Here is a 40,382-nt window from a genome sequence, read left to right as displayed (position 1 = left end):
CCAGCCTGCACCGAGGATCATGCACAGGTCGATGTCCTGCGGCGAGCCGACCACGTCCTCCTCCAGCATCAGGGCGATCTCCTCGGCGAGGGCGTCCTCGACGTCGCGCAGCAGCTGCTCGGCGGTCCGCGGCGCGTCGCCCTGCTCGAGCAGCGCGGCGGTCTCCTCCGGGATGGGGCGGGAGCCGCCGTCGTCGGCCGCCCAGATCTCGGTCACGCCGTGGTCGATGAGGCGCTGCAGGTTCGCCGAGACGTGGAAGCGGTCGCCGAAGGACGCGTGCAGCGACTCGGTGACGTGCTGGGCCACCGGCAGTCCGACCATCGCCAGCAGATCGAAGGGCGACATCGGCAGCCCCAGCGGCCGCAGGGCCGTGTCGGCGGTCTCGGCGTCGGTGCCCTCGTCGAACGCGCGCTGGACCTCGGACATCAGCCGCAGCAGCACGCGATTGACCACGAAGGCCGTGGTGTCGCGGGTCAGCACCGGGGACTTGCCCAGCCGAGCCGCCAGGGCGAAGGCCGTCGCGATCGGCTCGTCGGCGGTGCGCGGGGTGCGGGCGATCTCGATCAGCGGCATCTTCGCGACCGGGTTGAAGAAGTGGAACCCGATCACCCGCTCGGGATGCCGCAGGTCCTCGGCCATGGCGCTGACGGACAGCGAGGAGGTGTTGGTGGCCAGCACGGTCTCGGCCGAGACGATCTCCTCGAGCTCGGCGAAGACCTGCTTCTTCACCGAGGTCTCCTCGAAGACGGCCTCGATGACCAGGTCGCAGTCGGCGTAGACGGACTTGTCCGTCGCGCCGGTGAGCAGTCCGCGGAGGGCCTCCGCCTGCGACGACTCCAGGCGGCCGCGCTCCACGCGGCGGTCCAGCTCAGCGCGGATCCGATCCAGGCCCCGGGCGACCCGCTCGTCGTCGACGTCGGTGAGCACCACCGGCACCTGCAGCCGTTCTGCGAAGAGCAGCGCCAGCTGCGTGGCCATCAGTCCCGCACCGACGACGCCGACGGAGGTCACCTCGCGCGGAGCGGTCCCCGGCACGCCGGCGGGATGCTTCGCGCGCTTCTGGACCAGCTCCAGGAAGGCGTAGACGGTGTCGGCGAACTCGTCGGTGACCATCAGATCGGCCAGCGCCTCGCACTCGGCCTCGATCGCGGCGTCGCGGTCGCGCCGCGGCACCTGCTCGAAGAGCTCCAGCGCCCGCAGCGGCGCCGGAGCCGAGTCTCCGGTCTTCGCCGCGACCGCGCGCCGGGCCGTGGTCAGCGCCTGGTGCCAGGCCTCGGAGTCGTCGGCGTGCGCGCGGTGCTCCTCGACCTGTCGGGCGAGCTCCTCGTCGCCGGCGATGATCCGCGCCGCGAAGTCCAGCGACTGCCGTTCGAAGTCCTCGGCGTCGAGCAGCGCGTCGGCGAGCCCCAGCTGATGGGCGGCCGGTCCGCGCAGCGTTCGGTTCTCGGCCAGCGCATTGGTGAAGATCACCGTCGCGGCGTTCTCCGGGCCGGCGATCCGCGGCAGACGGTGCATGCCGCCCCAGCCGGGGATCAGCCCGAGGAAGATCTCGGGCAGGCCGAGCCCCTTCGCGCCGTCGGAGACGGTGCGGTGGTGGGCGGCCAGCGCGATCTCCAGACCGCCGCCGAGGGCGGTGCCGTTGATGAAGGCGAAGGTCGGCGCGGGGAAGTCCTCCAGCAGGGTGTAGGCCTGATGGCCCAGCTCGGCCATCATCCGTCCCAGGCTGCGGTCCTCGATGGCGTTCACCGCACCGAGGTCTGCCCCGGCGGCGAGATGCGGCCCCGTGCCGGTCACGGCCAGTCCGACGATCTCGCCGGATTCGGCCCGGGGGATCTGGGCGGCGATGGTCTCGCCGAGCTCGACGAGCGAGCGGGGGCCGAGCGTGGACGGGCGCCGCTGCTCACCGTTGTCCAGGCGGATCAGCGCCAAGGTGCCGGCGTCGTGGGGCAGGGCGACGTCCTCGGCGAGGCTGCGGGTGACGACCTCGTCGCCGAAGGCCTCGATCAGCGGGCGGTAGCCGGAGAAATCCGTAGTATGTGCCATGGCCCACATCTTACTGGCGGGTAACTCAGTCTGTCACCCGATGTTCCGAGCGGCCGTGTCGGTGGCGGCGGCCGGCTCGGCCCGGCCGGTCGGCGTCCCCGCAGCCGCCTCAGACCTCCTCGAGCGGATCCGGGTCCAGCAGTGCGACGGTGACCACGGCCGCGGTCTGGTCGACCTGCCAGCTGCGGGCGCCGAGCTCGGCGAGGCGATCGGCGACGGCGTCGAGGTCGATCTGCGCCGGCGGCTCCCAGCAGAGCTGTTTGAGCACCGCCGGGGTCAGCAGGGTCTCGGGCATCATCGCCAGCTCCTCGGCACGGGCCGCCAGCCAGGCGCGGGCTGTGCGGTAGCGCCGATAGGCGAGCGGGTTCCGGTCCTTCCAGGCCCGCGGGGGCGGCGGTCCGGCGCTGCGGCGCTGCAGCTCGGGCAGGTCCTCGGACGAGCTCCCGGCTCTGATCGCGCGCAGCCAGCGCGGGGCCTCGCGCTTGGCGGCCCGACCGTGGAAGCCCGGGGTGGCCAGCAGGTCGGGGACCGTGCGCGGCATCGCCGCCGCGGCGGCGACCAGTGCGGAGTCGGGCAGGATGTGGCCGGGGGAGACGTCGCGCCGCTCGGCCAGGTGGTCGCGCGCCCGCCAGAGCTCGCGGAGCACCGCCAGCCGGCGCGGGGACTTGATCTTGTTGATGCCCGAGGTCTTCCGCCAGCGATCCTTCCGCGGCACCGTCTGCGGGCGATGGGTGCGCAGGTGCTCGAACTCCTCGTCGGCCCAGGAGCGCTTTCCCTGCTCGTCGAGCATCCGGGTCAGCTCGGTGCGCAGCTCGACGAGCAGCTCGACGTCGAGGGCGGCGTAGCGCAGCCAGTCCTTCGGCAGCGGACGGCGGGACCAGTCGGCGGCCGAGTGCTCCTTGGCCAGCCGCACGTTCAACAGCGTCTCGACGACGGCGCCGAGTCCCACGCGCGGGAGTCCCGCCATGCGGGCGGCCAGCTCGGTGTCGAAGAGCCGGTGGGGGTGCATCCCCAGCTCGGCCAGGCAGGGCAGGTCCTGGGAGGCGGCGTGCAGGATCCACTCGGCACCGTCGAGCGCCTGCTGGATCGGCGCCAGCGTGTCGAACGGCTCCGGGTCGATCAGCCAGAGTCCGGAGCCGGCGCGCTTGAGCTGGACCAGGAAGGCTCGCTGGCCGTAGCGGAATCCGGAGGCGCGCTCGGCGTCGACGGCCACGGGGCCGGAGCCGGCCGCCAGAGCGTCGGCGCAGCGCTGCAGGCCCCGGTCTGTGTCTATGACGAAGGGCACACCCTCGGCCGGCTCGGTCAGCAGCGGCGGGAGCGTGTCCTCGGCATCCTCAGCATCCTCGGTGGGGCGGTCGGGCATCGAGTCGTCAGTTCCTCCTGAGGTGGGGCATGGCGACGACGCCGTCGGGCAGGGCGGGCAGGCCGGCGAAGGAGCAGACCATGTCCGCCCAGGCCTCCAGGTGGGCGTCGAAGCGGCGGCCGGTGGGCGTCCACGAGGCGCGCAGCTCCACCGTGTTGCTGGGGCTGCGGTCCTGCAGGCTGCCGAAGCTCTCCGAGAGGATCCGCGTGGCGGTGCCGCCGGCGTTGTGGTGCTCGACGCCGTATTGGCCCAGCGAGTCGCGCAGCCAGGTCCAGGCCACTGAGGCCAGCAGCGGATCGTTGCCCATCTCGGCGTCCAGCTCGGCACGGATGTAGATGACCACGCGGAAGGTGCCGTCCCAGGTCTCGTGGCCGGCGGGGTCGTGCAGCAGCACGAAGCGGCCGGCGGCCAGCAGCTCGGCGTCGTCAGGGACGGGCCCGGAGCCTCCGGCGCGCGTGCTCCGCGACGACCGGGCGGCGTGGGCCGGGTGATTCGGCGAGGGATGGTCGGGCGCCGTCGCGGGATCGGGCACCTCGGCGCGCAGCGCGACGGCGTAGGGCGCCAGGCGCGACGGCGCGGGGATCTCCTCGACCAGCGCCTCGCGGCGCGTGCGGGCGCGCCGAAGATCCCCCAGAGCGGTGCGGAACGGCTCCGGGAGGTCGTCGAGGCCGGGAGGGGAGGGCCGCGCCGGATGTCCGTCGCCGGCGCCCGTCCCGGAACCCGCTGGGCCGAGAATCGTCACGGAACCACCCTACGGAGGGGGTCAGCTCCGCGGCGCCAGGCGCGCCGCGGAGGCCTGTCGGGCGGTCTCCACGAGTTCGTCGATCTGTGCGTCGCGCGTGTCGAAGGAGCACATCAGCCGCGCCACCGGGGTGCCGTCGGCGGCGGCGTCCCAGGTGTGGACCAGGTAGCGTCGGCGCAGCTCGGCGAGGATCGCGGCGTCGATCTCCGGGAAGACGGCGTTGACCTCGGTCGGGCGGGAGAGCCGGATACCGTCGATCTCGGCCAGTCGGCGCCCCAGCTGCGCGGCCTGGGCGTTGGCCCGCTCGGCGTTCCGCCGCCAGAGGTCGGTGCCGAAGAGCTCCAGCAGCTGGGCGGAGACGTAGCGCTGCTTGCTGGCCAGCTGCATGGAGAATTTGCGGATGTAGTCGACGCCGGCCACCCGGTCGGGATCGATCACGACCACGGCCTCGGCGGCCATCGCGCCGTTCTTCGTCCCGCCCAGGCTGACGACGTCGACGCCGGCCTCGGCGGTGAGCTCGCCCAACTCGACGCCGAGGGCGGCCGCGGCGTTGGAGAGCCGGGCGCCGTCGACGTGGACGCCCATGCCGGCCGCATGCGCGCGCTCGGCGACGGCGGCGATCTCCTCGGGCGTGTAGACGGTGCCCACCTCGGTGGACTCGGTCATCGAGACGGCCAGCGGCTGGGCGGCGTGGACGAAGCCCGCCGCGCCCCGCTCGGCCTCGACGTCGTCGACGGTGAGCCGGCCGTCCATGGTCGGGCGGGGCAGCAGCTTGAGCGATCCCAGGCGCTCGGGAGCCGCGCCCTCGTCGGTGTTGATGTGCGCCTGCCGGGTGCAGATCGCCGCGCCCCATCGGGGGAGAAGCGCCTGCAGGGCGACGACGTTGGCGCCCGTGCCGTTGAACACCGGCAGCACCTCGGCCCGCGCGCCGAACTCGGCCTTCACGACGTCGGAGAGCTGGGCGGTGACGGGGTCGTCGCCGTAGGGCAGGGCCGTCCCGCCGCCGAGGCGGGCCAGGGACTCGAGGATCTCGGGGGCGACGCCGGCCACATTGTCGGAGGCGAAGGAGGCGTCGGGAGTCGCGTCGTCGGCGAGGCCGTCGGCGGGAACGTGTCCTGGGGTCATGCTCTGGATCCTAGACGCACCGGGCCCGGACTGCCCAGCGGGCCGCCGGACGGCCGGACTCCGCGCGCGGAGGGGGGGCGCTCATCTCGCTCCGGCCGTGGCGTCGGTCGATCGTGCCATGGCACGGACGGGGATGGTGGACGGGCCTCATGACGATGCCCATGCACGCCGTCCTCGTGGTCGGCGCGTCCTCGACCATGATCGTCGGCTTCTGGACCTTCGGCCTGTTCGGCGCCCTGGACGTGCTGGACGGCGTTCCTGCGGCGGCCCGGCTCAGCAGCCGGCGGAGAACCCCGTCGGCATCCAGGAGCTGTCCGGAGATCCACCGGCCTTCGGGCGAGAGGAGGAACGACACCACCGCGGCGATGTCTCGCGGCGACCCCAGGCGGCCGAGCGGATGACGGGGCGCCAGCGCATCGCGCAGCTCCTGGTCCATCCAGCCGGTGTCCACGGAGCCGGGGTCGATCACATCGGCGGAGACGCCCCCCGGGGGCCGAGCGAACTCGGCGACCAGGAGGAGGCTGGCCCGGGCATTCACCGTCATGTGCTGGTCGAAGCTCTCTGCGGTGGTGGTCAGCACGCCGGTCTGGACCTCGTGGGCGTGACTCAGCACGAGGCCGTCGAGCGGACCGTGATCCGCCGTCACCCGGTCGATGAGATCCGACGGGCCCGAGTGCGTCGAGAGGTCGCAGGGATAGTCGCCCCCGTCGAGGTCGCTGGTCACCACCCGCCAGCCGTCGGCGACGAGCCGAGGCGCGAGGCCGGCGGCGATGCTGGCGGCCCGGGCGGCGCCGGGGATCACTCGTCGGGCGAGTGGAGCCGGATGGACAGCGAATTGATGCAGTAGCGCTGGTCGGTCGGGGTGTCGAATCCCTCGCCGGAGAAGACGTGTCCCAGGTGGGAGTCGCAGCTGCCGCAGCGCACCTCGACCCGTTCCATGCCCAGACTGGTGTCGCGCAGGTGGGTGACGTTCGCCCCGGAGGAGGGCTCGTAGAAGCTCGGCCAGCCGCAGTGCGAATCGAACTTGGTCTCGGAGGAGAACAGCTCGGCCCCGCAGGCGCGGCAGGTGAAGACGCCGTCGTCGGTGCTGTCCCAGTATTCTCCGGTGTAGGCCCGTTCAGTGCCGCCGCGACGCAGCACGTAGTACTCCTCGGCGGTCAGCCGCTCGCGCCACTGCTCATCGGTGAGCCGACGGGTGAACGCCGCGGAGGCGTCCTGCTCCGGCGTCGCCGCCTGCTGCTCGTGCTGTGCGTGCTGCTCGCTCATCGTCATCGCTCCCTCTCGCCGCTGTCAGCTCGGATGTCGGACCCCGCGGGCGGGCGCACCCGCCGCGACGCGGCCGCATCCGGGGTCAACGCGCCGTCGACGGCATTGCTTCCCGGGGCCGGGATCGGATTCCACTCGTCGGCGCCGCCGCGTAGGCTGAGCGGGGAGCCGGCCGGGGGATGCGGCCGCAGGCACCGGTCCGGAGTCGGCTCCGAGCCGGTTCGGAGTATTCCGGGGAACCAGCATCGCAGCCGAGAGAGCGTTGGAGGCGCCGCCCATGGCATCGCGTGACCGTCGGTCGTCCGTCGCGGACTCCGTGGATCTCGTCAGAGAGCAGGCCGGCCGTGCGCGCCGCGGCGTCGGCCGGCTGGCGCGCAGGCCCGCCGCCGGCACCTCGCCGGCCGTCCGGAGCCCGATCGGGCGCCGCGCGTCGGCGGTGATCAGACGGGTGCGTCGTGAGCGCGAACCGCGCACGCCCGGGGTGCGCGCCGGAGTGCTGAGTGCCGGCGCGGGGCTCGGGGCCGGGCTGGCCGCGGCCGCCGGAGCCTCGGCGCTGGCCGGCTACTTCGCGCGGATGGTGGTCACTCCGGTCCGCGAACATCGCGAGGACCTCGAGATCCTGGCGGTGGTGCGCGGCTCGCGAGGCGACGAGGTGGTCCTGCCGGCGACGCCGGAGACCATCGTCGAGGGCACCTACGGACTGTTCTTCCACGGCGGGCAGTCGCACGCGCGGATCGGGGAGATCACCGCCTTCTCGCCCCGCGACGGGACGATCACCCGCCGGGTGGAGGAGATCTACCGCGGGGACCTGCGCAGCGCGGTCCGCGGCTGGTGGACCTCGGTGACCCACCCGGATCCGGACAGCGCGGGCTTCCCGAGCCGCGATGTGGTCGTCGAGCTGCCCGACGGGCCGGCCCCGGCCTGGCACGTGCCGCCGCAGCGCGCCGACGGCGTGCTCGCCGGGCGCGGGATCTGGGCGATCATGGTCCATGGCCGCGGCGGACGCCGCACGGAGGGCATCCGGGGATTGGCGGTGGCCGACCGCCTGGGCCTCGACTCGCTGCTGATCTCGTATCGCAACGACGGCGAGGCGCCCGACGCCGCGGACGGCCGCTACGGTCTCGGCGTCACCGAGTGGGAGGACGTCGAGGCGGCCGTGCAGCACGCTCTCGACCACGGTGCCGAGGACGTGCTGCTCTTCGGCTGGTCGATGGGCGGGGCGATCGCGCTGCAGACGGCCGACCGGTCCCGACTCGCGCCGGCGATCCGCGGACTCGTGCTCACCGGCCCGGTGGTCGACTGGATCGACGTGCTGGCCCACCAGGCCCGGGAGAACCGGATCCCCGACCGCGTGGGACGGATGGGGCAGTGGATCATCTCCAACCCCTCGGGAAAGCGTGTGACAGGACTGGCGGCTCCGGTGGACTTGAAGGCGCTGAACTGGACGGCGCGGGCCGATGAGCTGCATGTGCGCACCCTCATCCTGCACAGCGCCGACGACAACGTCGTCCCCTACGGCCCTTCCCGCGATCTGGCCGAACGGAGTCCGATGGTGAGCTTCGTGCCCTTCACCCGGGCGCGGCACATCAAGGAGTGGAACGCTGACCCCGAACGGTGGGAGCGCAAGGTCGCCGAGTGGACCACGACGCTCTTCACCGCGGACGCGCCGCCTCACCTGGCATCCACGGGCACCCTGCCGACGGTAGTCTCCGCGGAGTCGACCGAGCCGGCCGGGCGCTGAACCGCCGGCCGCCCCGGCGGCCGGCGGTTCAGCCGGCGTCGAGCGCGGCGACGTGCTCGCGCACGTTGCGCTTCACCCGGGCGAGCATCGCCTCCATGCCGCGCAGCCGCAGCGGGGTGATGGCTCTGGCCAGCCCCAGGCGCGCCGCGACGTCGTCGGGGGTCGCCAGGATCTGCTCATAGGTCAGCCCGTCGAGCCCCTGGTGAAGGATCGAGGCGAAGCCGCGGGTGGTCGGCGCCTCCTGCGGCGCGGCGAAGATCAGCCGGGCCGTGCGGGCGCCGTCGTCCAACTCCAGGGTCAGGTACAGCGGTGACTGGCACTCGACGACCTGCTCCATCTGCTCGTAGCCGTCGCCGTACTCCTCCGGCAGCTCCGGCAGCTCGCGCGAGAGCTCCAGCAGCAGCTCGAGCTTCTGCGGATCCTCGACGGCCTGGAACTCCTCGACGAGCTCGGCGAGCGGCGCCGGCATGGGGTCGGCCCCCGGCTCGGCGGCCGGCCCGCCGGCGGCATCAGAGTGCTGCGCGGCGGTCATCGGGCCTCACCCGGCTCCTCGCCGGCGGCGATGGGCAGCCGGACCGCATTGCCCCACTCGGTCCAGGACCCGTCGTAGTTGCGCACCTGCTCGTAGCCGAGCAGGTGCTGCAGCACGAACCAGGTGTGCGAGGACCGCTCGCCGATGCGGCAGTAGGCGATGACGTCGTCGGAGGTGCCCAGGCCGGCCTCGTCGCGGTAGATGGCCTCGAGCTCCTCGCGGGACTTGAAGGTCCCGTCGGAGTCCACTGCCCGGCCCCAGGGGACGGAGGCGGCGGTGGGGATGTGCCCGCCGCGCAGGGCGCCCTCCTGCTCGTAGCCCTCCATGTGGGTCCGCTCGCCGGAGTACTCCAGCGGGGAGCGGACGTCGACCAGGGGCTTGCCGAGGTGGGCGAGCACGTCCTCGCGGAAGGCCCGATGCGTGGCGTCGTCGCGCTCGATCACCGGGTAGTCGCCGGCGGCGATCTCCGGCCGCCCGGTGGTCATCTCACGGCCCTCGTCGGTCCACTTCTGCCGGCCGCCGTCCATCAGCCGCAGGTCGTCATGGCCGAAGAGCGTGAAGACCCACAGCGCATAGGCGGCCCACCAGTTCGACTTGTCTCCGTAGAAGACCACCGTGGTGTCCCGGGAGATGCCTTTGGAGGCGGCGAAGGCCGCGAAGGCCTCGCCGTCGAGGAAGTCGCGGGTCACCGGGTCGTTGAGCTCGGTGTGCCAGTCGATCTTCACCGCGCCCGGGATATGGCCGGTCTCGTAGAGCAGGACGTCCTCGTCGGACTCCACCACCACGACGTCGGCGTCGTCCTTGTGCGCGGCGACCCACTCGGTGGTCACCAGCGTCTCGGGACGGGCGTACTGGGAATGGTCCTTCTCGGCGGTCATGGAGCATCGCCTTTCGATCGGAGGCTCGAAGGGTCCGCCGCCGCGATCGGCGCGCGGTCGGCGCGCGGTCGGCGGACACATCTCCAGCCTAGCCCCGTCCGCCGCGGCGCCTCCAGGTGGGAGCCGCTCCTCGTCATCGGAGGTCATCGTCGAGGGCGCCGCCCAGTAGCATGGGGCGCATGCCGTCCGACGTCGCACCGCTGAGCCAGAGAACGCCCCAGGTCGGAGTGGGGGAGCTGCTGGAGGGGCTGACGCCCTCGTTCCGCTTCTCGCAGGTCTCCTTCGACTCCTACATCCCGGATCCCGACCATCCCTCGCAGGCCGAGGCGGTGGAGGTGCTGCGGACGTTCGCGACCACCGTCGGCCGACGGGGCGGCGGCGGGCTGCTCTCCCGGCTCTTCGGCCGCGGCGGGTCGGCCTCGACGACGCGTCGGTCCGCCGGGGTCTACCTGGACGGCGGCTTCGGCGTCGGCAAGACCCACCTGCTGGCCTCGCTCTATCACGCGGCCGAGGGGCCGAAGGCCTTCGGCACCTTCGTGGAGTACACCAACCTGGTCGGCGCCCTGTCCTTTCGGCGCACCGTCGACGTGCTCAGCGAGTACGCGCTGGTCTGCATCGACGAGTTCGAGCTCGACGACCCCGGCGACACCGTGCTGATGTCGCGGCTGATGCGCGAGCTCGCCGACGCCGGGGTCAAGCTGGCCGCGACGTCCAACACGCTGCCCGGATCGCTCGGCGAGGGGCGCTTCGCCGCCGCGGACTTCCAGCGGGAGATCCAGGTGCTGGCCGACCAGTTCGCCACAGTCCGCGTCGACGGCGAGGACTACCGGCACCGCGGGCTCCCGCAGGCCCCCGATCCGCTGCCCGCCGATCAGGTCGAGGACTTCGCCGCCCGGGAGTTCGCCGGGTCGCGGATCGCCGTCGACGACTTCGCCGCGCTGACCGAGCACCTCACCGCCGTGCACCCGAGCCGCTACCGCCAGCTGGTCGCCGACGTCGACGTGCTGGTGCTCCATGACGTCGAGACCATCGAGTCGCAGGCGCTGGCGCTGCGCTTCGTGGTGCTGGCCGACCGGCTCTACGACCAGGACGTGCGGATCGTCGCCTCCGGCAAGCCCTTCGACGCGCTGTTCACCGAGGAGATGATGGCCGGCGGCTACATGAAGAAGTACCATCGCGCCGTCTCCCGGCTGACGGCGCTGGCCCGGGCGGGTCAGATGGGCGAGCAGGCGCTCTGACGCCGCCCCCCCTGCGGGCGAAGCGGGGGCCGGGGCGCAGGCGTCCTGACCGCGGACTGAGACCGCGCGGGCTCGTCTCACGTGGTGGCCCCCTCGGCGCGGTCCGGTGCCCCGCGTCGGCGGCCCGGCGTAGGCTGGCCTCTGCAGACGGATGCTCGTCGGGCCGTCCGTCGGTCGACCCGACGCCGGGCCCGACGACGCTCGAGTTCATCGTCCGTTCACAGATCCCTGGTGAGATGTCCGGGCACAGCGCACGGCGTCCGGCGCCGAGCACACCTGGCGCAGACGAGAGGCGGAGGAACCATATGCACGACCTCGACGAGGCGCCGCGGGAGAATCTGCGGGAGTTCATCGACCGCCTGCGCAACGGCGGCTACCGCGTCCTGGACGGCCACACGCCGGATCCCGACCTCATCGACCCGCAGGGCAACGCCGTCGAGACCTGGCAGGAGAACTATCCCTATGCCGAGCGCCTCGACCGCGACATCTACGAGCTGGAGAAGTACCACCTGCAGGTGGAGCTGCTGAAGTTCCAGTACTGGGCCGAGGACTACGGGCTGAAGCACGTGATCGTCTTCGAGGGGCGCGACGCCGCCGGCAAGGGCGGCACCATCAAGCGCTTCACCGAGCACCTGAACCCGCGCACCGCCCGCGTGGTCGCGCTGAGCAAGCCGTCGGACCGCGAGCGGGGGCAGTGGTACTTCCAGCGCTACATCGACCACCTGCCCACCGCCGGGGAGATGGTCCTCTTCGACCGCTCCTGGTACAACCGGGCCGGCGTCGAACGGGTGATGGGCTTCTGCTCCGACGACGAGTACGAGATCTTCATGCGCCAGGCGCCGCAGTTCGAACAGATGCTCGTCGACGCCGGGATCCACCTGACGAAGTTCTGGTTCTCGGTGACCCAGAAGGAGCAGCGCACGCGTTTCGCGATCCGCCAGATCGACCCGGTGCGGCAGTGGAAGCTCTCTCCGATGGACTTGGAGTCGCTGGACCGCTGGGAGGCCTACACCGAGGCCAAGGAGGAGATGTTCCGGCGCACCGACACGGACCACGCGCCGTGGATCACCATCAAGTCCAACGACAAGAAGCGAGCCCGGCTCAACGCCATGCGCTACTTCCTGTCCCAGTTCGAGTACGAGGGCAAGGACCACGAAGTCGTCGGGGAGCCCGATCCGCTGATCGTGCGCCGCGGTCGCGAGGCGGTCGGCGACTGATCCGCACGCTCGCCCCCGTGCCGGGGCGGGGCACGTCGGGCCCGGCGCAACGCCCGCCCCACGAAGAGCCCCGCTCGGGATAGAGTGGGAGACGCTCGACGCCGGCGTGGGCGGTCCGCGACGGCGTCGCTCCGCCATGCCGATCGTCGGCCTCACCATCCGCCCCGCGCGGAATGAGGAGACCGCATCATCCCGGTGACCCGCCGGGACTAGGATGTTCAGCGACTGACCGGCGCCGCGTCGGCCTGGCACGGCCGACCGGCGTCGAGCACCGTGCACGACGACCGACGGCGTGCATGGACCTCGAACACAGACCTCGAACAAGGAGACTGCATGAGCGCCGACATCGGAGTGACCGGACTGGCCGTGATGGGGGCCAACCTGGCACGGAATCTGGCTCGGAACGGCTACACCGTGGCCCTGCACAACCGGTCGGTGGAGCGCACCGATGCGCTTCTCGAGGCCCACGGCTCCGAGGGCGAGTTCGTCCGCACCGAGTCGCTGGCCCAGCTGGTCGAGTCGCTCGAGCGGCCCCGCCGTGTGCTGATCATGGTCAAGGCCGGCGCTCCGGTCGATGCGGTCATCGACGATCTGCTGCCGCTGCTCGACGAGGGCGACATCGTCATCGACGCGGGCAACTCGTTCTTCGAGGAGACCCGCCGTCGTGAGGAGCGGCTGCGCGAGCAGGGACTGCACTTCGTCGGCGTCGGCGTCTCCGGCGGCGAGGAGGGCGCGCTCAACGGTCCGTCGATCATGCCCGGCGGCTCGGCGGAGTCCTATGAGACTCTGGGTCCGATGCTGGAGAAGATCGCCGCCGACTACAACGGCGAGCCCTGCTGCACCTGGGTCGGCACCGACGGCGCCGGTCACTACGTGAAGATGGTCCACAACGGCATCGAGTACGCCGACATGCAGGTCATCGGCGAGGCGCACGACCTGATGCGCAGCCTGGCCGGGCTGGAGCCGGCGGCGCAGGGCGAGGTCTTCCGCGAGTGGAACACCACCGACCTGGCCTCCTACCTCATCGAGATCACCGCCGAGGTCCTCGAGCAGGAGGACGAGCGCACCGGCCGGCCGCTGGTCGACGTCATCGTCGACTCCGCCGGTCAGAAGGGCACCGGCCGCTGGACGGCGATCTCCGCGCTGGAGGTCGGCTCTCCGGTGACAGCGATCGCCGAGTCGGTGTTCGCCCGCTCGATCTCCTCGCAGCGTGAGCTGCGCGCCGAGACCAACCGCGTCTTCAGCGACGGCGTGGACTCCACCGCCGCCGACGAGGAGTTCGGTCCGGAGTTCGTCGAGGACGTGCGCAAGGCGCTCTACGCCTCCAAGCTGGTCGCCTACGCGCAGGGGATGGACATGCTCGTCGCCGCCGGCGAGGAGTTCGGCTGGGAGCTGGACCTGAAGGCGATCGCCTCACTGTGGCGCGCCGGCTGCATCATCCGCGCCGATCTGCTGGACACCATCATGAAGGCCTTCGACGGCGAGCCCTCCAGCCTGCCGAAGAACCTGCTGCTGGCCGAGGAGTTCACCGAGGCCATCAACGAGTGCCTGCCGGCCTGGCGCCGGGTGGTGGCCGCGGCCGCCGAGCACGGCGTGCCGGCCCCGGTCTTCTCCTCCTCGCTGGCGTACTACGACAGCCTGCGCCGCGACCGTCTGCCGGCGGCGCTGACCCAGGGGCTGCGGGACTACTTCGGCGCGCACACCTATCAGCGCACCGACGCCGAGGGCACCTTCCACACGCTCTGGTCCGGCGACCGCAGCGAGGTGGAGGCCTGAGCCTGCCGCGCGACGAGCGAGGCTGAGCCTCGCCCATGACGAAGGGCCGGTCCCGGAGGTTGCTCCGGGACCGGCCCTTCGTCATGTCCGTCATGTCGACGCCGCGGCGTCGACTCGGCCGAGGGGGGCGCCGGCGCCGTCCCGCCGCGGACCCTCAGATGAACAGCGCCGGGTCCAGGGCGTACTCGGCCGGATCCACGGCCGGCTTCCGCTCCGTCTCGGTGCGGCTGCGCGCGTGGGCGGGGATCCCGGTGAGGATCGAGTGCGGCGGCGCGGACTTGACGACCACGGCGTTGGCTCCGACGGTGGATCCCTCGCCGAGCTCCACCGGCCCGAGGACCTTCGCACCGGCGCCGACGACGACGCCGTGGCCCAGCGTGGGGTGACGCTTGACCTGCTCGAGAGAGCGCCCGCCGAGGGTCACCCCCTGGTAGAGCATGCAGTCGTCGCCGATCTCGGCGGTCTCGCCGATCACCACGCCCATGCCATGGTCGATGAAGAATCGCCGGCCGATCTCCGCACCGGGGTGGATCTCGATCCCGGTGAGCGTGCGCACCGCCTGGGACAGTGCACGCGCCGGTGTCTTCAGCGGACGGCGCCGCCACATCCGGTGCGCCAGGCGGTGGGCCCAGATAGCGTGGAGGCCGGAGTAGACCAGCACGATCTCCGTGGAGCTGCGTGCGGCCGGGTCATGCTCGCGCGCGGAGTCGATGTCCTCGCGCATGCGCTTCAGGATGCCCACTGTCGATCGATGCCTTTCGGTCGGCGGTCGCGTCGGGGAACGTGCAGGAGGATCAGCCGCGGATGTCCTCGTAGAGCAGCGTCGAGATGTACCTCTCGCCGAAGTCGCAGGCGACGGTCACGATCAGCTTGCCCCTGTTCTCCTCGCGACCGGCGACCTCCAGGGCCGCCGCGATGTTCGCGCCGGTGGAGATGCCGCCGAGGATGCCCTCCCGGGTGCCCAGCTCGCGGGCGGTCTCCACGGACTTGTCGAGGTTGGCGGTCAACACCTCGTCGTAGATCTCGCGGTCGAGGATGTCGGGGACGAAGTTCGGCCCCAGCCCCTGGATCTTGTGCGGGCCGGCCGCGCCGCCGGAGAGGATCGGCGAGTCTTCCGGCTCGACGGCGACGATGCCGACCTCCGGCTTGTGCTCGCGCAGCTTCCGTCCGGCGCCGGTGATCGTGCCGCCGGTGCCGATGCCGGCCACGAGGATGTCGACCGCGCCCTCGGTGTCGCGCCAGATCTCCTCGCCGGTGGTGTCGTAGTGGACCTGCGGGTTGGCCTCGTTGGCGAACTGTCGGGCCCAGATGGCGTTGTCGGTCTCCTCGACGATGCCCTTGGCCTTCTCCACCGCGCCGCGCATCCCGTCGGCGCCCGGGGTCAGCACGATCTCGGCGCCGTAGGCGCGCAGCATGACGCGCCGCTCGGTGGACATCGTCTCCGGCATGGTCAGCACCACGCGGTAGCCGCGGGCCGCGCCGACCATCGCCAGGGCGATTCCGGTGTTGCCCGAGGTGCCTTCGACGATCGTGCCGCCGGGCTTCAGCACGCCGGCCTCCTCGGCGGCGTCCACGATGGCGGTGCCGATCCGGTCCTTGACCGAGCTGGCCGGGGAGTAGAACTCGAGCTTGACCGCGACGTCGCCGGGCAGGTCGGCGTCGAGTCGGTTGAGCCGGACCAGCGGAGTGCCGCCGACGGCCTCGGTGATGTTGTCGAGAATCGCCATGATGGAGTCGAACCCTTCCGTGCGGTGTGTCTGCGTCTCTGCGGGGACTGGCGGGGAAGCAGCCGTGCCGTCGGTGGCGCCGTCGGGCGCCGACACGGGTCGGGGCCAGCCTATCGGCTCCTCAGCCGACCGGCTGCTCCGTCAGCCACGGGGCGTAATTCCGGCGCAGCGCGGCGACCTTCGGATCGATGATGACCCGGCAGTATCCGACGTCGGGCCGGCGGGCGTGGAAGTCCTGGTGGACCGGCTCGGCCTCGAAGACCGCGCCGAGCGGCTCCAGCGTGGTGACGATCGGCGCGTCGTAGGACTGCTGCGCGCGTTCGATCGCCGCGTGCATCTCGGCGTGCTCGGCGTCGTCGGCGTAGAACATCGCCGAGCGGTACTGCGTGCCGACGTCGTAGCCCTGCCGGTTCAGCGACGTCGGGTCGTGCGAGGAGAAGAAGACGTCGTAGACCACCTCGACGGGCAGCACCGCAGGGTCGAAGGTGATCTCCACCGCCTCGGCGTGGCCGGTGGTGCCGGTGCACACCGCCTCGTAGGTCGCCGGGCCGGTGCCGCCGGTGTAGACGCTGCGCACGCGGACGACGCCGCGCAGCCGACGGGCCAGCGAATCCAGGCACCAGAAGCAGCCGGCGCCGAGGACCACAGTGCGTGCGGCCCCGGCCTGCTCGGCGGTCGGGGTCTCGGGCTCGGAGGGAGAACTCATGTCCGGTCCAACCGTGCCGATCGCCGCGGCATTCCTCGACGCGTCCATCGTGCCGCGCCGGCCGGCGACGCCGCGGGAGCCGGTCGCCGCGGCCGGGACCGCCTGCAGCCCGAGCGTGTCCCGGGCGTCGGGCCGTCGCGACGCGATACAACGGAGGGCATGGACACCACGCCCGATGATCAGGCCCCGGACCCCGCGACGCCTTCGGCGGGCTCCGCCCCGACGCTGCAGCAGGTGGTCGACCTCGCCGAGGAGCTCTGGCCCTCCGGTCTGGCCGAACCCTGGGACGCCGTCGGACTCGTCGCCGGTCGACGGGAACGACCGGTGCGCACCGTGCACTTCGCCGTCGACCCGGTGCGCGCCGTCGTCGAGGAGGCCTGCGACGCCGGCGCCGATCTGCTGATCACCCATCATCCGCTGCTGCTGCGCGGGGTGCACAGCGTCGATGCGGCCGGATACAAGGGCGAGATCGTCCACCGGCTCATCGAGTCCTCCTGCGGGCTGCTCACCGCGCACACCAACGGCGACTCCGCCGTCGGAGGCGTCAACGACGTGCTGGCCGGCATGCTGGGTCTGCAGGACGCGACGCCGCTGAAGCCCGCCGAGGACGGGCTGCCCCACGAAGGGCTGGGTCGCCTCGGCACGCTGGATGTCGGCACCACGCTGGGCGAGCTGGCCGGCCGGCTCTTCGGCCTGCTGCCGGCGGTCGCCGGGGGAGTCCGCGTGGCCGGGGACCGGGACGGCATCGTGCAGCGCGTCGCGCTCTGCGGCGGGGCCGGCGACAGCCTGCTCGACGTGGCGCGGCAGGCCGGGGCCGACGTCTTCATCACCGCCGACCTGCGCCACCATCCCGCCTCGGAGGCCCGCGAGGCGGTGCGTGACGGGCGCCCCTATCTCATCGACGTCTCGCACTTCGCCAGCGAGTGGCTCTGGCTGCCCACCGCCGCACAGGCGCTGCAGCGGGCGCTGGCCGATCGCGGCTACGATGTCGAGGTCGTGGTCAGCGGCATCACCACCGATCCGTGGGACTTCGTGCTCACTCCGGGCGGCTGAGCCCGTCCCCTCCGAGCCCTCGGCTCCGGCCGACCGCCGCTCGGACCCGCTGTCTGCGACGCCCCGTCCCGAGACACCCCATCTTCAGACACCCCATCCTCAGACATCCCGACAGGAGAACTGTGACCACATTGATCGTCGAAGCCGACGGCGGCAGCCGCGGCAACCCCGGCATCGCCGGATCCGGCGCCCTGGTGCGCGACCCCTCCGGGCGCGTGCTGGCGACCCGCGCGACTCCGCTGGGGAAGGCCAGCAACAACGTGGCCGAGTACACCGGCCTGATCGACGGGCTGACGCTGGCCCGCGAGATCGATCCGGAGGCCGAGGTCGACGTGCGGCTGGACTCCAAGCTCGTCGTCGAGCAGATGAGCAAGCGCTGGCGGATCAAGCACGAGGACATGAAGCGCCTGGCGGCCCAGGCCGCGGCGATCCTGCCGTCGGCCCAGGTGCGCTACACCTGGATCCCGCGGAAGGAGAACGGGGACGCCGACGCGCTGAGCAACGAGGCCATGGACGCCTCGGCCGCCGGCGTCGAGTGGGACCCGGCCGCCAGCCGGATCCGCCCGGCGGGCTGAGCGTCCGGCTGGTCATACCCAGCCGGTCATGCCCGACTGATCAGATCCAGCTGATGCGGGGTGCGTCCGGTCGCCGGGCGCACCTCCACCGCCCAGGCCGAGGCGGCGATCTCGGCGACGTCGTCGATCGACTCCGCCGGCCGCTCGGCGCGCAGCAGCATGCCGGTGAGCGTGCCGCGGGCGTGCTTGGCGAAGTGGGTGACCACCTTCCGCTCGCCGTCGCGCTCGGTGACGCTGTTGACCATCAGGGTCTGTTCCGGGGCCGCGCGATGGACGGCATAGGCCGATGAGCGGCAGTCGACCACGAGCTGGTCGCCGACCAGCGCGTCGAGCGGGTCGGCCAGGGCCTGCTTCCAGAAGGTGGACAGTCGGCCCGGGCCGTGCCCGTCGGGAGCCAGCGTGACGCCCATCGAGAGTCGGTGGGCCGGGATCGGGTCGCTGAAGCCGGTCACGCCGAAGAGCCCGGAGAAGATCAGCACCTGCTCCTCGGCGCGGGCTCGTGCGGCCTCGTCGAGCGTGTCGGCGTCGAGCGCGTCATAGAGCACCCCGGTGTAGAGCCGATGCGCGGGGGCGGTCGGCGCCTCGAGCAGCCGCATGTTGGCCGTCACCTCGCCCATGACGTTCGCTCCGACTCTGAGGACCTTCTGCGCGTCCTCGCGGGAGCTGGCGGACACCAGCGCGTCGAGGACCTCACGGCGGGGCTCCGCCAGCTCGGGCAGCGTCAGCGCCGAGAGATCGAGGGCGTCTCCGCCGTCGGCCGGCGGGGTCTTTCCTTCGGAGGGCGGGAGATGGATCAGCACCGGGACATCCTAGCGCGCGCAGGAGCCGGTCGTGACGGCGGACCCGGCGCCGCTCGTGTCAGCACCCGTGTCAGCGCTCGTGTCAGCACCTGTGTCAGCACTTGTGTCAGTGGCCCGTGGTGGGATGGTCCGTCGCGATCCCCGCGCCCGCACGTCGGAGACAGGAGCATCACCATGGCAGCAGCAGGGCCGACGAGGCCAGCACCAGGGACAGGAGCAGGCTCATGATGGGGCCCCACCATGCCGCCTGCGGGGCGGCGAGCTGGGTGCTCATCGCCGCCGACCATCACGTGCCGATCCGGCCGCCGGCCGAACTGGAGATCCCCGTCCTCCAGGCCGCGACGGCGGGTCTGCCCGAGACGCTGCCGCTGGGCTTCGGCCTGCTCGACGGCATCACCGACCTGGGCGTGCTGGCCGGAGCCGTCGTCGCCGCCGGCGCGGCCCTGCTGCCGGACGCCGATCACCACAACGCCTCCATCGCGCACTCGCTGCCGCCGGTCTCGGAATGGCTCTGCCGGGTGATCGGCCGGATCTCCGGCGGCCACCGAAACGGCACTCATTCGCTGCTGGGGGTGGCGGTCTCCATGCTCGTCGCCTGGCTGCTCTCCCGCCTCTCGGTGACGATCGAGGCCGGAACGCTGCAGATCGGGGCGGGGGCGATGACCGTGGTGCTGGCCTCCTTCGCGGTGAAGACCCTGCACTTCCTGCCCGAGGCCGCCCGGAAGGCGCCCTGGCTTCTCGGCCTGCTGCTGGGCGGCCTCGTCGCCGTCGGGCTGGGGGAGCAGGGCTGGTGGTTCGTCCTCGCCGTCGGCCTGGGGGCGGCGGTGCACATCGCCGGCGACATGCTCACCGACGGCGGCTGCAATCTGCTCTGGCCGGTCGCGCTCACCCCGCCGAGGGGATTCCGCCGTCTGCCGGTGCTCGGGGCGCTGTGGAGCAGCGGAGGCCGGATGGCGCTGCCGCTGCTGGGGCGCTCGGGCTCGGCGCGCGAGTGGATCGTCGCCGTGGCGGTCTCCGTCGTGGCCGCCGTCGGGATGCTCGCGGCGCTGGCCACCGCTCTCGGGGACGGGGCGCGCCTGCTTCTGGCCCGCTGAGAGTCCCGTCACCCGGGCCGGAGGCGGATCGGCGCAGAGCTGCTCGCTGGCGTACGATGGATCCCCGGGACGGGTCGACCGGGCCATCGCGCCGTCGCAAGGCCCCGCTGTCGCGCTGGACGTGACGAGCGGATAACTGCGGCGTCGAGGAACGTCCGGACTCCACAGGGCAGGATGGTGGGTAACGCCCACTCGGGGAGACCCGCAGGCCAGTGCCACAGAGAACAGACCGCCGGGTCGGCTCACGCCGGCCGGGCAAGGGTGAAACGGTGGTGTAAGAGACCACCAGCGCGGCAGGTGACTGCCGCGGCTCGGCAAACCCCATCCGGAGCAAGGTCGAACAGGATGCGCGATCAGGGCTGCCCGCCCGAGGCATCCGGGTTGACTGCTCGAGGTGCGTGGCGACACGTGACCCAGATGGATGATGGCCGTCGCGCCGACGCGAGTCGGCACGACACAGAATCCGGCGTACAGGTCGACCCGTCCCCCTCTTCCCGCCGGACGCTCGCGTCAGACGTGCGCGACTCGCGCTTCGGCCAGGTGCTCGTAGAGGGCCGCGGCGGCCGGCGCCGTCGTCGCCTCCCAGGAATGCTCGCGGGCCCGCCGCGCGGCTGTGGCGCTGTAGCGACTCCAGGCCCGGCGGTGGAGCACCAGCCAGCGCATCTGCGCGGCCCAGCTGTCCGGATCCAGGCTCCCGATGAGCCGCCCGGTGCGGCGGTGCTGCACCAGTTCCATCAGCCCGCCGACCTCGTGGGCGAGCACCGGGGTGCCGCAGGCCATCGCCTCCAGGGCGACCAGCCCGAAGGACTCGCTGCAGGAGGGCATCAGCACCGCGTCGCTGGCGCGGAAGAGCTCGGCGAGCTCGCCGTGGGGCAGCGGCGGGCGCCGGCGGATCAGCTCGGCGACGCCGTGGCGTGCGGCCAGCTCGGCGATGTCGACACGACATTCCCCGCTCTGCTCGCCGGCGATGATCAGTTCCACCGGGACATCGGGCATGCGGCGGTGGAAGAGCCCCAGCGCCTCGATCGCCACCTGGGGCCCCTTGTGCGGCTGCAGCCGGCCGGCGAAGGTGAGCCGCAGCGGCCGACCGTCGAGCTCGGCGCGCGGATCCGGATCCGCCGGCGGGTGGAAGATGGAGAGGTCGACGCCGGGACGCACCAGATGCAGGCGGGCGTCGTCGACGGCGAAGAGGCGCCGCAGGTCGGCGGCCTCGGCGTCGGTGTTGGCGGTCACCGCCTGCGCCTCGGCGGCGATACGCGCCTCGGCGTCGTGGCGGCGCGGGTCCTCCGCGGCGTCGGGATCGCGCTCGTGCTTGACCGCGGCCATGGTGTGCATGGTGTGGACCAGCGGCGCGTCGAGCCGCTCGGACAGCAGCAGACCGGCCAGGCCGGAGATCCAGTAGTGCGAGTGGACCACGTCCACGCGCTCGGCGACGGCTGACAGGCTCGTCAGCGCCCGCTCACCCAGCTCGTCGACGGCGTCGACCAGGTCGTTCTTCGACCCGCGCGCCTGCGGCGGGACCGTCAGGGTATGCAGCCGGCGCCCGTCGGGCAGCGTGACCAGCGTGTCGTCCTCGCCGGGGGAGTCGGGGGAGGAATGACGGCCGACGACTGCGGTGGTGACCAGGTCGACGGCATATCCAGATGCCTGCAGGGCCCGGGAGAGCGCATCGATGTAGACGTTCATCCCGCCGGCGTCGCCGGTGCCCGCCTGATCCAGCGGATGGGTGTGCAGGCTGACCAGGACCACCCGCGGCGGGGCGGCGGCGGTGGGGGAGGCGGGCATCGGGTCCTCCGGGCTCGGCGGCGGTCGGGCGGTCCGGACGGTCGGGATCGGGAACCCTGCCGAGGGGCTCGTCGGTGTCGCGGCCGTCCCGTCCGCTCAGGGCATAAGGCGTTCAGCGGCGGAGGTATTCCGCGCAGGAGGCGTCCACGGCGTCGTCGACCTCCCGGTGGAGCACCCACAGGCCGGCGTCGTCGGAGATGACCGGCTCGAAGCCCAGACGATCGGCGCGGTCGAAGGCCTCGGCCGGGGTGAGCGGATCGTTGCCGCCGAGCTCGGAGACGGTGTCGTCGATGATCAGCCAGCTCAGCCGGTCCTCGTCGGTGGTGCCGTTCAGCCCGACGCGGGTGCGGTCGACCAGATGCGGTGCGGCGGTGTCGGCGGCCTCGACGCAGACCCCGTCGGGGATCGTCTCCACGGCGCGCTGATGGGCGGCGACGCGTTCGTCGAAGGACCAGGAGGCGGTCACCGTGCGCTGCAGGGGGAAGACCTGCGGGAAGGTCAGCGTCCCGACCACCGACAGGGCCAGCGCCGTGGCCGGCACGGCGGTCGCCCAGCGGCGGTGCCGCGCTGTGGTCGCCGGCGCGTCGCGCTCGGGGATCTCCGAAGCCTCCGAAATCTCCGAAATCTCCGTCCGGGCCGGGGCTGCGCGGCGGGCGCGGAAGGCCTGGATCCGGCGGACGGTGTCCAGAGCGGCCAGCAGGAAGATCGGGGCGAGGATCGCGTCGTACTGATAGACCGGCGACCAGACATTGAGGCGGTCGTTGAACAGTCGGGAGAGCAGGATCGGGGCGCCGACGATCGCATAGGGCGAGGCCAGCGGCAGCAGCCACAGCGGCACGAAGTGCAGCAGCCACAGCGCGATCTTCAACGGATGGTCGACCAGGATCGCCGCCGCGTTCCAGGGCTGGGTGAGGAGGAAGACCACCGCCGCACCGGCCGAGGCGCCCAGGGCGGTGAACTCCCAATAGCCGAAGTCGCCGCTGGGGGAGAAATGCGGGATGACCACGTCGGTGGCGAACCAGTAGCCGGCGACGCCGAGGCCCGCGGTGAGCGCCGCGGCCGTCCATCGACGGCGCAGCAGGAGCACCAGCGCGATCGCGACCAGGGTGACGCCCATATCCTCGCGGACCAGCAGCAGCGCGGCCGAGAGCCCGACGACCAGCCGGATCCGGTCGCGCTCCATCGCCCAGATCACCCAGGCGATCAACGGCACCCCGACGGCGATCTCGTGGAAGTCCCAGTTCACGATGGCCTGGAACGGCCAGCCCAGCAGCAGCGCGCCCACGGCGACCATGCCGGTGCGGTGTCCGAACCAGCCGCGGGCGACCAGGTAGGTGGGGATCGCCGCGGAGACGAGCAGGAGGATCAGTGCGATGTTCAGCATGCGCGGGTCGTCCCAGATCCAGTACAGCGGCGCCAGCACCACCAGCACCGGGTGGAAGTGGTCGCCCAGCAGATGGAAGTCCTCACCCTTGATCGGCACGATGGGCGCCTTGAACAGCGCGTACTGCCGCACCGCCTGGTCGAAGATGCCCAGGTCGAAGCCTTTGGCGGAGAAGGTGGCGTAGCGCAGCAGGGAATGGGCCAGGTACAGCACGGAGGCCGCCGCCATCACGGCCGTCAGCTGGATCCTCTGCACACGCGTCAAGTGCCTCGGGAGGGATTCGAACCCCCGACCGGCGGATTAGAAGGCCGCTGCTCTATCCCCTGAGCTACCGAGGCGGGACGGGCCGTCGCGGGCGACGGCTCGACGCCACAGTCTACCGGCTCGGCTCCTGCACAGGCGACGCCGCCGAGCACGCGACACGCCGCCGTCTCCACAGACGCGTGCTCCGGGCTCCCGGAGGCGTGTCGTGCCGAGCAGACTGGCCGCACGGTCGACGCGACGACCACGGCCCGGCGTCGACCGGCCCGAAACGCCTGAGACGGGCAGCGGGCCGTGGAGGACGGAGCACCATCATGACCGAGACCATCACTGTGCGCGGCTTCCTGGGCGGGGACGTCCGCCTGGTCACCACTGATCGGGGACTGCCGATCGCGACCTTCCGGCTGGCCTCGACGCCGCGCCGCTTCGACCGCGAGCGTCAGACCTGGGTGGACGGGGAGACCAACTGGTACAGCGTCGCCTGTTTCCGCTCGCTGGCGCAGAACGCCCATGCCACGCTCGGCAAGGGCGACCCCGTCGTCGTCACCGGCAGACTCAAGGTCCGCCGCTGGGAGAACGAGCACGGCCAGCGCGGAACTGCAGTGGACATCGACGCCGACGGCGTGGGCCACGACCTGACCTTCGGCACCGGTTCCTTCGTCCGACTGGGCACCGGTCCCGGCGAGGGCGTGCGAGGAGGTGCCGCCCAAGGATCGGGCGAGGGGCCGGGGGAGTCCGTCGACGAAGGCGGCGACGAGTACAGCGGGGAGGGGACGGCGGCCGCCGTCGGCGGGACCGGCGCCGACGGGGCATCCGGCGACTCCGCGGCGGCCTCGGCCTGGGACGCCGCACCGGCGGGAGAGCGGGAGCCGGCCCCGTTCTGAACGTTCGTCGGTCCCCGGCGAGGCGCCGCCGGCGACCGCCCCCGTCGTCGTCTCGCGGAGTCGCCGACGACGACGGATCGAGCCCCGGAGCACGCCCGGTCGGTCGGCCCGGACCGGAGAGCCGGTGCGGCGTTCGCCGCAGCCGGGTCGGGCCGACTAGCCTGGGGTGCATGGCAGAGTTCATTTACACCATGGTCAAAGCCCGCAAGAAGGTGGGCGACAAGCTCATCCTCGACGATGTCACGATGTCGTTCTACCCCGGAGCGAAGATCGGCGTCGTCGGTCCCAACGGGGCCGGAAAGTCCACGATCCTGAAGATCATGGCCGGGCTGGACCAGCCGTCCAACGGTGAGGCTCGCCTGTCCCCGGGGTATTCGGTGGGCATCCTGCGGCAGGAGCCGCCGCTGAACGAGGAGAAGACCGTCCTGGGCAACGTCCAGGAGGGCGTCGGCGAGATCTTCGAGAAGCTGCAGCGGTACAACGAGATCTCGGCGCAGATGGCCGATCCGGACGCGGACTTCGAAGCTCTGCTGGAAGAGATGGGCACGCTGCAGGGCGAGATCGACGCGGCCAACGCCTGGGACCTCGACTCCCAGTTGGAGCAGGCCATGGACGCGCTGCGCTGCCCGCCCGGCGACGCCGACGTCACGGTGCTCTCCGGCGGTGAGCGGCGCCGTGTGGCGCTGTGCAAGCTGCTGCTCTCCAAACCGGACCTGCTGCTGCTCGACGAGCCGACCAACCACCTCGACGCCGAGTCGGTGCTGTGGCTCGAGCAGCATCTGGCCGACTACGAGGGTGCCGTGCTGGCCGTCACCCACGACCGTTACTTCCTGGACCACGTCGCCGAGTGGATCTGCGAGGTCGACCGCGGTCGGCTCTACCCCTACGAGGGCAACTACTCCACGTACCTGGACAAGAAGCGCGCGCGCATGGAGGTCCAGGGCAAGAAGGACGCCAAACTCGCGAAGCGCCTCAGCGAGGAGCTCGAGTGGGTCCGCTCGAACGCCAAGGGCAAGCAGACCAAGTCCAAGGCCCGTCTGGCTCGCTACGAGGAGATGGCCGCCGAGGCCGAGCGCACCAAGAAGCTCGACTTCGAGGAGATCCAGATCCCGCCGGGCCCGCGGCTGGGCACCCAGGTCATCGAGGCCGAGAACCTGCAGAAGGGCTTCGGGGATCGGACCCTGGTCGACGGGCTGTCCTTCTCCCTGCCGCGCAACGGCATCGTCGGCGTCATCGGCCCCAACGGCGTCGGCAAGTCCACGCTGTTCAAGACGATCATCGGCCAGGAGGAGCTCGACGGCGGCAGGCTGACCGTCGGCGAGTCGGTGAAGATCTCCTACATCGACCAGTCGCGCGGCGGCATCGATCCGGAGAAGAGCCTCTGGGAGGTCGTCTCCGGCGGGCACGACTTCATCCAGGTCGGGAACGTGGAGATGCCCTCCCGCGCCTACGTCGCCGCCTTCGGCTTCAAGGGTCCGGATCAGCAGAAGAAGGCCGGAGTCCTCTCCGGCGGTGAGCGCAACCGGCTGAACCTGGCCCTCACCCTCCAGCAGGGCGGCAATCTGCTGCTGCTCGACGAGCCGACCAACGACCTCGACGTCGAGACGCTGGGCTCGCTGGAGAATGCGCTCCTGGAGTTCCCCGGCTGTGCCGTGGTCGTCTCCCACGACCGGTGGTTCCTCGACCGCGTGGCCACCCACATCCTGGCCTGGGAGGGCACGGAGGAGGACCCGGCGAACTGGTACTGGTTCGAGGGCAACTTCGAGGCCTACGAGGCGAACAAGATCGACCGGCTCGGCCCCGACGCCGCCCGGCCGCACCGGGTCACCCACCGCAAGCTCACCCGCGGCTGAGACTCCGGCGCCGACAGCTCGGGCCCGTCGACCATCGCGATGGTCGACGGGCCCGAGCCGTCTCTCAGCAGGAGGACTGCCGTCGGCGTGCCCGACGGTCAGGCGCCGGCGCCCTCGAGCTGCTCGACGGCCGGGTACTTCTCCGGGATCGAGCCGGTCATGTGCTCGACCACTCGGACGACCTGTGAGGAGTAGCCGAACTCGTTGTCATACCAGACGTAGAGGATGGCCTGATCGCCGTTGACGATGGTGGCCAGCCCGTCGACGACTCCGGCGGCCCGCGATCCCACCAGGTCGGAGGAGACGACCTCGGCCGAGTCGATGTAATCGATCTGCCGATGCATCGGCCCCTCGAGCGACTCGCGGCGCAGCAGCCGATTGAGCTCCTCGGCCGATCCCGGGCTCTTGTCGAGCTCCAGGTTCAGGATCGCCATGGACACATCCGGCGTGGGCACCCGGATCGCATTGCCGGACAGCTTCCCGGAGAGCTCCGGCAGCGCCTTGGCCACCGCCTTCGCGGCACCGGTCTCGGTGAGCACCATGTTCAGCGCCGCCGAGCGGCCGCGCCGCTCACCGCGGTGGAAGTTGTCGATCAGGTGCTGGTCGTTGGTGTAGGAGTGCACCGTCTCGACGTGGCCGTGGTCGATGCCGAAGCGTTCGTGCATCACGGCCGCGATCGGCGTGATCGCATTCGTGGTGCAGGAGGCCGCCGAGAGGACCCGGTCGGCGTCGTCGATCTGGTCGTGGTTGACGCCGTAGACGATGTTCTTGAGCGAGCCCCTGCCCGGAGCGGTGAGCACCACCCGGGAAGCTCCGGGGGACTGCAGGTGCCGGCTCAGGTTCTCCTCGTCCCGCCACCGTCCGGTGTTGTCGATGACGACCGCATCCTCGATGCCGTGGGCGGTGTAGTCGACGTCGGCGGGGTCCTCGGCGTGGATGACCTGGATCCAGGTGCCGTTGGCGATGATCGCCCCGTGTTCCTCGTCGAGCCGGATCGAGCCGTCGAAGGGCCCGTGCACCGAGTCGCGGCGCAGCAGCGAAGCCCGCTTGGCGAGGTCGTCCTCGGAGCCCTTCCGCACCACGATGGCGCGCAGCCTCAGCCCGGAGGCCGAGGAGGCGCGTCCGATCAGGATCCGTGCGATCAGCCGGCCGATGCGACCGAAGCCGTAGAGGACGACGTCCTGGGGCGCGGCGCGTCCCCGGCCGCCGCGGCCGATCAGATCGTCGAGCTCCTCGCGGAGGAACTGCTCCAGGTCCTCGCGTCCGGAGGCTTGGAAACGGGCGTTGAGCCGGGCGATGTCGAGGCGGGCCGCCCCCAGGTCCAATCGGACCAGTTCCTGCATCAGCGGCAGGGTCTGCTCCATCGGCAGCTCGGTCTCGTCGACCTGACGGGCGAAGCGGTGGGCGCGGAGGATGTCCACCGCGGACTGATTGACCAGCCGCCGTCCGTAGATGCTGGTGACGACGTTGTTGTCCCGGTAGAGACGGCCGATCAGCGGAATCATCTCTTCGGCCGTGGATTCGCGCTGCTGCCAGCGTCGAAGATGCTCATCTGCGCGGTCGAGCACAGTTCGTCCTTCCTGCACGACGTCATCGTCGGAGTCAGGGGCGGCGGTCGCCGCCCGGTGCGTCGCGGACGGAGCGTCCGTCCGCGGTGCCGGCGGCTCGCCGTCGAGCCGCCGCGGCGTCGGCGCGGGCAGGCTCGTCCCGGCCGGCCCGCGGCAGGGCCGCAGACGGACGGAGAAGCATCGGCACCATCGCCGAAGGCCAGTCTAGGGCGACGGGAGGGCGACGGCAGGACGGCGCGGCGGATGTGTCGAGACGGCGGGACGATCGGGCGGCCCCGGGGCATCGGGGGCAGGCGTGGCTCACTCCAGCGGTTCGTGGGCGGCACGGGCGTCCCAGATCGGCCCGTACTGCTGGTCCAGGCGCCGCTGCACCGCCGAGCTCCGGGTCATCGACCGCTGCAGCCGCTCGCGGACCCGGGGCTTCAGCCCGTGCGGGCGGCGCACCATGCCCTCCTGGGCCACCGAGGCGATCAGCGCGCCGTCGCGGTTGTAGATGGAGCCGGTCGCCAGCCCCCGGGCGCTCTGCGCGCTGGGGCTCTGCTGGACGTAGAGCAGCCACTCGTCGGCACGTGCCTCGCGGTGCCACCACATCGCGTGGTCCAGCGAGGCGACTTTGATCCCGGGCTTGGCCCAGTAGAGCCCGTGGCGGCGCAGGATGGGCTCGAGCAGCGTGTAGTCGGAGGCGTAGAGGATCGCGGCGCGGTGCAGGCGGCGGTCGTCGGGCAGCGGGGCCTTCGCCCGCATCCATACGGCGTTCGCCGCCCGCGGGGCCCGGTCGGAGTCGAGGTACACCGGCCGGTCCACATGGCGGATCTCGAAGGGGCGGCCTCGCGCCCACTCCTGCATGACCGGATGGTCGACGTGGCCGACCAGCTCGTCGGGAGTCGGCAGCTGGTCGGGATCCGGGATGTGGCCGGGCATCTCCCGCTGATGCGACGGACCGGGAGAGGGTCGTTGGAAGGAGGCGATCATCGACAGGATGGGCTTGCCGCCCTGATAGGCCTGGCTGCGGCGGGCGGAGAAGGATCCGCCGTCGCGCAGCCGCTCCACGGCGATCTCGATCGGCTGGGTCGCATCGCCGGGCCGCAGGAAGTAGCCGTGGACCGAGTGGATCACCCGCTCCGGGTCGACGGTGCGCATCGCCGCGATCGCCGCCTGCGAGACGACCTGGCCGCCGAAGACCCGCCAGAACGCCTGGTCGAAGACCGGCCCGAGGAAGCGCTCCTCGGAGCCGCGCGGTCCGGAGAGCGGTTCGAGCTCCTCCAGGTCCAGCATCCCCACCAGCTGGGCGACGGCCTCGTCGGGCGAGGGGACCTGATAACGGGTGGAGGGCATGCGACGTCCTTCCGGAGGGGTCTCATCGGGGCCTCGGCGGGCCAGGGTGCGGGCGAGGATGACAGAATCAATCCTATGACCGAAGCGCTGCGATTCGCCGAAGCCGTCTCCCTGCAGGATCTGTCGACCTATGTGGGCCGGGCCCGCCGCATCCAGGAGCAGGGGATCCGCCTGCAGGCGGTCGGGTCGGCGCTGGCCGCCTGGGTGCCGGTGATGACGCCCAGCTCGCTGGTCGGCCGTCTGCCGGCGGTGCTGGGGCTGCGGACCATGGCGCTGGCCGAGGCCTCCGAAGCCGACGTCACCGTCGAGCTCAACGCGGTCACCGAGCGGATCGCCCGCCTGGATCCGGCCGACGTCGAGCTTCCCCTGCCGCCGAGTCGGATGACGGTGCCCTGGGCGGCGGTGACCCCGCCGCGCTCGGGCTGGGAGCCGGCCGGCGAGCTGTCCGACGACACCGTCCGCGACGCCGCCGAGTCCGGAGTCTCCGAGATCACCGACGTCGTCCCCGACACCGCCGGCGCGTCGGTGGTCGAGCAGGTTCGCGAGCGCGTGTGGGGCCGGGTCTTGGAGCCCGGCCCGCAGGACGCCGTCGCGGATGTCGAGGTGCCGGCCGGGGCGGCCTTCGGCGCCCACGCGCTGGGCTTCCTCGCCGCCCGCGGTGCCGGCGGCACCACGGCGGTCCACCGGCTGGGCCGCTGGGTGCGGCTGTCCTCGGCCGGCGGCTTCGTGCTCTGCCGGACCTCCGGCGGCCTCTGAGCCGGCCGGTCCCGACTGATCCCGGCTGATTCCTGCAGCGCGTCGGCTCAGCTGTTGACCATCGAATGCGCCGCCCGGGAGAGGTAGTCCCAGAGGATCTCGTCGTGCAGCGGCGAGAGCTCGGCGGCGTCGACGGCGCGGCGCATATAGCGCAGCCAGGTGTCGCGGGCGGCGGCGTCGACGCGGAAGGGCATGTGGCGCATCCGCAGCCGCGGATGGCCGCGCTCCTCCTGGTACGTCCGCGGCCCGCCCCAGTACTGCTCGAGGAACATCAGCAGCCGCCGCTTGGCCGGCTCGAGGTCCTCCTCGGGATAGAGCGCGCGGAAGTCCGGGTCCTCGGCCACCTGCTCGTAGAAGACGTCGACGATGCGGACGAAGGTCTCGTGCCCGCCGACGGCCTCGTAGAAGGTCTGCTGCTCGCCGCCGGGCGTCCCCGACGACGCCGGCTCCGCGGAGCGCGCCGGCGCCGTCGGGCGGATCGGCTGAGGTCCGGGCCCGCCGCCGGGCGGGGGGAGATATCCCAGGTCGGCGGAGGAGCCCGTCGCGCCGGTCGTGCTCGACGGGCCCGGGGCGGCCTCGGCGTCCTGCTCGTCGCTGCGGCGGTCGTCGTCGGCCACGGTGGATCCTCCCTGTCGTGTCTGCTGCTCGTGCTCGGCGCCCCGGCGTCGGGCGCCCGCGTCCTGGCCGCGCTCGGGCAGGCCGGTGACCTGCGAGGGCGGCTTGCCGACCGGGGCCAGCGTGGCGATCGGCGCGCCCAGCCGGCGGGAGAAGGTCGGCAGCTGCTGGTCGTCGGCCGCGCTCTCCGACGCCGCGCGCTGCGACGTCTGCGACGCAGGCGTCACCGGCTCGTGGGTGACCGGGAAGTCGACGCTGCGGGCGATCACGCAACGCTCGGCGGCGATGACGTGCAGCGCGTCGGCCTCCTCGCGGCGGGACTCGTCGACCAGCTCCACGGTCGGGCGCAGCACCGCGCCGGTGATCCGCCCGCCACCGTCGGGCTCCATCCGCAGCTCGGCCGAGCCGGAGACGGTCAGCGAGGTGACGACCAGCGAGGCCTCCGCGGCGGCGTGCAGATATGACAAGGCGTGACACTGCGCCAGCGAGGCCAGCAGCAGCTGCTCGGGATTCCACTGCTCGGCGTCGCCGTGGAAGGCACGCGCCGCCGAGCCGGTCAGCGGCTCCGGAGCGCGCAGTCCGCGCTCGACCTCGCGCGGCGCGAGCACCGTGCGGACCGTGTGCTCGCGGGTGTAGCCGCGCGGGTCGGCGGTGCCGGCGGGATCCGACCAGCTGACCTCCACGGCGAACGTGTGCTGCTGGATGTCCATGCTCTCCTCGTGGCGGGATCGTGCGACGGCCTCGGGTCGTCGTCGGGGGTGGGCCCACGATACCGCCGAGGGCACTGTCCGTGACGACTCGGGGAGCCCGGACGCCGCGGAGAGCGGGGCGCGGCGGAGGACGCGGCGGCAGGGTCTCGGTGCGCATAGGATGTCAGTGGTCCGATTCCCGGCTCCGAGAGGAATTCATCTGACATGCGCGTCCACATCGCCACCGACCACGCCGGCATGGAGCTCTCCGCCCACCTGGTGAAGCACCTGGCGGATCGGGGCTACGAGATGGTCGACCACGGCCCCGAGGTCTACGACGCCGAGGACGACTATCCCGCCTACTGCTTCCGCGCCGCCGAGGCGGTGGCCGCCGAGCAGGCCGAGGGGCGGGAGGCGCTGGGCATCGTGCTCGGCGGCTCCGGCAACGGCGAGCAGATCACCGCCAACAAGGTCCGCGGCATCCGCGCGGCGCTGGCGTGGAACTTGGAGACGGCCCGTCTGGCGCGCGAGCACAACGACGCCAACGTCGTCGGTCTGGGCGGCCGCCAGCATTCCCTGCAGGAGGCCGCCGCGATCGTCGAGGCCTTCCTGAGCGCCGCATGGAGCGGGGAGGAGCGCCACGCGCGGCGCCTCGGGAAGATCGCCCACTACGAGCGCACCGGCGAGATCCTGGACTGATCCTCCCGGACCGTCCACCGCATGCCTGAAGGTCATACTCTCCACCGCCTGGCCGCCCAGATCGAGGATCTCTTCGTCGGCCGGCTCTGGCGCGTCAGCTCGCCCCAGGGACGCTTCGCCGCCGGGGCGGGGCGGCTCGACGGACGCGTTCCGCAGCGCGCCGAGGCCTGGGGCAAGCAGCTCTTCGTCCATCTGGGCGCCGACATCTGGCAGGTCCACCTCGGGCTCTACGGCGCCGTCAGCTTCCGCGGCGACGAGCACTTCGCCGGAGCCCCGACGCTGGGCGCCCCGCGGGCCCGGCTCGAGCCCCCGACGGTGCGTCGCGACGAGGACGGCTGGGTCATCCCCGAACCGCCGCGCGGTGCGGTGCGCGCCCGCCTCCGCACCGAGCACGGCTGGGCCGATCTGCGAGGACCGGCGACCTGCGCCGTGCTCAGCGTGCCGGAGTACGAGCGCGTCGTCGCCCGGCTGGGTCCGGATCCGCTCCGCGAGCAGTCCGACGCCGCGCCGCCGGACGAGGGGCGGCCGCACGGCGGCCCCTCGGGACTCGAGGCCTTCGCCCGCCGCCTGGCCCGGCGCAGGATCCCGATCGCCCAGGCGTTGATGGATCAGTCGATCATCGCCGGCGTGGGCAACATCTACCGGGCCGAGTCGCTCTTCCTGGAGCGGCTGGACCCGAGCCTCCCCGCCGCCGACCTGTCCGCGGAATCGGTCGCCGCACTCTGGCGACGCCTGGGCGTCCAGCTGCGCGACGGCGTCGCCGAGGGCGTCATCCGCACGCTGCGGCCCGAGGACGCGTCGCGCCACGACCCGGCCCGGCGCCACTGGGTCTACCAGCACCAGGGCACGCCCTGTCTGCGCTGCGGCGCGGTGCTGGCGGTGCGCGAGCTGCAGGGGCGCTCGCTGTACTGGTGCCCCGGCTGCCAGGGATGAGCCGGAGACCCGGGCGGCGGGCCTCGACGACGCATGCCGAGGATGCGTCCCGTAGAATCGTCGGCGACCCCCGTGCGCGTCGTCCGCGACCGCTGTCGCCGGCGTCGGCCGTCGCGCCGCACGGCCCTCGCCCGGGGGAGAATCGCCAGCATCGGTCGAACCGTGAGGAGAACCGTTCCAAGTGTCCGAGAACGTGTCCGCCAGCCCCGCGTCGCAGCACGCCGGGACCGAGAGCATGACCATCACCGTCTCCGGCGAGGAGACCAGCGTCGAGGCGGGCACCACCGGCGCCGCGCTGTTCGCGGACCAGAAGACCACAGTGGTCATGCGGGTGGACGGCGAGCTGCAGGACCTCTCCCGCGAGATTCCCGCCGGCGCCGCCGTCGAGCCGGTCGACGTCGCTGAGCAGGACGGGCTGAACGTGCTGCGCCACTCCGCCGCGCACGTCATGGCCCAGGCGGTCCAGCAGCTCTTCCCCGGCTCCAAGCTGGGCATCGGGCCCTACGTCACCGACGGCTTCTACTTCGACTTCGACGTCGCCGAGCCCTTCACGCCCGAGGATCTCAAGACGATCGAGAAGGCGATGCAGAAGATCATCAACCAGGGCCAGCGCTTCGAGCGCGAGGTCGTCTCCGAGGAGGAGGCGAAGCGGGCCATGGCCGACGAGCCCTATAAGCTCGAGCTGCTGGGCGCCGGCGACGACGCCGACGAGACCGCCGAGGGCGCCGGCGTCGAGGTCGGCGGCGGGGAGATCACGATCTACCACAACGTCGACCGGAACGGCGAGCGGGTCTGGGCCGACCTCTGCCGCGGCCCGCATCTGCCGCACACCAAGCTGATCGCCAATGCCTTCGCGGTGATGCGCTCGGCCGCCGCCTACTGGCGCGGCGACCAGAACAACCAGCAGCTGCAGCGGCTCTACGGCACGGCCTGGCCGACCAAGGACGACCTCAAGGCCTATAAGGAGCGGCTGGCCGAGGCCGAGCGGCGCGACCACCGGCGCCTCGGCGTCGAGCTGGACCTGTTCTCCTTCCCCGACGAGCTGGGCTCGGGCCTGCCGGTGTTCCACCCCAAGGGCGGGATCATCAAGCGCGAGATGGAGGACTACGTCCGCCGCCGGCACATCGAGGAGGGCTTCGAGTACGTCGGCACCCCGCACATCTCCAAGGACGTGCTCTTCCACACCTCGGGCCACCTGCCGTACTACGCGGACTCGATGTTCCCGCCGCTGCATGTCGACGAGGAGCGCGACGCCGAGGGCAACGTCACCAAGGAGGGGCAGGAGTACCGCCTGAAGGCGATGAACTGCCCGATGCACAACCTGATCTACCGCTCGCGCGGCCGCTCCTACCGCGAGCTGCCGCTGCGCATGTTCGAGTTCGGCTCGGTCTACCGCTATGAGCAGTCCGGCGTGGTGCACGGGCTGACCCGCGTGCGCGGCATGACCCAGGACGACTCGCACTCCTACGTCACCCGCGAGCAGGCGCCGGCCGAGGTCGAGCACCTGCTGGGCTTCGTCCTCTCGCTGCTGCGCGACTTCGGGCTCCACGACTTCTACCTGGAGCTCTCCACCCGGGACGAGGACTCGGAGAAGTTCATCGGCACCGAGGAGCAGTGGGAGCAGGCCACCGACGTGCTGCGGCGGGTGGCCGAGGACACCGGCCTCGAGCTGGTCCCGGACCCCGGCGGCGCGGCCTACTACGGCCCGAAGATCTCGGTGCAGGCCCGCGATGCGCTGGGCCGGACCTGGCAGATGTCGACCATCCAGTACGACTTCAACCAGCCCACCCGCTTCGGGCTGGAGTACCAGGCCGCCGACGGCAGCCGACAGGAGCCGGTGATGATCCACTCGGCGAAGTTCGGCTCGATCGAGCGGTTCATGGGTGTGCTCGTCGAGCACTACGCGGGGGCCTTCCCGGCCTGGCTGGCGCCGGTGCAGGTGCGCGCGATCCCGGTGGCCGAGCCGTTCAACGACTACCTGGCCGAGATCGTGAAGCGGCTCAAGACCCGCGGGGTGCGCGCCGAGCTCGACGACGGCACCGAACGCTTCCCGAAGAAGATCCGCACCGCCTCCAAGGACAAGGTCCCGTTCGTGCTCATCGCCGGCGGTGACGACCACGACGCCGACGCGGTCTCCTTCCGCTTCCGCGACGGCGAGCAGGAGAACCAGGTGCCGGTCGAGGAGGCGATCGAGCGCATCGTGACCACGATCGAGCAGCGGGAGGTCTGATCGGCGGTGGGGAGCCAGCGGCAGCCCGGCGGGAGCGCGGACGACGGCGATGCGGTCGAGGACGTCGCCGGCGGCGGTGAGGACGACTTCACCCCCGCCGGCGTGCCCGACGGCTTCGAGCGACTCTGGAATCCGCATCGGATCGCCTACATGCAGCGCGGCCAGGACCAGGTGTCCTCGGCCGCGGACTGCCCCTTCTGCGAGGGGCCCCGGCGCGAGGACGAGCAGGCGCTGATCGTCCATCGCGGCCGGACCTGCTACGTGCTGCTCAACCTGTACCCCTACAATCCCGGACATCTGCTGATCTGCCCCTACCGCCATGTGGCCGACCTGACCGACCTGACGCCCGCCGAGACGGTGGAGTTCACCCGGCTGGCCCAGGTGGCGATGACCGCTCTGCGGGCGACCGCCGAGCCGGGCGGGTTCAACCTGGGCATCAACCAGGGCAAGGTCGGCGGCGCCGGGATCTCGGCGCATCTGCACCAGCATGTGGTCCCGCGCTGGGGCGGCGACGGCAACTTCCTGCCGATCATCGCCCGCACCAAGAACATGGCGCAGACGCTGGGGGAGACCCACGCGATGATCCGCGACGCCTGGGAGCAGGCGGAGGAGACCGTCGCCGCCCGACAGGCCGACGACGCGGCGCCTGCCGACGACGCATCCGCCGGCGACGGGCGGTCGCGCTGATGTTCTCGCGCCGCGCCCGGCGCGCCGCCGCCCGGGTCTTCGGCCCGGTCGCGGAGCTGCTGCGCCGGCTGGGCATCACGCCGAACATGGTCACCCTGGTCGGCACCGCCGGGGTGTGCCTGGGCGCGCTGACCCTCTATCCGCTGGACCAGCTGTTCTGGGGCACGGTCTTCATCACCGTGTTCATCTTCTCCGACCTGCTGGACGGTCTGCTGGCGCGCAGCACCGACAGCGCCTCGGTGCTGGGCGGCTTCCTGGACTCGACCCTGGACCGCCTGCAGGACGGGTCGATCTTCCTGGGCCTGCTGATCTGGGCGTTCACCGTCGGCGGCGAGCCGGGCATCGGCGTCGCCGCCGGCGCCTGCCTGGTGCTGGGCCATCTGGTCTCCTATGTGCGGGCGAAGGCGGAGTCGCTGGGCTTCACCGCCGACGTCGGACTCGCCGAGCGCACCGAGCGGCTGGTGGTCACGCTCGTCTTCACCGGGTTCACCGGGCTGGGCCTGCCGGCGACGGTGCTGCTGGTGGTGCTGTGCGTGCTGGCCGCCGCCTCGGCGGCCACCGTCCTCCAGCGGATCCTCGCCGTGCGCTCCCAGGCCGCTGAGCAGGGCTGACCCCGAGGCCGGCGGGGATGCCGACGGGACGCTGACCAGCCGGCGTCGGCGCCGTCGCTGCGCGCGCTTCGGCATCGACACGCCGACGACGGTAGGCTGGGGCGCAGACTCGACGCCGGGGGAGCGCGCCCGGTGCGGCGCGGCACCGGCCACGGTGCGCCCGCCCGGCAGGCGCCGCACCCCCGGCGCGGACCTGTCTTCCACCTCGTCGAGAACGGAGAACTATGGCCGGCCATTCGAAATGGGCCAACACCAAGCACCGCAAGGCGGCGGTCGATGCCAAGCGGGCCAAGATCAACGCGCGCTACACCAAGCAGATCGAGGTGGCCGCGCGCAGCGGAGGCCCCGACACCGACGGCAACCCGGCGCTGGAGACTGCGGTCCAGAAGGCCAAGAAGAACTCGGTGCCGAACGACAACATCGATCGCGCGATCAAGCGCGGCGCCGGACTGACCGGCGATGCGGTGGAGTACGAGGAGATCCTCTACGAGGTCCGCGGTCCCCAGGGCTCGGCGCTGATGGTCGAGTGCCTCACCGACAACCGCAACCGGGCGGCCTCCGAGGTGCGCACTGCGGTCAACCGCGCCGGCGGCACGATGGCCGACCCCGGCTCGGTGGCCTACATGTTCCAGCGGCGCGGCATCGTCACGCTGCCGAAGAACGGCATGTCCGAGGACGACGTGCTCGCCGCGGTCCTGGAGGCCGGCGTGGACGACGTCATCGAGAACGACGAGACCTTCGAGATCCGCTGCGAGCCGCAGGACCTCAGCGACGTCGTCGACGCGCTGCGCGAGGCCGGCATCGAGCATGACAACGACGAGGTCGCCTTCGTCTCCGACGTCTCGGTGGACCTCGACCTGGCCGCGGCGAAGAAGTTCCTGCGCATCTACGACGTCCTCGAGGACGTCGACGACGTGCAGAACATCCACACCAATGCCGATCTGAGCGCGGAGACGATGGCCGCGCTCGACGCCGAGAGCTGATGGGCGCCGCGCCGGTGCGCGGGACCGCCGGGGGGTCGCTGGTCGCCCAGCGCATCCTCGGCGTCGACCCGGGGCTGACCCGCTGCGGCTTCGCCGTGGTGGAGATGCAGCCGGACCGCACCGGCGCCTCGGTGGCCGTCGAGGTCGCCGGCACGCGTTCCGACCAGGACCTGGCGTCCCGCATCCTGGCGATCCAGCGCGCCGCCGAGCGGCTGCTCGACGTCCATGCGCCCGACGTGCTGGCCATCGAACGCGTCTTCGCGCAGAACAACGCGCCGACGGTGGTGGGCACCGCTCAGGCCTCGGGCGTGGTCATCGCCGCCGCGGCCGCCCGGGGGCATCCCCGTGGCCTGGCACACCCCGTCGGAGGTCAAGGCGGCGGTGACCGACGACGGCTCGGCGGCCAAGGACGCCGTCGCCCGCATGGTCCAGCGGATCCTCAAGCTGGACGAGCTGCCGAAGCCGGTGGACGCCACCGACGCCTATGCGGTGGCCATCTGCCACGCCTGGCGGTCCGGCGTCGGCACGCGGCACGACATGTCCGCCGGCACGCGGACCCACCAGGGCGCGCGGACTGCCGCCCAGCAGGCCGCCGCGCGGCAGCCGCGCGAGGCCACCCCGGCCCAGCGGGCCTGGGCCGAGGCCGAGCGGCGCGCCGCGAACGGCCGGTCCTCGCCGGCGTCTCCCGGTGCTCCGGGGACTCCTGGGCGCGTTGACCCGCGACGAGCCGATCGACGACGGTAGGCTGTTCGAAGACATCTGCGAATGATGTCCCGACGACTCTGATGACGATGCCCGACGGCGCTGCGCTCGATCGGCGCCGATGAGCGACGTCGCCCGCCGACGGACGGCCCGTCCGCCGCCGGACGACGAGGAATGGTGGACGATGATCTCTTCGATCCGCGGCGAGGTGCTGCAGGTGGGGCTCGACCATGCCGTGGTCGAGGTCTCGGGCTTCGGGCTCGAGGTGAGCGCGACGCCGCAGACCCTGACCGAGCTGCGGACCGGCTCCGAGGCCCGTCTGCTGACCAGCTTCGTGCCGCGCCAGGACGACGCGCCGCTGCTCTTCGGCTTCGCCGAGGCCGGCGAGCGGGAGATCTTCACCAGCCTGCTCTCCATCTCCGGCGTGGGCCCGCGGCTCGCGCTGGCGGTGCTGAGCGTGCACACGCCGGCCGAGGTGCGTGCGGCCATCGCCGAGTCCGACACTGCGGCGTTCACCCGCGTGCCGGGCATCGGGAAGAAGACCGCCCAGCGGATCCTGCTGGAGCTGGCCGGCAAGCTGGTCATCGAGCAGCCTCCCGAGGAGCCCTCCTCCGACGGCGGCTCCGCCGAGGCCGAGGCCGACGGCGAGCAGGTCCGTGCGCAGGTGCGCGAGGCGCTGACCTCGCTGGGCTGGACCGAGAAGGACGCCCGCATCGCAGTGGAGAAGGAACTTCAGGCCCGGCCCGAGCTCGCCGAGGCCGCCGTCTCCGAGGTGCTCCGGCAGACGCTGCGCAGTCTGGGAGGCCCGTCCCGATGAGCGCAGAGGAGCCTCCCGCGGCATCGGCGGACGGGCGCGACCCGTCGCGCGAGGTCGTCGACTCTGCGCCGATGCCGGAGGAGAAGGCGATGGAGGCCGCGCTGCGGCCGAAGACGCTGGAGGACTTCGTCGGCCAGCAGACGGTCCGCCACCAGCTCTCGCTGGTGCTGCAGTCCTCGCGGCTGCGCGGCGCGGCGGCGGACCACGTGCTGCTCTCCGGTCCGCCGGGGCTGGGCAAGACGACGCTGGCGATGATCATCGCCGCGGAGATGGACGCCTCCCTGCGGGTGACCTCCGGTCCGGCGATCCAGCACGCCGGCGACCTCGCCGCGATCCTCTCGTCGCTGACCAGGGGGAGGTGCTCTTCGTCGACGAGATCCACCGGATGGCGCGGCCGGCCGAGGAGATGCTCTACATGGCGATGGAGGACTTCCGCGTCGACATCGTCGTCGGCAAGGGGGCGGGAGCCACCTCGATCCCGCTGGATCTGCCGCAGTTCACCCTGGTCGGGGCGACCACCCGGGCCGGGCTGCTGCCGGGGCCGCTGCGCGACCGATTCGGCTTCACCGGCCACCTGGAGTACTACGGCGTGGGGGAGCTCGAGCATGTGCTGCGCCGCTCGGCGGAGCTGCTTCAGGTGCAGGTCAGCGACGTCGGCTTCGCCGAGATCGCCTCCCGCTCGCGGGGTACGCCGCGGGTGACCAACAGGCTGCTGCGGCGTGTGCGCGACTGGGCGCTCGTGCACGGGGTCGATCTGGTCGACGTCGACGCCGCCGCGGCGGCGCTGGACACCTACGAGGTGGACCGGCGGGGACTGGACCGCCTGGACCGTGCCGTGCTCGAGGCGCTGTGCTCGACCTTCCGCGGAGGCCCGGTGGGGCTCTCGACGCTGGCCATCCTGGTCGGCGAGGAGACCGAGACGGTGGAGACCGTCGCCGAACCCTATCTGGTCCGCGAAGGGCTGCTGGCGCGCACGCCGCGCGGCCGGGTGGCCACCGAGGGCGCCTGGCGACACCTGGGACTCGAGCCGCCGGAGCAGGGTGCGCCGCTCGGCGGCCCCGGTTCCACGGCGTCGTCGCCGCAGGCCTCGCCGTCGTCCGCTCACAGCGGACGTTCGGCGAGCGCTCCGGGGCCGACCACCGAGGGCTGATAGTCTCGTCGGTTGAATGGCAGAGGTGCCGGCTGATGATCGTCCCCGCCCCGGGGAGCGCATCGGCGGCCCGGCCGGGCCGGCTCGCACGTCCGGCACGGAGCATCCGGGCGGTGCCCGGACCGAGACGACCCCTCGACAGATTGGCCCGAACCTGTGAACGCACTGACGATCTCGACCCAGATCCTCGCCGCCGGCGGCGACGGCGGCGCCGGTGGCTTCGACCCCTTCATCCTGATCATGATCGCCATCCTGGCCATCTTCATGATCCTGACCTTCCGCCGGGGCAAGAAGATGAAGGACGCCCAGGCGGCCGCGGTCAGCGGCGCAGTGGTCGGCGCGGAGGTGGCCACGGCCGGCGGCATGGTCGGCACTGTGGCCGTCCGCGACGAGGAGCGGCAGCGCGTGAGTCTCGAGTTCAGCTCCGGCGACCGGGTGGACGTGCAGCTGGCGGCGGTCCAGCATGTGCTCACCCCGGCGCCGTCGACCGAGCCGGCCGACGAGCAGAGCACCGACGAGGACCACAGCTGATCCTCGCCTGACCACGGCCCGCGGGCGACGACG

The 40,382-nt window shown here is 72.0% G+C and carries 35 protein-coding genes, 1 tRNA gene, 1 other RNA gene and 3 pseudogenes; 21 read left to right on the top strand and 19 right to left on the bottom strand.

Features of this window, described 5'->3' with window-relative positions; all coding sequences use genetic code 11:
- The 6 genes from GU5_RS0107095 to msrB form a co-directional block, all read right to left on the bottom strand.
- On the bottom strand, positions 1-2,043 hold a 2,043-nt coding region (locus tag GU5_RS0107095; protein WP_010524886.1), incomplete at its 3' end, for a 3-hydroxyacyl-CoA dehydrogenase NAD-binding domain-containing protein.
- 109 nt (positions 2,044-2,152) lie between these two features.
- Positions 2,153-3,406, bottom strand: a complete 1,254-nt coding sequence (locus GU5_RS0107090) for a ribonuclease D (protein ID WP_010524885.1) — start codon at positions 3,404-3,406, stop codon at positions 2,153-2,155.
- 7 nt (positions 3,407-3,413) lie between these two features.
- On the bottom strand, positions 3,414-4,148 hold the full coding sequence (locus tag GU5_RS0107085) for a DUF3000 domain-containing protein (protein ID WP_010524884.1): 735 nt from the start codon (positions 4,146-4,148) through the stop codon (positions 3,414-3,416).
- A gap of 21 nt (positions 4,149-4,169) precedes the next feature.
- The gene (locus GU5_RS0107080) at positions 4,170-5,273 is read right to left on the bottom strand and encodes a low specificity L-threonine aldolase (RefSeq protein WP_010524883.1); all 1,104 of its coding nucleotides are present in this window, start codon (positions 5,271-5,273) and stop codon (positions 4,170-4,172) included.
- A 10-nt stretch (positions 5,274-5,283) separates the two neighbouring features.
- Entirely contained in the window at positions 5,284-6,075 is a 792-nt protein-coding gene (locus tag GU5_RS17875; protein ID WP_010524882.1) for an SDR family oxidoreductase, read from the bottom strand.
- The gene (gene msrB, locus GU5_RS0107070) at positions 6,072-6,545 is read right to left on the bottom strand and encodes a peptide-methionine (R)-S-oxide reductase MsrB (protein WP_010524881.1); all 474 of its coding nucleotides are present in this window, start codon (positions 6,543-6,545) and stop codon (positions 6,072-6,074) included. The genes GU5_RS17875 and msrB overlap by 4 nt, the downstream gene beginning before the upstream one ends.
- 310 nt (positions 6,546-6,855) lie before the next feature.
- Here msrB and GU5_RS0107065 point away from each other — a divergent pair, with 310 nt between their 5' ends.
- Positions 6,856-8,280, top strand: a complete 1,425-nt coding sequence (locus tag GU5_RS0107065; protein ID WP_237704686.1) for a S9 family peptidase — start codon at positions 6,856-6,858, stop codon at positions 8,278-8,280.
- A 28-nt stretch (positions 8,281-8,308) separates the two neighbouring features.
- Here the strand turns inward: GU5_RS0107065 and GU5_RS0107060 are convergent, their stop codons facing one another.
- The gene (locus GU5_RS0107060) at positions 8,309-8,749 is read right to left on the bottom strand and encodes a SufE family protein (RefSeq protein ID WP_029514098.1); all 441 of its coding nucleotides are present in this window, start codon (positions 8,747-8,749) and stop codon (positions 8,309-8,311) included.
- Positions 8,750-8,808: 59 nt separating this feature from the next.
- Positions 8,809-9,690 (bottom strand): sulfurtransferase, encoded by an 882-nt coding sequence (locus GU5_RS0107055; protein WP_010524878.1) that lies wholly within the window; start codon positions 9,688-9,690, stop codon positions 8,809-8,811.
- A gap of 179 nt (positions 9,691-9,869) precedes the next feature.
- Between GU5_RS0107055 and zapE the strand changes: the two genes are divergently transcribed.
- The 3 genes from zapE to gndA all read left to right on the top strand — a co-directional run bounded on the left by zapE (position 9,870) and on the right by gndA (position 13,921).
- Positions 9,870-10,928 (top strand): cell division protein ZapE, encoded by a 1,059-nt coding sequence (zapE, locus tag GU5_RS0107050; RefSeq protein WP_033227978.1) that lies wholly within the window; start codon positions 9,870-9,872, stop codon positions 10,926-10,928.
- Between the two features lie 305 nt (positions 10,929-11,233).
- On the top strand, positions 11,234-12,145 hold the full coding sequence (gene ppk2 / locus GU5_RS0107045; RefSeq protein WP_010524876.1) for a polyphosphate kinase 2: 912 nt from the start codon (positions 11,234-11,236) through the stop codon (positions 12,143-12,145).
- Between the two features lie 333 nt (positions 12,146-12,478).
- Positions 12,479-13,921 carry an NADP-dependent phosphogluconate dehydrogenase gene (gene gndA / locus GU5_RS0107040; RefSeq protein ID WP_010524875.1) on the top strand — a complete coding sequence of 481 codons (1,443 nt, stop codon included), beginning with the start codon at positions 12,479-12,481 and terminating at the stop codon, positions 13,919-13,921.
- A gap of 154 nt (positions 13,922-14,075) precedes the next feature.
- Here the strand turns inward: gndA and epsC are convergent, their stop codons facing one another.
- The 3 genes from epsC to msrA form a co-directional block, all read right to left on the bottom strand.
- Positions 14,076-14,663 carry a serine O-acetyltransferase EpsC gene (gene epsC / locus GU5_RS0107035; protein ID WP_010524874.1) on the bottom strand — a complete coding sequence of 196 codons (588 nt, stop codon included), beginning with the start codon at positions 14,661-14,663 and terminating at the stop codon, positions 14,076-14,078.
- A 52-nt stretch (positions 14,664-14,715) separates the two neighbouring features.
- Entirely contained in the window at positions 14,716-15,648 is a 933-nt protein-coding gene (cysK, locus tag GU5_RS0107030; RefSeq protein ID WP_010524873.1) for a cysteine synthase A, read from the bottom strand.
- A 121-nt stretch (positions 15,649-15,769) separates the two neighbouring features.
- A complete protein-coding gene (msrA, locus tag GU5_RS0107025; RefSeq protein WP_010524872.1) occupies positions 15,770-16,354 on the bottom strand; it encodes a peptide-methionine (S)-S-oxide reductase MsrA in 585 nt (194 codons plus the stop codon).
- A 159-nt stretch (positions 16,355-16,513) separates the two neighbouring features.
- Between msrA and GU5_RS0107020 the strand changes: the two genes are divergently transcribed.
- Both GU5_RS0107020 and GU5_RS0107015 read left to right on the top strand, forming a co-directional pair.
- Positions 16,514-17,407, top strand: coding sequence for a Nif3-like dinuclear metal center hexameric protein (locus GU5_RS0107020; RefSeq protein WP_010524871.1), 894 nt, complete (start codon positions 16,514-16,516; stop codon positions 17,405-17,407).
- Positions 17,408-17,529: 122 nt separating this feature from the next.
- Positions 17,530-17,982: a reverse transcriptase-like protein gene (locus GU5_RS0107015; RefSeq protein WP_139084361.1), complete on the top strand. Its 453-nt coding sequence runs from the start codon at positions 17,530-17,532 to the stop codon at positions 17,980-17,982.
- 26 nt (positions 17,983-18,008) lie between these two features.
- Here the strand turns inward: GU5_RS0107015 and GU5_RS0107010 are convergent, their stop codons facing one another.
- A complete protein-coding gene (locus GU5_RS0107010) occupies positions 18,009-18,782 on the bottom strand; it encodes a YaaA family protein (RefSeq protein WP_010524869.1) in 774 nt (257 codons plus the stop codon).
- A 224-nt stretch (positions 18,783-19,006) separates the two neighbouring features.
- Here GU5_RS0107010 and GU5_RS0107005 point away from each other — a divergent pair, with 224 nt between their 5' ends.
- Positions 19,007-19,876, top strand: a complete 870-nt coding sequence (locus tag GU5_RS0107005) for a metal-dependent hydrolase (RefSeq protein WP_010524868.1) — start codon at positions 19,007-19,009, stop codon at positions 19,874-19,876.
- Positions 19,877-19,946: 70 nt separating this feature from the next.
- Positions 19,947-20,363: RNase P RNA component class A (gene rnpB / locus GU5_RS16330), an RNA gene on the top strand.
- Positions 20,364-20,386: 23 nt separating this feature from the next.
- Here the strand turns inward: rnpB and GU5_RS0107000 are convergent.
- From GU5_RS0107000 to GU5_RS0106990, 3 genes are all read right to left on the bottom strand, one after another.
- Positions 20,387-21,661, bottom strand: coding sequence for a glycosyltransferase (locus GU5_RS0107000; protein ID WP_010524867.1), 1,275 nt, complete (start codon positions 21,659-21,661; stop codon positions 20,387-20,389).
- Between the two features lie 112 nt (positions 21,662-21,773).
- Positions 21,774-23,300 (bottom strand): DUF2079 domain-containing protein, encoded by a 1,527-nt coding sequence (locus tag GU5_RS0106995; RefSeq protein WP_237704689.1) that lies wholly within the window; start codon positions 23,298-23,300, stop codon positions 21,774-21,776.
- Between the two features lie 10 nt (positions 23,301-23,310).
- Positions 23,311-23,383 (bottom strand) — tRNA-Arg (locus GU5_RS0106990).
- Between the two features lie 237 nt (positions 23,384-23,620).
- Here GU5_RS0106990 and GU5_RS16320 point away from each other — a divergent pair.
- Together GU5_RS16320 and ettA are read left to right on the top strand one after the other, a co-directional pair.
- On the top strand, positions 23,621-24,190 hold the full coding sequence (locus GU5_RS16320) for a single-stranded DNA-binding protein (RefSeq protein WP_010524865.1): 570 nt from the start codon (positions 23,621-23,623) through the stop codon (positions 24,188-24,190).
- Positions 24,191-24,360: 170 nt separating this feature from the next.
- Entirely contained in the window at positions 24,361-26,043 is a 1,683-nt protein-coding gene (gene ettA / locus GU5_RS0106980) for an energy-dependent translational throttle protein EttA (protein ID WP_010524864.1), read from the top strand.
- A 98-nt stretch (positions 26,044-26,141) separates the two neighbouring features.
- Here the strand turns inward: ettA and GU5_RS0106975 are convergent, their stop codons facing one another.
- Together GU5_RS0106975 and GU5_RS0106970 are read right to left on the bottom strand one after the other, a co-directional pair.
- Positions 26,142-27,611 carry a glyceraldehyde-3-phosphate dehydrogenase gene (locus tag GU5_RS0106975; RefSeq protein ID WP_010524863.1) on the bottom strand — a complete coding sequence of 490 codons (1,470 nt, stop codon included), beginning with the start codon at positions 27,609-27,611 and terminating at the stop codon, positions 26,142-26,144.
- 300 nt (positions 27,612-27,911) lie between these two features.
- A complete protein-coding gene (locus GU5_RS0106970) occupies positions 27,912-28,946 on the bottom strand; it encodes an acyl-CoA thioesterase II (RefSeq protein ID WP_010524862.1) in 1,035 nt (344 codons plus the stop codon).
- Between the two features lie 75 nt (positions 28,947-29,021).
- On the opposite strand from GU5_RS0106970, the gene GU5_RS0106965 reads away from it, so the two are divergent.
- Entirely contained in the window at positions 29,022-29,702 is a 681-nt protein-coding gene (locus GU5_RS0106965) for a hypothetical protein (RefSeq protein WP_010524861.1), read from the top strand.
- Between the two features lie 47 nt (positions 29,703-29,749).
- On the opposite strand, the gene GU5_RS17410 is transcribed toward GU5_RS0106965, so the two are convergent.
- The gene (locus GU5_RS17410) at positions 29,750-30,181 is read right to left on the bottom strand and encodes a globin (RefSeq protein WP_202797583.1); all 432 of its coding nucleotides are present in this window, start codon (positions 30,179-30,181) and stop codon (positions 29,750-29,752) included.
- A gap of 384 nt (positions 30,182-30,565) precedes the next feature.
- A pseudogene (locus tag GU5_RS17405) lies at positions 30,566-31,027 on the bottom strand (OsmC family protein); the annotation flags it as partial.
- A 204-nt stretch (positions 31,028-31,231) separates the two neighbouring features.
- Between GU5_RS17405 and GU5_RS0106955 the strand changes: the two are divergent.
- The 10 genes and pseudogenes from GU5_RS0106955 to GU5_RS16315 all read left to right on the top strand — a co-directional run bounded on the left by GU5_RS0106955 (position 31,232) and on the right by GU5_RS16315 (position 40,349).
- On the top strand, positions 31,232-31,705 hold the full coding sequence (locus tag GU5_RS0106955; protein WP_010524859.1) for a ribose-5-phosphate isomerase: 474 nt from the start codon (positions 31,232-31,234) through the stop codon (positions 31,703-31,705).
- 21 nt (positions 31,706-31,726) lie between these two features.
- Positions 31,727-32,638 carry an Fpg/Nei family DNA glycosylase gene (locus GU5_RS0106950; protein ID WP_010524858.1) on the top strand — a complete coding sequence of 304 codons (912 nt, stop codon included), beginning with the start codon at positions 31,727-31,729 and terminating at the stop codon, positions 32,636-32,638.
- Between the two features lie 235 nt (positions 32,639-32,873).
- The gene (gene thrS, locus GU5_RS0106945; protein ID WP_029514094.1) at positions 32,874-34,868 is read left to right on the top strand and encodes a threonine--tRNA ligase; all 1,995 of its coding nucleotides are present in this window, start codon (positions 32,874-32,876) and stop codon (positions 34,866-34,868) included.
- Between the two features lie 6 nt (positions 34,869-34,874).
- Positions 34,875-35,555, top strand: coding sequence for an HIT domain-containing protein (locus tag GU5_RS0106940; RefSeq protein ID WP_010524856.1), 681 nt, complete (start codon positions 34,875-34,877; stop codon positions 35,553-35,555).
- Positions 35,555-36,166: a phosphatidylinositol phosphate synthase gene (pgsA, locus tag GU5_RS0106935; RefSeq protein WP_010524855.1), complete on the top strand. Its 612-nt coding sequence runs from the start codon at positions 35,555-35,557 to the stop codon at positions 36,164-36,166. Before GU5_RS0106940 ends, pgsA begins: the two co-directional genes overlap by 1 nt.
- 224 nt (positions 36,167-36,390) lie before the next feature.
- On the top strand, positions 36,391-37,149 hold the full coding sequence (locus tag GU5_RS0106930) for a YebC/PmpR family DNA-binding transcriptional regulator (protein WP_010524854.1): 759 nt from the start codon (positions 36,391-36,393) through the stop codon (positions 37,147-37,149).
- Positions 37,149-37,893: pseudogene (gene ruvC, locus GU5_RS15880) on the top strand (crossover junction endodeoxyribonuclease RuvC). Before GU5_RS0106930 ends, ruvC begins: the two are co-directional and overlap by 1 nt.
- Before the next feature lie 142 nt (positions 37,894-38,035).
- Positions 38,036-38,668, top strand: a complete 633-nt coding sequence (ruvA, locus tag GU5_RS0106920; RefSeq protein ID WP_029514093.1) for a Holliday junction branch migration protein RuvA — start codon at positions 38,036-38,038, stop codon at positions 38,666-38,668.
- 71 nt (positions 38,669-38,739) lie between these two features.
- Positions 38,740-39,818, top strand: a pseudogene (gene ruvB / locus GU5_RS15875) (Holliday junction branch migration DNA helicase RuvB).
- A gap of 156 nt (positions 39,819-39,974) precedes the next feature.
- Positions 39,975-40,349 carry a preprotein translocase subunit YajC gene (locus tag GU5_RS16315; RefSeq protein ID WP_010524851.1) on the top strand — a complete coding sequence of 125 codons (375 nt, stop codon included), beginning with the start codon at positions 39,975-39,977 and terminating at the stop codon, positions 40,347-40,349.
- Positions 40,350-40,382: the final 33 nt, after the last annotated feature.

This window comes from Nesterenkonia sp. F, from assembly GCF_000220985.1.
Taxonomy (GTDB): Bacteria; Actinomycetota; Actinomycetes; order Actinomycetales; family Micrococcaceae; genus Nesterenkonia.
Note: the sequence above shows the minus strand (reverse complement) of the source record. Positions and strands in the feature narration are given on the sequence as shown.

Excerpts from the sequence above, each read along its gene's own strand:
- cysK (WP_010524873.1), bottom strand. The coding sequence starts at position 15,648 with ATGGCGATTCTCGACAACATCACCGAGGCCGTCGGCGGCACTCCGCTG.
- GU5_RS0106965 (WP_010524861.1), top strand. The coding sequence starts at position 29,022 with ATGACCGAAGCGCTGCGATTCGCCGAAGCCGTCTCCCTGCAGGATCTG.
- GU5_RS0107000 (WP_010524867.1), bottom strand. The coding sequence starts at position 21,661 with ATGCCCGCCTCCCCCACCGCCGCCGCCCCGCCGCGGGTGGTCCTGGTC.
- GU5_RS0107090 (WP_010524885.1), bottom strand. The coding sequence starts at position 3,406 with ATGCCCGACCGCCCCACCGAGGATGCTGAGGATGCCGAGGACACGCTC.
- GU5_RS0106950 (WP_010524858.1), top strand. The coding sequence starts at position 31,727 with ATGCCTGAAGGTCATACTCTCCACCGCCTGGCCGCCCAGATCGAGGAT.
- GU5_RS0107060 (WP_029514098.1), bottom strand. The coding sequence starts at position 8,749 with ATGCCGGCGCCGCTCGCCGAGCTCGTCGAGGAGTTCCAGGCCGTCGAG.
- GU5_RS0106970 (WP_010524862.1), bottom strand. The coding sequence starts at position 28,946 with ATGCCCTCCACCCGTTATCAGGTCCCCTCGCCCGACGAGGCCGTCGCC.
- pgsA (WP_010524855.1), top strand. The coding sequence starts at position 35,555 with ATGTTCTCGCGCCGCGCCCGGCGCGCCGCCGCCCGGGTCTTCGGCCCG.
- GU5_RS0107055 (WP_010524878.1), bottom strand. The coding sequence starts at position 9,690 with ATGACCGCCGAGAAGGACCATTCCCAGTACGCCCGTCCCGAGACGCTG.
- zapE (WP_033227978.1), top strand. The coding sequence starts at position 9,870 with ATGCCGTCCGACGTCGCACCGCTGAGCCAGAGAACGCCCCAGGTCGGA.
- GU5_RS0106930 (WP_010524854.1), top strand. The coding sequence starts at position 36,391 with ATGGCCGGCCATTCGAAATGGGCCAACACCAAGCACCGCAAGGCGGCG.
- msrB (WP_010524881.1), bottom strand. The coding sequence starts at position 6,545 with ATGACGATGAGCGAGCAGCACGCACAGCACGAGCAGCAGGCGGCGACG.
- ppk2 (WP_010524876.1), top strand. The coding sequence starts at position 11,234 with ATGCACGACCTCGACGAGGCGCCGCGGGAGAATCTGCGGGAGTTCATC.
- gndA (WP_010524875.1), top strand. The coding sequence starts at position 12,479 with ATGAGCGCCGACATCGGAGTGACCGGACTGGCCGTGATGGGGGCCAAC.
- GU5_RS0106955 (WP_010524859.1), top strand. The coding sequence starts at position 31,232 with ATGCGCGTCCACATCGCCACCGACCACGCCGGCATGGAGCTCTCCGCC.
- msrA (WP_010524872.1), bottom strand. The coding sequence starts at position 16,354 with ATGAGTTCTCCCTCCGAGCCCGAGACCCCGACCGCCGAGCAGGCCGGG.
- GU5_RS0107080 (WP_010524883.1), bottom strand. The coding sequence starts at position 5,273 with ATGACCCCAGGACACGTTCCCGCCGACGGCCTCGCCGACGACGCGACT.
- GU5_RS16320 (WP_010524865.1), top strand. The coding sequence starts at position 23,621 with ATGACCGAGACCATCACTGTGCGCGGCTTCCTGGGCGGGGACGTCCGC.
- GU5_RS0107005 (WP_010524868.1), top strand. The coding sequence starts at position 19,007 with ATGATGGGGCCCCACCATGCCGCCTGCGGGGCGGCGAGCTGGGTGCTC.
- ettA (WP_010524864.1), top strand. The coding sequence starts at position 24,361 with ATGGCAGAGTTCATTTACACCATGGTCAAAGCCCGCAAGAAGGTGGGC.
- thrS (WP_029514094.1), top strand. The coding sequence starts at position 32,874 with ATGACCATCACCGTCTCCGGCGAGGAGACCAGCGTCGAGGCGGGCACC.
- GU5_RS0107020 (WP_010524871.1), top strand. The coding sequence starts at position 16,514 with ATGGACACCACGCCCGATGATCAGGCCCCGGACCCCGCGACGCCTTCG.
- ruvA (WP_029514093.1), top strand. The coding sequence starts at position 38,036 with ATGATCTCTTCGATCCGCGGCGAGGTGCTGCAGGTGGGGCTCGACCAT.